Below are 57,671 nucleotides of genomic sequence, written 5' to 3'. Positions count from 1 at the left end.
TTAATTGCTGATTTAAAAGATATTTTAGCGAACGAAGACCGTGTTCATGCGATTATCCGTGAAGAGTTGTTAGAAGTAAAACACAAACATGGAGATGAGCGTCGTACAGAAATCGTCCGTGGATCTGACTTTGATATTGAAGATGAAGATTTAATTCCAGAAGAACAAGTCATCATTACATTAACAAATAATGGTTATATTAAGCGTCAGCCAATCTCAACATATCGTTCACAAAACCGTGGTGGACGTGGTGTGCAAGGAATGGGAACACATGATGATGATTATGTTAAGGAATTATTATCAACATCTACTCATGATCATTTATTATTCTTTACAAGTAAAGGAAAAGTTTATCAGAAGAAAGCTTATACAATTCCTGAGTACGGTCGTACAGCTAAGGGATTACCAATTGTTAATATTATTGAGATTGCCCAAGATGAGTACATTAGTGCAATCATTCCTGTTAAAGAGTTTAATGATGAAGAATTCTTATTCTTCGCGACTCGTTCAGGGGTTGTAAAACGTACCACATTATCAGCATTTGGTCATATTCGTACTAATGGTTTAATTGCTCTTTCTTTACGTGAAGATGATGAGCTAATTGGTGTCAGAAAAACATCTGGTAACGATGATATCATTATTGCATCAAGTGGTGGAAAAGCAGTTTGGTTTGAGGAAACTGAAGTTCGTCCGATGGGACGTACAGCTGCCGGAGTCCGTGGTATCTTCTTAGAAGAGGGAGAAGTAGCAGTAGGAATGGAAATGGTCACAATGGATCAGGAGATTTTAGTTGTTACGGAAAACGGGTTCGGTAAACGTACTTCAATTCAAGAATATCGTAAAACAAAACGCGGTGGAAAAGGTGTTAAAACATTAACGATTACAGAGAAAAACGGGACATTAGTAGCCATGAAGGCTGTAAATGGTGATGAAGATTTATTAATCGTGACAAATAAAGGTGTTATTATCCGTACACCAATTCATCAGATTTCTCAAACGGGGCGTGCAACACAAGGGGTTAAATTAATTCGTTTAACAGATGATCAATTAGTATCAAGTGTAGCAGTTGTTGAACATGAAGAGGCTGAGGAAAGTGTTGAAGCTGACACAGTGGCTAAGGAAACTGAAACAACTTCAACAGAAGAATAGAATGGTTACATACAAATAATTAGGTCTTATGCGCATATAATTAGAAACACGATATATACTAATATTGACAAAAAAAATAGTTAATGCTATATTACAATTAAATAAAAAAGCATTGATTAGGAGTAGTACTTTTTACTTGATAGCATAGAGAGTCAGTGGTTGGTGGAAACTGATGTATGAGTAACTAGAAATCAACCTAGGAGTGGAATGAAGAACACAATGATTAGTATTCATTCACGGTCTAACCGTTATCTTTGTAAGTGGTCTCACTTAAATGTTCCACGTGGAACGCTTAGTGAACAACTAGGGTGGCAACGCGGGTTAAATCTCGTCCCTAAATTAGGGACGGGATTTTTTTGTTTTCTAGAACGACTAATCAAAATCAATTAATAGGAGGAAATACACATGTTAGATTTAAAACGAGTACGTGAAGATTTACAAGGTACAATTAATCGCTTAGAAACACGTGGTGGAGATTTCAGTTATTTAAATAAAATTACTGAGTTAGATGAACAACGTAAGAACATCATTTTAGAAGTAGAGCAATTAAAATCAAATCGTAATGAAGTATCTAAATTAATCGGACAATATAAACGTGAGAAAAAAGATGCTTCTGAATTATTAGCTCAAATGAATGGTGTTGGAGAAAAAGTTAAAGAATTAGATGAACAATTACGCAACATCGATGAAGAAATCAAAAATCTTTTATTAGGTACTCCAAATGTTCCATGTGGAACAATTGCAGTTGGTAAAGATGAAAATGATAATGTTGAAATTCGTAAATTTGGAGAACCAACTAAGTTTGACTTCGAACCAAAAGCACACTGGGATTTAGTAACTGATTTAGATATTATTGATTTTGAACGTGCTGGAAAAATTACAGGAAGCCGTTTTGCTGTATATAAAGGGTTAGGAGCTCGTTTAGAGCGTGCTTTAATTAGCTTTATGTTAGATTTACATACAGGAGATCATGGCTATACTGAGATTTTACCTCCAGTTATCGTTAATCGTGCAAGTATGACAGGGACTGGACAATTACCTAAGTTTGAAGAAGATGCATTTAAATTAGTGGATACTGACTACTTCTTAATTCCAACAGCTGAGGTTCCAGTTACAAACTTACACCGTGATGAGATTTTAAACGCTGAACAATTACCAATTAAATATACAGCATATAGTCCATGTTTCCGTGCAGAAGCTGGTTCAGCTGGTCGTGATACTCGTGGTATTATCCGTCAACATCAATTCAATAAAGTTGAATTAGTTAAGTTCGTTAAACCAGAAGATTCTTATGAAGAATTAGAAACTTTAACAGCAAATGCTGAAAAAGTATTACAATTATTAGGATTACCATACCGTGTCATCGAATTATGTACAGGAGATATCGGATTCTCTGCTGCTAAAACATACGATATCGAAGTGTGGTTACCATCTTATAATGAATATAAAGAGATTTCTTCTTGTTCAAACTTTGAAGATTTCCAAGCACGTCGTGCAAATATTAAATTCCGTCGTGATGCAAAAGCTAAACCTGAATTCGTTCATACATTAAATGGTTCAGGGCTTGCAATTGGACGTACAGTAGCTGCTATTATTGAAAACTACCAACAAGCTGATGGAAGCATTGTTATTCCAGAAGTATTACGTCCATACATGCGTAATTTAGAAGTTATTAAATAAGCATTCCATAAGAAAAAGAGTACCTTAGGTACTCTTTTTCTTATGGAATGCACTAGGATACTCTATCTTTAATTAAAATATTAGGATAATAGATCATCTAAATTGAGTAATCAGGTATATTATCTTCTCGTTTGCTACATTTGCCAGTATTCCTATGTAATGTGGACATAACAGACAAAGAAGTGATATGATTTAACCGTGTGTATGTTTATAATCAAATGATTAGAGTTTTAAGTGATGAGTATCGAATCCCTTAAGTTTTTATTAATCATCATAAGTGGTTATCTTTTATGAGATAGTCTTTCTTTTTTTATCAAATTGATGCTTAATAGGGGTTTGTACTGGATTCATCATGATAAAAATGTTAAAATGAATAATCGAAATAAAAAAGGCTTATTTGGAGTATAAAAAAGTTTTTTGAATAGAAGAACAGGTGATAGAATGAGAATCTGTGTATTGTCGAGTGGAAGTGTCGGAAATGCAACGATTATTGAAACGGAACAGACAGCAATTTTAATTGATAATGGGTTATCGTTAAAAAAATTACAGGAATTGATTAAAAAAAGTGGATTTGATGAAAATAGAATAGAACATATTTTAATTACTCATGAGCATGGTGACCATATTAAGGGTGTAGGGGTTTGTACTCGTAAGTGGAAATTAAATGTTTGTGCAACGGCAAAAACGATTGATGAGATGTATCGTAAAAATATTATCAAACCAGGTTTTGAACAGACGACAGCGGTTGAAAAAAATGTTTGGTTCGATCTAGGGGATTTATCGATTATGCCATTTAGAATTTCTCATGATGCGGTTGATCCGGTAGGTTATATGATTAAGCAAGGTGAAAAGACGCTTGTTTATGTGACAGATACCGGATATATTACGGGTGATATTTTAAAAACATTAGGAAATGCAGATGCCTATATTATGGAGACGAATCATAATGTAGAGATGCTTCAGATGTGTAATAGGCCATGGTCGTTAAAACAACGTATTTTAGATGATTGTGGTCATTTATCAAATGAAGATTCAGCGTATGCGATGAGTCAGTTAATTGGGGAAAAGACGAAACATATTTATTTAGCTCATTTAAGTCAGGATGCTAATTTACCTGATTTAGCAGAAATGACAGTTCGTCATATTTTAAAAGAAGAAAATGTTGATTTAAGTAAGTTAAATTTACATATGACGTATGCGATGCATCCATCGAAAGTGATTACGTTATAGGAGGAATAGGCATGTACAGTTGTTTAGAACATATTGAAGAGTCAATGGATCGTTTTTTAGATGAGTATGGAAAGTTACCAATTTTAGTTGAAGTAGAAATTGAACATAAATGTGAGCACTGCGATCAAGTAGCCGTTTATAAAGTGATTGAAGGTATGATGGTCGAAGATGAGGATGAGCTATAAAATCTAGAAAAGTTAGACTAATCATACTGAATAATAGGTTCTAATCTTCGCAGAGATTCTAGTATAATCTCTGCGAAGATTTTATAATAGATAACAATAAAAAATTCCCTGATTAAATGAGGGAATTTCTTTTCATGTATTGGAGGTTTTTTAATGAATATTACAATTATTTCAGTCGGAAAGATTAAGGAAAAGTATATTAAGCTAGGGATTGAGGAGTTTTCTAAACGTTTATCTCGTTATTGTAAGTTAACAATGGTTGAAGTTCCGGACGAAAAAACGCCTGATAATGCGTCAGAACGTGAAATGGAACTGATTAAAGATAAAGAGGGAAAACAAATTTTAAATAAAATTAAAGATAATATGTATGTGATTGCGATGGATTTACAAGGTGATATGAAGACATCTGAGCAATTTGCTAAACAGTTAAGTCAATTAGCTTTAAGTGGAGATAGTAATGTGGCTTTCATTATCGGTGGTTCACTTGGTTTATCTGACGAAGTGAAAAAACGTGCGAATTATAAATTATGTTTTTCTAAAATGACATTCCCTCATCAATTATTTAAGTTAATTTTATTAGAACAAGTCTATCGTGCCTATCGAATCAATAATAACGAACCGTATCATAAATAGAATAAATTAAAAAATACTTCAATTGATTATGTTAAATTTTAAACGAATTTATTCATCCATTGAAGTATTTTTTTGAATTTTTATAAGAGAATCAAAGAGGATTGAAATAAAGGATAAACTAAAATTTTGTTTTAAAAATGTTGAGTCCTAAGATAAAAACTTTCAATAGGAAGTTTATTATCGTATTCTATTAGAGACGGAACATATTGTGGATTGGGTTTATGAGGTGTGAATCAGTTAATAGAAGATTTAACGTGGAAAGATAACCATAAAAGTTTTAGAGCTGCTCAACTTCTTTCTAATTTAGCTATAAGTGATCATGAGAAAAGAATGTTAGTTGATTTTGCTAAACTATATGACGTGGCTAAAAATCCTAAATTTGTGATGGCAAGACATAGTTTGCAAAGAATTTGGCAAGTTGTATTAGCCGGTGAAGAGCAAAAAGATATGATTATGAATCATTTGATTGAGGGTTTTAAAAGTTGAACAGATGAAAAAAATTATACTTTAATTCGATTTGATATCGTGAATGGCTTCAAAAATCTATCTGTTCATTTGAATGACGAAGAAATAAAACTAAAGGCATTAAAATTAATTAAATTAGAGGAAGAGATTAAGTATAGAAAGAAATATACAAGGATATGAAATGTAAAGAGACGTTAATTTCGATAAAAATGAAGCATAAGAGAGTGTATCTATTCTGATACAGTCTCTTTTTTATTTGAAACTTTGTCAAATAGTGTTGCTGATTAAATGGTGACCTGCTTACAATGAATAATTAAATGGAAATCCTAGTGGCTAATCTGCTAGGATTTTTCTTTTTGGTTTGGTTAAGTTTTGAATCATGAGAATACGGAATTTAAAATGATAGAAACTACGATAGCCAAAGGCAATACGCTTAATCACTTTAATTTTGTTATTGATTCCTTCAATCGGACCATTGGTGTATGGCGTTGTGAGCATATTTTTAATGTAAGATTGATACATTTTAAAGGTTTGAAAAGCGGTTTGAAGTTCAGGAGAGATAAGAGGGTGTTCTATTTCAAGTAAGTGATTGAATCGATCTAAGTTTTTTGTTTGAAGAGCGAAAAGTAAGTCTTGATAAAGATCATAAGTCGATTTTAGCTCAGGAGATAGATCGAGTAGAAAGTTTAAGATATCAATTTCTCGCATCGGTTGTTTGAAACAGTAAACCGATCGATAAGTGGTGGTATTGAGCAAGGTATGAGATTTTAAAAATAATCGCCAATAACGTTTAAATTTGCGACTGTGTTTTTTGAATTGCTTCATGAATCGAACCCTCGTTTTATTCAACGCACGGGAGATATGTTGAACTAAATGAAATTTATCAAGAATAATTTTGGCGTGAGGAAAAAGCTCCTTAATCAAGCTAATATAAGGGGCGTACATATCAATCACAATATGTTTAACACGAGAACGTGTTTCTTCAGTATACCGTTTAAAATAAGCCTGAAGAGAGCTTAAACGACGATCTTCAACAATATCAATGATTTGTTTCGTATCAGCATCACAAAAGATAAAGGACATGTGACCCATTCCCTAGCAGTGGAGGATTTATGCTTCGCATGCCAGGTGACCCTCAGCAGACTTAACCGATTTAAATTCATCAAAACAAAGGTTTTCAGGAAGGTAATTAAAGTTGAGAGATTGAGATTCATAGAAGTTATGAATGATGCGATTAACTGTTGAATGAGACACTTGATGACGACGGGCAATATCGTATTCAGAGATTTTATTTTGAGCCTCTAACGCAATCGCGTGTTTGGTGTTGTAAGAAATATAACAGTTCTTTTCAACGATAGAGGTTTTTAGTGTGAATGTGGAATGACAATGCCCACAAAAGTAACGTTGTTTCCTTAAGTCTAAATAAGTATCGTGTAACGATACTTTGGGGATCACTAAACGAGAAGTTTTGAACCCATGCTTTTTAAACTTTGAATCGAAAAGGGTCCCACAGTGTTCACAATGAGTGGGGTGATAAGATAAAATTCCTTTAAAAATAAAGCTAGTCACACCATTTAATTTCACTTCCTCAAGATAATCTTCCGGGAATGTAATGTTTTTATCTTTAATATTTAAGAGTTTTCTAGTAAAATATGAGTGAGACATCAAATTCAATCCTTTCAATATTGTTTTAGCCGATAACATTGTAACAGGATAGAGACGTGATGTCTCTTTTTTTTATGCCATGAAAAAAGGCGTTGCTTAGTCAGCAACACCAAATATTATAGAACCCCATATTAGCAATAGCATTTGGTGTGGCTCCCATTCCAAACCCACAGGTTGCAGAGGCAAAGACAGCTCCTTCGTAATTTTTTCCCATGGGACGGTAGGTAATAAAGTAGGCAAATAGTCCAACTAATACAACTTGAGCGATAAGCATCACAAGTAGTGGTAAAGCTAAATCGAGTAGTTGCCATAGTTTAAGTCCCATTAATGCCATCGTTAAGAAAAAGGATAGTGAAAGACCACCAATTGTCTCGATTTCTTTTTCATCAATTGATCGTCCTCTGAAATCAAAGAAGTTTCTGATAGTAGCTGCGACTAACATTGCACCAATGTAAGATGGGAAGGTGAATCCTGATTTTTGAATCAGGTCTGAGACAATTGAACCGCTTCCCATTGCGATAAATAAGAAACAAGATGCATTCATTAATTTTTTAAATGATAAAAGATTATGATTCTCTTCATTATAGTCTCCCATTTCTGTTGGAGGTGTTGATGATGATTCATGACGAACTGTTTTTAATTGATGTCTAATAATTAGGTTACGGGCAACTAATCCACCAATAATGCTTCCCATAATTAACCCAAAAGTTGCGGAGGCGACAGCGACCGTTGTTGCTCTAGCAACCCCCATCCCTTCAAGCATCGGTCCAAATGATCCAGCTGTCCCATGTCCACCAATCATAGGAATGGATCCCGTACAAAGACCGAGTAAAGGATTTAAATTGAAGAGTGAAGTTAGTATGACACCGATTGTATTTTGTAAAGTGACTAGTAATGCAGCAAGACCAAGGAAGATTATAACCTGTTTACCTCCTTGTTTTAAAATTTTAAAGCTAGCGGTGAATCCAATACTAGTAAAGAAAGCAGTCATAAATAAATTTTGTAAACTCATATCTAGATTAATCGTTGCTAAATTCGTTTCATGTAGTAATAAAATGAATAAGGCAAAAATAAATCCTCCAACAACTGCAGGTGGAACGCAATATTTTGATAAAATTGAGAATCTATTTCTCGTATATCGACCAAGATAGAAGACGATAGAAACTAATGCCATCGTTTCATAGATGTTTAAATTAAGCTCCATATAGCATAGTATCCTTTCTATTAGATATAAATTTTATCTACTATTAGTATAGTCATCTTTTATTATATCAAATGTTTATCTCAGATAATATGAAGGATGAGCTTATGAATTCTTCAGGGTATTTTTCATTTTTCAAAACTATATTAAAATGATTTTAATCAATCGGATGTATAATCGTAGAATATTTTCTTTAGAACGGATAAAGGTGATGTAATTAGAATTAAAATTACTCAAAAATCAAAACAGTGAATCGATGATACTGTATTGCCAAGTTAAGCTTAAAATTGATAACTTGTACGATGCGTACAGGGTATTTTTTATGTTTACGAAAAATAAGGTGTCTGATAAGCTAGTAAGTATAGATAGGAGTGGAGTTGGATGTTACGTGAAAAAGGATATGATGAGGCGTTATTTAATCATTTAAAGATTGATTGTTCCAAGTGTTTTGGTCTTTGTTGTGTGGCGTTGTTTTTTTCGAAGTGCGATGGGTTTCCAACGGATAAGGGAGCAGGAAAACCCTGTTTAAATTTAAAGGATGATTTTAGTTGTTACATTCATCAAAACCTTCGTAATCAAGGGCTTAAAGGTTGTACCACGTATGACTGTTTTGGAGCAGGTCAGAAGGTGGCGCAATTTAATTATGAAGGTTTGAGTTGGAAGGAAAATTCAAATGTTGCACAACAGATGTATGATGATTTTCTAATAGTTAGACAGCTCCATGAGATGATGTGGTATTTAACAGATGCTTCAACGTTCATTTTACCTAAAGAATTAAAAGAAAAGTTGCATCTGCTGATAAAAGAAACAGAAAAATTAACGGAGGAGCCTACGATCGTAGAGGTGGATGCTTATCGTTTGAAAGTTAATACATGTTTAAAAGAAGTACAAGCGTATGTCAGTCAAAAAGTAGCAGGAAATCAAGTCATTTCAGGATTTGATTTTATCGGAAAAAATTTAACGAGAAAATCTTTGAGAGGGGCTAATCTTGCGGGTTCATTATTAATTGCAGCTAATTTACGACATACGGATTTATCGGGCGCTAATTTAATTGGAGCTGATTTACGTGATGCTGATATTCGTGATGCGAATTTAGCGGACTGTTTATTTTTAACGCAAATTCAGGTGAATTCAGCAAAAGGAAACGCAGCAACAAAATTACCTAGATGGATTGTTCGGCCGAGTTATTGGGAAAAATAGTAACATTTTATTAAATGCTACTATTTTTTTAGGACTATTATTTTATTTAAGTACTTTTTTATTGAAAATGTATAGTGTCACTGGTGAAGCTATTCCAATTGGAGATGGACGAAATCATTTTGATGCCGTATGTGGGTAAATGACTGTTGTTGATGGACACCGTCATGATTTCTTATTCAAAACTGAAATGGATGCCTCTTTAGTTTAATTTTATCAGCCCTTTGTAGGTAGGAAGCATAGTATTTTAATTTTTGAAACTGAAAGCTACGTTGAATGAAAAGAACCTATTATTTTAAAAATAATAGGTTCTTTTTAAGTTATTTTGAAGTAATACCTGTCAAGTAGACAGTTAATAAAAAGAGAATTTATGCGGCATGAAGTCTATATTCAACTGGGCTCATGCCGTATTTATTTTGAATTCGTTTTGTATTATAATAGTTAATGTATTTTGATATGAATTGTTTAACTTCCTCTAAAGTTTGTGGTGAACTAAAGAATGGCATCTCTGCTTTGAGATGACGGAAGAAATTTTCAATACAGGCGTTATCCCAGCAGTTACCTCTGCGGGACATTGACTGTGTGAGTCCTATATCAGCTACTTTTTTTATGTAATTTTTATTGGTAAATTGATAGCCTTGATCCGTATGAAGTAAGGCATTTTGTTCTAAAGGTAATTGTTCCAACTGGTGAAGTACTCGATACACCTGTATCATATTTTGAGATTCACAAACGTCATAAGCGACAATTTCTTGATTATATAAATCTTTTACCGCACATAAATAAGCCCATTTTGGATAGGGGGCTTTAACTTTGATATAGGTAATATCCATACACAATTTTTGAAGGGGTTTTGTCGCATGAAACTCACGATTTAAAACATTAGAGATATTCCCATGAGGCTGCGGACGACGTTTGAATTTTGGTTTAGGTAGAACACAAACTAAGTGGTATTTGTGCATGATGCGGCGAATACATTTATGATTAACCATCCATCCATATTGGTTAAGTAACGCTTGTTTAATTCGTTTAACACCATAGGTTCTATTTGATTCATTAAACACGTCTAAAATCAAGCGGTAAAGCTCTTCATCACGATTAACTTGAGGCGTAGAATGGCTTTTCTTCCACTTATAGTATCCTGCTCGTGAAACAGAAGTTAGTTTAAATAATACTGACAAAGAAAAGTCTTTTGAGTACTCATGAATAAATTCGAATTCGGCTTGCTTTGTTAGTACCCCCTTTTTCTCTCGATGGACTTTTTTAATAATAAATTTTGAGCACGTAAATACTCCACCTCTTCTTCGAGGCTCATAAATTTTGTTTTAGGACGTCCTGTTGCTTGCTTACCTCGTTGATCAATAAAAGCAAGTTCACCTTTGTCTTGATAGGCTTTCGTCCAAACATAAATACGTTTTGGATCTTGAATCTTAAGCTGTTCACAAATAGATGAGCAAGACTGACCGTTTAAATAACGTTTAACTGCTTGAAGTTTCAATTTTGGTGAATAAGTAAAGTTACGATTGATACGTTTTGATTGCATAACAAAAATACCTCCATAGTAGACTCTAAAGTGATTCTATCATAGTTGATAGTGTCGCTTTTATTTTTTTGTCTACCATGAAGGTACTATATCATTTCATCAGTTAATAGTTATTTTTTTTTATGGCTCTGTTTTAAAATAGTGTTGATAATATAAAATAGGGTAATAGTAAAAAGGGATGTCCAAAAGACATCCCTTTAAATCGCAATATATTAAGATTGTTCGTATAATCTAATATCTAAATTTGTAATTTACCTTATCTCAATAAAATTAGAGAGTGCTTTGTATTCTCTTAAATATGCACCTCTCTTCATTTCATTTATATCAGCATAATCTTGATGTTTTGAAAAGATTTCGATAGCTTCTTTTAATGGCAACCATCTTGGTTGAAGCCCTGCTAAAATTTCTCGTTTACTTAATCTTCTTTCCCCTGTTTCCCTTGTCAATTCACATACATAGTAATGATTGATTAAAAACCATTCTTCATAATATTCATTGATGGTTAAATATTGATTTAAAGGTTTCACTAAATAACCTGTCTCTTCTATTAACTCACGAGTACAACATGCATCCAAGCTTTCATTAAACTCTACCATACCACCAGGTATAAACCATTGGTCCGTATTAACTTCATAAGCTAATAATATTTTTTCATCCGAAACCACTATTCCACGACATGCCTCACGTGTTTTAGTATATGTCTCTAACCGATTATCGCCATAAATATTCAATATTTTCATCTAATATTCCCCCTAAATATATTTTAAAATAATACATTTTTATATTACCATATTTTCCTGATTTAAAAGAGAGAACATTTTTTTGCTGAGTAGATGTTATACTACAATTATTTATAGACGTTAATCTAATTTTAAAGGATTGAATCACTTTGTCTTTAGAAAGACTTCATAATGGGTTATTTAATACCTAATAAAAATTTAAACAAAAGCGGCGGTTCTTGTTCTAATGGAAGCAACAGAACAATCTGTATAATTAGCCTGAGATAATACATAAGCTCTTTCTATCTTAATAGATTCTCGTTCAGACTTGAAGATTTCAATGAATTTGAACCAATAAAGGTAATTTTGTAAGTGTTTAGTTGCAACACCTTTAAAATCACTCATAAAATCTTTTAATCTACTATGCAGGGAATTAATGTGTTGGATGTGATAAATATCCTTTTTTCGTTTTCCTGACTCAATTTTAATATGATTAAGGTGTAACTCATCTGATAAGGTAGCATATCCATGAGCACTATCCGTACATAAAGTTGAGTTCACTGAAATATGCCCTTCATAAAATCGTTTAAGAGCAGGATATTGTAATCTTCCTGTACAAATTAGTCCTATTTTAAGATTACCTAAACGGTCCAAGGCTGTTCCAACGGCAACCTGGTCACGAGATAATCCACGTTTCTTTTTCTTAGCTTGTTTATTCGTTCGACCAGTTGAAGTACGAACACCTTTTTTATAGCTTCTAACCTTAGTAAAGTTTCCTTTTCGATTGTATCTAAAGAATGTTTCATCAGCTTCGACAAGCCCTTCTAAATCTCCTATACCTATTGCCGTTGCTAAGGCATCTAAAATCTTATGTCGCCAGAAAAAAGAAGTGGCGATGTTTATTTGGCACTCCTCAGCGCATTTGCGAATCGTATACCCTGATAACATGCATCTAAGATAATGAAGCCAAAGTTTAGGTGATTTTTTAGAATGATAAGAAGGGGTAGCCGTTTGGTCACTAAATGATTTTCGACATTGACGACATAAATAACGTTGAACTCCCTTCTGAGTTCCATTTTTTACAATATGAGTGTCATGGCAAAAAGGACAAGTATATTGCCCTTCAGAATAACGAGTTTCTTTTACTTCTCTTTGAAGATTATCTAAATGAAAATTGATATGACTAAGCTCAACAAATTGGGCTACTTCTTCAAATTCATATTTAGACAGTTTTGGTATTAATGATAAAATAGTCTGTTTTGCCGTTTTCTTTTTTCTTGCCATGACATCACCACCTAAACAAACGTTTGCACATTTATTATACTACACTAAATAGAGTTATTTATACGATTTTATAGTTTTATCAACTATTATTTAAAACAGACCCTTTTTTATTATAGATAATATCTTAGCTCATGAACTAAGTTGTCTTCAATTTTAATTAATTGGTGAACGATTTCTTTTACATCATCTTGTGAATTAGGGTATTGATTTAAATATCTAGAGATAGATTTAATTCCCATATTACAACCTTCTGTTATAATATCAGCTATCTTTTCATCAACATCACCCGTAAGTAGTTTTAGATTTGTACTCATCCAAGACATAGCTTTAGCGATAGTACTTGGTTCCTTATCTTTATCATGAAATTCATTTAGTTTTTGATGTGTTAAATTTCCTAATTTTTTGTGTTCTTCAAGAGAATTTTTTAAAAGTGTTATTAATTTTTCATTTTTAGCTTTATTGATGACTTCATCTAAGCTCTCAACTGCCATTTTGATTCCTGCATTACATTCGTTCAAAAGTTTAATAGTATCTTGTGTTGGCATGATGTCACCTTCCTTTAAATATAAAATTATTGTTTGGAATTTCATTAACTTTTATTCTATAGGTTGGATAAGGGGGATCATAAAAAAGTGGGACAAATAATTTGTCTCACCTTTTTTGGTTCTTCATTTAAATTTTTATTAACATCTATTTAAAACACAGCGTTAAATTAAAAAGATTGGTTAGGAATAAGTACCCTTTTATATCCATTCGAATACTATGTTACTAGAAAGGAGTAGGATAAAGCATGAATTTAGAAGAGAATAGCTATCAGCAAGATTCTAAGCAATGGCAGGATAAGTGCAATCGTTTATTATATTATCATGTTGTCTTAACCTTGAAAGATGGAAATACTGTTGATGGAATTATTGGACGTGTTGACGATGATCAAGTCATTGTGTTAGTAGGTGAAAATGTCATAGAAGATGAGAGCCGCTTTGGGAGACCTCTAGGTGGTGGAGGAGGAAGATTCCGACGCTTTGGACCAAGAGGATTTCCTTTTGCTAGCATAGCAGCCTTATCATTACTAGCTTATCCATTCTTTTTCCCGCCATATCCTTACTATTATCCATACCCTTATACGTATCCATATTATCCTTATTAATAAGTGTAATGAAGTAGATGTCTATTTAGGAGTTAGAGCTAGTATTTTATGACTATAATATTGGCTCTTTTTTAATGTAGTTTATTCTAAATAAGAGAAAGGGTGAAATAAGGTGTGTACAGCCATTACATTAAAAACAAGCGAAAATCATCATCTTGTTGGACGGAATTTTGATATTCACCCAATGAATGATTTATCAGTTGCTTTAGTTCCACGAGAATTTGAATATGTAAATCGTGTGACGAATGAAGAAATGAAAACGAAATACGCAGTTTTAGGAATGGGATTATTTTATGAAAATCATATTCTTTTTTGTGATGGAGTAAATGAAAAAGGATTATCTTGTCTGATGTTACAATTATCTAAGTTTTCTACTTGGAGTCATAAAATCAGGAAGGATAAGGTCAATATAGCCCCATATGATGTAGCTTTTTGGGTTTTATCTAATTTTTCAACGATTTCTGAATTAATGGAAGGTCTTAAACAGTTAAATATTGTGGCTCTTCCTGATGATCAAATGGCATTATCGACAGAAATTCATTGGCTTGTTAGTGATACGAGTGGCCAATCAATCGTCATTGAGCGAACAAGAGATAAGTTAACGGTTTATAATAATAAGGTAGGCGTTTTAGCAAATTCGCCAACCTTTGATTGGCATTTAAATAACTTGGATCGTTATATTAATGTCAAATCAGATCAGCCAGAGGAAATCAAATGGGGACAACAAATGTTATCAACTTATTCTAGTGGCTTTGGTACGATTGGACTTCCTGGCGATTTTTCATCTCCGTCAAGATTTGTAAAAGCTGCTTTTTTACGAAATCATGTGAATGTTGGGGATAGTGAAGAATCAGCAATTAGTGAATGCTTTCATATACTAGATAACGTTGCTATACCACGTGGAGTGGTTGAGAATTCAACAGGAAAAGAGTGTTTTTTGACTCAGTATAGTGCATGTCTTTGTTTAGAGACTCAATTATATTATTATAAGACCAGCAGTAATCAGCAAATTCAAGTCATTGATTTAAACAAAGAAAATTTAGATGCTAAAGGATTAAAACTATTTCCTTATCCAACAAGATTAACAGTCCATGATCAGAATTAGAAAAATCATATCAAAAGATATGATTTTTTTTTGCTATAAATTAAACGTTTATATACCAAAGGGGGAACAGCTATATTGATGAATGATTTTCTGTCTTTTGTAAAAGTGCCATACTGAGTTAAATAAGAAGGAAGATGTTAGAGGGACACTTGTCCATAATTTTTCATGATAAGAGAATAAATAGATAGAATATTGAGGCTTTAAGAATGGGTTATGAGAAGGATTTTATTATGTTAAGTTGTGGAAAAGGGGCAAATTTTAATTTTTATAAAGGTCTTGGAAGGATGAAAATTTTTATTTATACTAGATGATAAAGAAATGATGATGAGTGATTATTATGTTATTGATGAAGTTATCCACAACTTAGATTGTTTCATCGAGTGGTTTGGAAAAGTTTCAACTGAGGATTATTTTGTCTTATATCTAGTTATTTCAGAAAGGATGATTTTAATGAAAATTGGAGTGATTTCAGATACGCATAATGTTTTAAGAGATGATGTGTTAATCTATTTAAAAGAATGTGATTATATTATTCATGCTGGAGATGTTTGTAAAGAAGAGATCATTGAACGATTAAACGAGATCGCAAACACGTTTGTCGTACGTGGAAATAATGATAAATTTGAGGGCTTGCCTGATTATTTAGAGCTTGAGATGAATGAGTTGTTAATTTACGTGGTTCATGATAAAAAAGATATTCCTAAACATGTGGATAACTTTGATTTAGTGATTTATGGGCATTCTCATAAATATGAATATGAAGTGAAGGATGGGGTGGTCTATTTAAATCCAGGTGGTTGTGGACGACGACGCTTTTCCTTGTCATTGACGATGGCTATTGTTACGATAGAAGATAAGGAAATAAAGGTGACACGAATTAATCTTGAAGATTAATAAAAATTTAGATTTATCATACAATCAAAAATTTTATTAATGAATTAAGGATTTAACGATGATTAAGATTCATTAAGGTCGTATATTCTAATAAAGGATTAAGATTTAATGATTCAACTGTAGAGGCAACTTTGAAAAAAGTTGTTTTTTATGATATGATAATGACTTATGAGAGTCGTTAGAATGGAGGAATAAAGATGTCAGCTTTACCAAATTGCCCTAAATGTAATTCAGAATATACATATGAAGATGGAAGCATGTTAGTTTGCCCAATGTGTGCTCATGAATGGAGCCCTGCTGCTGAGGCAGAAGCTGCAGAAGCAAACGTAATCCGTGATGCTAATGGAAACATCTTAGCTGATGGAGATACTGTTACAGTTATCAAAGATTTAAAAGTTAAAGGAAGTTCTTCAGCTATTAAGCAAGGAACTAAAGTTAAAGGAATCCGTTTAGTTCATGATTCAGCAAATGGTCATGATATCGATTGTAAAATTGATGGATTCGGAGCAATGAGCTTAAAATCTGAATTTGTTAAAAAAATCTAGCTAAAAAGACGTTCAAAATGAACGTCTTTTTAATTTGTAAGATAGAACTTATTTAAAGGAGATGCTAACTAGTCATTAAAATCGCTGAAGTAACTAATAATAGAATAGCTTATTTAACGGGATGGGATTGACGGGGAAATCGAAAAAATCTGACTCATATCGACTGAGTGCTATAAATGAATTTGTGGATAACCATTTTTAGAGCAGTTCAGTATTATCCACAAGGTACAAGCGTATCACATAGGAAGAGATTATGATTTTAGTTTTCTTATCCACAGCAGGAGAGCGGTCATAGGGGAGATAACTATCCAGGATAATAATCTGTTTTTATAATGCAGAAAAAAATGCATTAAATCTCGATAAATTTATAAAGAGTAGTTGTTTAAAGACTTCGTCTTTTGTACTATAATCCATAGATAGAGTTAAAGATGAAAGGATGAATCAAAATGTCGTTACCAAAAGACTTTTTAGATAAAATGCAGACGTTACTTAAAGAGGAGTATGAAGCGTTTATTAATAGCTATGAACAAGAGAAGTCTCTTGGGCTACGTGTTAATACATTAAAAACAACATTAGACCAGTTTGAAACATTAAATAAGTTTGATTTAAAATCAATTCCATGGGTCCCTGAAGGTTATTTTTATCAGCAAGCTGACCGTCCAGGTAAACATCCTTATCATGAAGCAGGTGTTTATTATATTCAAGAACCGAGTGCGATGTCAGTTGGGACTTTTGTTGAAGCTGTACCAGGTGAAAAAGTACTAGATTTATGTGCAGCTCCAGGTGGAAAAAGTACACATGTGGCTTCTCAGTTGCAGCAAGAAGGATTGTTAATCACGAATGAAATTTATCCACAGCGTGCTAAAATTCTTTCGCAAAACATTGAGCGCATGGGAATTAAAAATGCAGTTGTGGTTAACGAAAGCCCACAGAAATTAGCAAAGCATTTCCCTTCATATTTCGATCGTATCGTTGTTGACGCGCCATGTTCAGGAGAAGGAATGTTTAGAAAAGATGAAGTGGCACAAGAAGAATGGAGTTTAGAAAACGTTCGAATTTGTGCAGATCGTCAAGCTGATATTTTAGAAGAGGCTGCTACGATGTTAAAACCAGGCGGACGTATTGTTTATTCAACTTGTACGTTTGCACCAGAAGAAAATGAGCAAGCAATTGGCGCGTTTATTGAATCACATCCCGAATTTAAAATTGAATCGATGAAAGCTTATGAGGGCTTTAAACCGGGACGTCGTGAATGGTCAAATAGTGAGGCTGAAGGCATTGAAGAAACTTACCGTTTATGGCCACACTATATCCATGGGGAAGGACACTATGTTGCTGTATTAAGAAAAACAGAAGATGCTGAGTTTAAAGAGCCAAAACGTCAGTATGTGAAGCCATTAAATGATAAGAAGAAGATTCAAGAATTTTTAATGTTCGCGAAAGTTGCATTAGTTGAAGTTCCTAAAGGGGATTACGTGTTATTCGGTGATCAATTATATATTGTTCCAGAGGAGATGCTAACCTTTGATAAATTAAAAGTGGTTCGTGCTGGGTGGCATTTAGGAACAATGAAGAAAAATCGTTTTGAACCTTCACATGCCTTGGCGTTATCATTAAGTCCACAAGACGTGAAGCATTCTATCTCATTTGCAGCAGATAGTGATGAAATTCGTGCTTATTTACGCGGTGAGACAATTCCCTTTGAAGGAGAAAAGGGATGGTATTTAATTTGTGTCGATGGTTACTCACTAGGATGGGCTAAACTTGCAAACAATATGTTAAAGAATCATTATCCAAAAGGATTACGTTGGAATTAATCATATTTAAAAGCCGCCTTAATGATAGAGGTGGCTTTTCATTTTTCTATGAAAATTGAGATAGCTATTTACAAAAAAAATTAATAAATATGGAAATTCATTGTAATTTTAAGAACAACATAATATAATAAAGTGGTAAAAATGAATATAGACTCGTATATACCTGGTAATATGGACTGGGCGTTTCTACCTGCAAACCGTAAAAGTGCGGACTACGAGGCGTTGTTGGATGATTTTTTGATATATAATTTTTTATTATATATCTATTCGCGCAGCACCTCGTTTTAAAATGGGGTGCTGCTTTTTTTATAACTACTTGGCCATAAGTAGGTAAGTCCAGATAAATTTTATCTGGACTATAGTTAGCCTTGAATTAAAAAAGGCCTAGGAACTGAGGATAATTTTTCATAATGTAGACTATTTCTCTGTTTCTATTAGAAAAAGGAGTGTATGATGAAGATGAGTAACAAAGAACAAATTGGGAGTCAAACAAATTTAATTTATGGAGTCGATGATAATCCGACGGTTGGAAAGAAAGTTTTATTTGGGTTGCAACATATTTTTGCAGCTTTTTCAGGAATTGTCGTCGTCCCACTTGTTATTTCAGGAGCATTAGGATTTGATAGTGCTATGACCACGTCACTAATTAGTGCTTCAATTTTAGCAGCCGGTCTAGCAACTATTATTCAAGCTTATGGAGTAGGGCCTGTTGGGGCTCGCGTGGCTTGTATTATGGGAACAGATTTTACGTTTGTGTCTCCTGCAATTTCAGTAGGATCAACGTTAGGAATGGCTGGTATTGTTGGAGCAACGATTTTAGGTTCATTATTTGAAATTATTTTAAGTTTCTTTATTAAACCGTTAATGAAGTTATTCCCACCAATTGTAACAGGAACAGTAGTTTGTTTAATTGGATTAACGTTATTACCCGTGTCTATTGACTGGGCAGCTGGTGGAACGGGTTCAGCTGATTATGGAAGTTTATTAAATGTCTCTATTGCGATGTTAGTTTTAGTTGTTACACTATTATTAAATCGTTATGGTAAAGGAATGATTAGTAGTGCTTCTATCTTAATTGGGATGATTGTTGGTTATGTGGTTTGTATTCCATTTGGGATGGTTGACTTTACAGCAGTAACAGAGGCAAGTTGGTTTGCGATTCCTAACATTTTGGAGTATGGAATCATTTTTGATTGGAAGGCTGTTTTAGCATTTATTCCTGCTTATTTCGTAACGACGATTGAAACAGTCGGATGTTTAAAAGCCATTGGAGAAACATCTAATGTTGAAATGACAGATAAAAAAATTGGGGCTGGAATTTTAGCTGATGGTTTTGGTAGTATTTGTGGTGGATTAGTAGGGTCATTCTCTAATACATCATTTAGCCAAAATGTTGGTTTAATTTCTTTAACGAAAGTTGCAAGTAAGCATGTAGCAGTAATGGCAGGTATTTTACTTGTTTGTTTAGGGCTATTCCCTAAGTTAGCAGGTGTCATTAATGGAATTCCACAACCTGTTTTAGGCGGGGTTGGACTTGTGATGTTTGGTATGGTGGCTGCAGCTGGAATTAAGACATTAAGTCGTGTTGAGTTAACAGACCGTAATCTTTTAATTATTGCAACTTCAATGGCATTAGGTTTAGGTGTAACGTTCCGCCCAGAGTTTATTTCGGGATTACCTGAAGCGTTACAAATGATTTTTTCATCAGGAATTTCAACAGGAACGATTGTTGCATTAGTTTTAAATTTAGTATTAAAAGAGACTCAAGTGAGTGCAGAAAAGTTAAAAAAAGTGGAGGTTGCTTAGGTGGAAGCTTTAAAACAACGAATTTTAAATGATGGAATGGCATTAAATGAGACAGTTCTAAAGGTAGATTCTTTTTTAAATCATGGGGTTGATGCTCATTTAATGTATAACATTGGAACTGAGTTTAAGAAATATTTCGAAAATCATGGAGTGACTAAAATCTTTACGATTGAAAGTTCTGGAATTGCACCGACGGTTATGACAGCAATGCAAATGAACTTACCGATGGTGACATTAAAAAAACAAGCATCTAAAATTTTAAAAGGTGACGTGTATCAAACAACAGTTCATTCTTTTACAAAAGCAACAGATTATGAACTAACATTATCTAAGAAATACATCTCAGAAGATGATCATATTTTAATTATTGATGATTTCTTAGCCAATGGTGAAGCAGCTTTAGGTGCGATTCGCTTAGTTGAAGAAGCGGGAGCAAAGGTAGCGGGAATTGGAATTGTTATTGAAAAATCATTCCAAGCAGGACGTCAATTATTAATCGATAAAGGATATGACGTGTATTCCTTAGCACGTGTAAGTAAATTAGGTGAAGGAATCATTGAATTTATAGAAGAATAAAAGCAAAAGCGAGACTCTTTGAGTTCTCGCTTTTCTTATTTATAAGATTACTTCTCATATAAGTAATCCCGTGTGAGTGGAAGATGATTATTTACTCCTTTAGTAAATACAATTTGGTGAAGATCAATGACACCATTATTAAATGAGGCAGCACAAGAACATAAGTACATTCGCCACATTCGAATAAAGCGTTCATCGAATTTTTTGCTAATTTCATCAATATGGTCTTCGAAGTTTTTGTACCAATGAAGAAGTGTCATGCGATAGTGAGGACGTAAGTTTTCAACATCTATGACATGGAAGTTATAGTCAGCAGACAAAGAGATGATTTCGCGTAAAGATGGAATGGTTCCACCAGGGAAGATATATTTTCGAATCCATGCATCTCCCTCACCTTCTTTAACCCCACTAATGTAGTGAAGAACGAAAATTCCTTCCGGTTTTAAAACAGCATTGACGTTTTTTAAGAATAGGTCGTAATTTGTACGTCCGACATGCTCAAGCATTCCGACACTAACGATTTTATCAAATTGTAAGTTAGAATGCTCAAGATCACGATAATCCATTAATTTGACTGTCAAGTAATCTTCTAGTTGTTCGTTTTTAATACGTTTAGAGAATTCATTGAATTGCTCTTGGCTCAGTGTAATTCCAACACCTTTAACTTTATATTTTTTGGCTGCTGTAATTAAAAGACATCCCCAACCGCAACCGATATCGAGTAGGGATTCACCTTCTTTTAATTGAAGCTTGGCAAGAAGATGATCGATTTTATTAAGTTGTGCTTGATGTAATGACTCATCTTCATGTTTGAAATAAGCACATGAATAACAAAGTGTATCATCGAGCCAAAGTTTATAAAAATCATTTCCAATATCATAGTGAGAGGAAACCTCTTCTTTTTGCTTAGCTTTTGCTGTACTATTATGAAATAATTTAGGAAGGGCCTTAAAATCTGTCGTGAAGTGATCAATATGCTTTAAGATGGCATCTAGCGCTGTATAAAGGTCACCTTCAATCTCAATTTTTTTATCCATATAGGCTTCACCAAGTGCTAAAGAGGTACTTGTTAATAGATCTTTTTGATTAATTGGTTCACGAATAAAAACTTTAAAGACCGGTGCTCCCTCACCAATTGTAAAAATCTCATCATCCCAAAATTGAACAGTGAAGGGAACGCTATTGAAATTTTTAAGTAAATTTTTAAGGATAATTTTATCGAATGCCATTAACTCCATCCTTTCGTTTATTATAAAATATTCAATTATTTTTATTATTTACCATAAACTTGATTTTTATAATAAATATAAACTTGATTTTTATAATAAATATAAACTTGATTTTTATAATAAATATGGAATATTTATAAACAATTAACTTGGGATGTATGATGAAAAGAGTTAATAAAGGAAATAGATGTGAAACTCATGTGACAATAGTTACCTTTGATAAAAATGTAGGAGCTTCTTTATAGTAAGATAAAGGAGTTATTCAATAAGTTAAGACGAATCAAAATATTTATAACTATCCTAAAAATAAATTTGTGGCTAGCTTCATTGGGAGCCCACAAATGAACTTTCTGACTGAGATTGTGACAAAGGATAAACATCGAATGTCTGTTGTTATTGGAAATGAAATCGATATGTATATCAATCTTAATCAGATGCACCTGTTCGATATGGAAACAGAAGAACGTAGTTAATAATAAGATTGGTTAGGGATGACTAAAATTCAATCTTTTTATCTCACCTAATGCATCATATAACCCATCAAAAAGAAGGACTTAATAAAAAGCATCGGTTTCAGTTTTGGGAGAGTTTTTATGAAATTACATGAATTTTTACTTCCCAAATTACAACTAAATTCTCTATAGTTTTTCTAATAAAATATCATTGAGAATTTAATATCAAAATTCAATATTAAAACAACTTAAAAATGCAGGTAGTTAACCTGCATTTTTTTATCTCTTTTTTTAAAGTTCATTGAAGTTTAAAAAAATAATAGATTTAACATTTTGTCTAAATTTTAGTTGTTTAAAACTTTTTACTTACATAATAAACTATTCATAAATGATGCTATCACTTTTTTCTAATCGTAAGAAAATAAAAAATAAACATTGTTTTGCAACTTTTTAGCTTTATGCCTTGTCTAATAGTTGAGAAAACAAAAAAGGAGGGCATTATGGAGGCGCTAATGAATGTATCTTATCAAGCATTATCTGATGAAAACTCCGAAACATTTCTTATTAAAAAAGCTATTAATGGAGATGCAGAGTCTTTTACTGAATTAATGAAAATCTATAAAACCTATCTTTATAAGATTGCGTTTAGTTATGTAAAAGATGAACAAAAAGCATTAGATATTTTACAAGAATGTGTTTATAGAGCTTTATTAAACATTGAAAACTAAAAAAACCAAAATTTTTCAAGACATGGATCACTAAAATTTTAATTAATGTTTCTATAAATTACATTCAAAAAGAAAGTAAAATTGTTTATCTGGAAAACGGAGTTCCTGAGAAGCCTCAACACTCATCTCTACACATTGAGGATAAGTTAGATTTGTATGATGCAATTGATTGTTTAAGAGAGGATTATAAAACGGTTATTGTATTGAAGTACTTTAATGACTTAAGCATAAATGAAATTTCAAGTATTATGGAACTGCCAATCAATACTGTGAAAAGTCATTTAAAACGTGCTAAGGATGAATTGCGTCAAATTTTAAAGGAGGGTGAATTGAATGAGTAATAAAAAATTTAACGATATTCCAATTCCACAGAATATCGACTTTGTAATTGAGGAAGGAGTTCGTAAAGCAATGGTTGAAAAACAAAGAAATCAAACAGTAAGACATTATCCAAAATCAAAAAAGACATTAGGAGTAATAGCTGCAAGTTTAGCGGTAGTTTTAGGAGTTGGCATTTCTAATCCAGCAATGGCATCAAAACTACCTTTAGTCGGTAATGTTTTTAAAGCAATTGAAGAAAATATTTATTCTCCAGGAAACTATTCGCAATATGCAACGTCTATTAATGAAACAGTAACTTCTAATGGTGTAGGAATTACTTTATCGGAAGTTTTATCTGATGGAGAATTTTTATATGTAACTTATACCATTGAAAACGAAAGTCCATTCACTTATACATCTTGGAATAATGATGATTCATTAGATATGAACCAATTATTAATTGAAGATCGTGATTCATCTGTTAGTTTTTCAAAAGATGAATTAGATTCGACTGGTTTTGCTGGGTTAGAGGGGAAATTTATTGATGATCATACCTTTATTGGAGTGCAAAAGTTTGATTTAAGTTCATTCAAAACTGAAATTCCGAATGAATTTACTTTCCAAACCAAAATTAGTTCGATTGAGAATTTTGGTGTTTTGGCTGATGATAAATCAGATGTAATAAAAGGAACATGGGAATTCAAGATTCCTGTGACGGTGAACCAAGAATTAAATAAAACAATTAAATTAGATGAAGTTAAAGAAAACAATATTCAAGTTAATGAAATTTCAATAACACCATTTAATACAATTGTTAATGTGAGTCTTCCAAAAGATAGTGACCGCTATGATGTTTTAATTTTTGATGAAGATGGAAAAGAGCTTAATTTCTTACAGGCAAAAAATAGAGATAACGATCAATTTGATTTTATTTATAACAGCTTAGAGGCAGACAGTAGCAATTTAAGAATTGTTGTTCAAAAACAAATTTGGAATAGTGTTGATGAAAATAGTTATACTCATGAAGAAAATCAAGTATTATTAGATGAAACTATTTCTTTAATTAATAATTAATGATATCAAAAAAAAAGCAGTTATTAACTGCTTTTTTTTGATTTTATAGTAAGCCTTTACTTTCGGTATAATTTGATTATTTACTATACAACTCTTTTATTACAACAAACATTTTACACTTTAAAGATAATATAGTAAAATAAAGTTGTCAAAAATAAATGACAAAAACAAAAGAAAAATTTTGAGTTTTTGTGCATTTTATTGTTCGATAAGAATAATTGATTTACCCAAGAATCTATGTTTTTATTATAAAAAATACAGATACTTTAAAAAAGAGAATTTCAATCATTTTTTCACGTATTTTTGCATATAAAATTGTCATAACTTTTACAAGTATAAAAATAGCGGTCATAAATTTATGACCGCTATTTATTTGTGTGTAAAACCAGGTGTGAAAACACTATTTTTTTTGAAATAAAAAGCTAAAAAATGTTGATATATCAACAAAAAACAGCTATGTAAAAATAGCTGTTTTTCTGAATACAATTTTAATAACAATTTAGTAAAAACTCTCCCTAAACTGAAACCGATGAATAAAAAGTCCTCTTTTTTGATTTTTGACTATTTTTTTGACAAATTTAGATTAATATCTAGAGAATTAGCTACAAAAAACTACTTATCCACAGAACCAAAAAGTTCCATGTGGAACATTTTTAGGAAATGTGGATAAGTGATGCATAATAATTAAGAATTTTGATTATCAGTTGTGACATAAATATGAGGAATAATCCAGGAAATAAGAAGCTAATGGTTACGATGATAAGGTGTTTTTTGTTTATCACTCATCGTGCAATGGATTTCTAAATTATAGCATTAGGTAAGAAATAGTTTCTCATGTTAGACTCAATTTATTGTGCATTTAATCTGACTTGCCAATAAGGGTTGAATTTGTTTACTAATTATCCATTAGTCAAAATAAAGATAAAATGATGATTTAATTTTGACTTACGTTACTAAAATAAACAGGAAATACTTAAAAGTTAAAGAAAATAAAAAGTAACTCAACTAATTTTATTTAATAAGATATTGATACGCTCTAAAGTACGATATCATGGCGAATTTATCGCTAAATCACAGGAGATTAGCGTTTATTTTTCGTTCTTTCTTCATGATGATACCGACATTAATTAATAGGAGCATCACTCGCAGATACACATGGAATCAGAGAGCGAATATCCCCAAGATAGCTAGAATAATAAAGATAAGCATGAGTAAAATGCTGTTGCTAGCAAAGTTGATATACGTGAAACCAACGATTGATAAGAAGTAGTGATTTTATAAACGGTAGAATGATTGAGTGTTTCTATAGTGAGTCTGAGTTACAGATATGTGATTAATCAGTTACTATATATAAGCCCGGATAAGTTCTTCATATCGTAAAAACTTTTAAGACCCTACCAGCGTTAGATACATTTTCTTCAAAATGGTAGGTACGACAAGCCCTAGTAGTTGAGGAAAAGATTTCTTTCGGAAATCACTAGGTAGCCTCGAGACTATAGGATGTCTTCTTAGCAAAGTGTTTTAGAAATTAAGACTGATTCTGAAAATGGAAATACATTTCGCTATACAAATCTCTTCAGAAGAAGTTAATTGAAGTTAAACTGAGTGTAATCATTAGTTTTAATTAATATAGAGTGTTACTAGAATCAGTTGAAAATTTAATAATTAAATTAGTGCTAGTTCGTCATGTTGTAAGCATCGGAAATTAGAAAATAAATTTATAGGTTCGACAGATGTAGAGTTATCTGAAAATGGGTTAAGAGAGACTACAATGGTGACTAAATTTCTACGTGAAAATGGAATTGAGTTTGATGGTGAGCCCTCATATCTTAAATACGTCATTGGAACTCTAGGGATTATTCTTTATGAGATGGTTTTAATATGGATTCCTGTTCGTATGCCATGGAAGGTAAATGAGCGTTCTTATGGTGCGTTACAAGGTTTAAATAAGTAAAAAACAGCTGAGATTTATGTGGAAGAATAAGTTCATAAATGGTGTTATTATGTAGGGGGGCGCCCACGAGGTTTAACAAAAGAGGACCGACGTTATCCAGGATATGAATTTAAAGATTATGATTTAAACCAAGAGGAGTTCCCGTTAACGGATAATGTCTCTAACACTGAAAACATGTTTGAGAAGAATGGATGAATATATTGTGTCAGATTTAGGGAGGTCGAAAGAAAACTCGTGATTATTGTAGCTCATGGGAGTACGTTAAGCGTGTTATAAAGTATGTAGATAATATTTTAAGCGAGGGGATTGCTAAATTAAATACCCCAACACCGTTGGGGTATGAATTAAATAATGAGTTAAAACTAATCTGAAACTATTATTTATCTCTAGATGGAATGATTCCTGAAGGGGGGAATACCTAAGCAGTTAGAATCATCCACAGATTAAGAAAAAGAAGTGATGATTTTTATCCATATGGAAGTCGAGATAGGAGATTTAGGAAAGTGTGGATAAAAAATGAGTCCAATCGGTGCGAAAATTGTTGAAATATGAGTTTTTGTGAAGAAAAAGACGTAAAAAAACACCTCAAATGTTAACTGAGGTGTTTTTTTACTATTCAAATAAGTCATCAAACTCTTCATCTTCAAGATCTTTTAGACGTTTTATTTCATCAGATTTAGCTTTTTGTTGTGCCACTTTTTTTATTACATGATTAGTACCCATACCGATTCCAACAATGGCTCCTGTAATTAAAAGAGCAGTAAGACCACGTTTTTTTATTTTTTTGTTTTGTATCTCCATTTTTAAGCACCCCTATTAATTAAAGTGAAGTAATACTATGCCTACATTATAACCGATTTTGTTGAATTTTGATATTATATAGCACATTTTATTAAATATTTTTACACCTTAATTAAGATGATGCATGATGAAACAATAGGATAAGAAATAGGAGAAATTGTAATCGAATCTTTCAGATTATAATTTCATTTTTAAACTACTCTTTATCCTTCACCACTTAGTTTGTTCGATGTTATAGAAGGAGGAGAAAGGGATCAATTTTTTGACTGATTTTATAAAAATCGTTCTTTTTTATTGTGTCTTGTTTATTCTTATTTTCTATTATCCTCTTTCATCTCCTCTCTTTTTTTGTCCTCTTTTTTTCTCTACTGGGGCTATTTTTTTATCATATTCCCTATTATCCTCTATGATTCTATTAATTCTCCATTTTTAAATACTATTATAAAACTCAAGATTAAGTATTATTAAACTTTTTCAACCCGCTTTTTCCAGTTAATCCACCACATCACCGTAAAGCTATAAAACTGATTAATAGATATATTCTATAAATTAAAATACACATGTACGTAACTTGTATTGTTGGTTTGGGAAATAATTTGGTTGAATTTTTGTAGTTCAAGCATACCTGATTAGGGGTAAAAAAATTGTTAAATTATAAAAGAGAAGTTCGACATCTTTTGATGAGCATTTATCTTACATAAATAGAAGATGATTATTAAATAATAATTATGAATGCATGAATAAGGCGGTGAAGTGATGAACGTATTTAGAAAATTATTGTTCACATTTATTTCAATCTTTCTTTTAACCTATTCTGTAAAGGCAGCTGATGGGCCAAATCTAAAAGAAAGCGACTACTTGAAGAAAATTGATTTAATCTATCTAGAACTAAAAGATAGCCTTGGTTCCACAGAAAAAACAGGCGATTTAAATACTGATTTTTTAAATCAGGTCTTACAATATCAAAGAGCATTAATTGCTTTATCTAAAAATGAACTTCAATATGGTGAACGAAAAGAATTAAAACAGCCGGTCGATCAATTCATTGATGGGTTAAAATTAAATTTAAAGAAAATTAGTAAAGTTCAAAAGAAGGTTAGTGAGAATCCTGTTTATGATGAAACCAAAGAAGCTACCTATTTATCCAGCTATGAAGAGATTTATCAACAAATTTTAACGAATCTTAAAGTTGAAGGTGAGCAACCTACTGTTTTAATTGGGAATAGTATTGATATGGACTTTTTAACACGATTGTCAAAACAATGTGAGGTGTGGACGATCTTTATGAATAGTATTTTGCAACAAACGGAAGATGATGGGGTCAAGGAGTTAGCAAATGATTTAATTCAGAGTTCAGATAGATTAAAAGGTGAGATACAAGCATTAATTAAACAAATTGAACAATAGAAAAGGAGACTAAGTTAATTTAGTCTCCTTTTTGTTTGAAAGAAATAATCGTTTTTAGTTGTTGATGCACACTAATATTTTTTCCATCACTTCGAATGACGATAGGTCCATCACTTGTCATGAGTGTTTGGACATGATGTTTTGCTAATAATTCAAGTACCTCTGTATCCGCATATTCTTCTTCTGAACAAGTAATAATTCCATAGGTTGGTGAAATGGCCGTTAATAATTCATCGATTTTTTCACTATATCTTCCATGATGAGGTAATTTTAATAATGTATAGTGTAGTGGGCTTGTTGCTAAAAATTCGCTAAGGCGGATACTTTCAGCATCTCCTGCAAATAGGAAGCTTTGGTTACCATATGAAACAGAAGTAATGAGTGAATAGTCATTAGATAGTTCATATTCTTCTTGTAATGGAGGAGAAATGATGAATGTTGCATCATTCAGTTTAAAGGTCATATCATTTATTAGATAAATGGGAGTTAGTTCATGGTCGTTTAGTGCTTTTGTATATTGTTTATATTGTTTTGTATCACGGGTGTAGTTGGGCTGAATGACATTTGAAACAGCTACTTCATCTAAAATAGTTTCCGCTCCACCAATATGATCTTTATCTAGGTGAGAAATAATGAGGTAATCAATGACATCAATTTGTTCTTTTTCTAGAAAATCTGCAATTTTTTCACCATTTTGATCAAGACCTGTATCAATCATTACCGTTTTATCCTCAACTTTAATAACGATACAATCTGATTTCCCTGTTTCGAGAATATTGATTTCTAAGGGAGCATCACTTAAATTAACAGAGGTGGTAAGTCGATTTTCTTTACTTAAATCACCTGAGTGACAAGCGGATAAGAGCGTGATATTAATGAGAAGAAGCAATGTAAAATGTAGTTTTGAGGAAAAGGGTTTCGTCATATATAAAAACTCCATTCTATAACATCATTGTGAACCAATATTATTTGAATTTAGCATAGCACAAAATCATAAAAATCTCGGTAGTATTAGTATATAAAAAAAGTAGAAATTCATTGAAAATGATTTATATTTTATTAGTTTATGAATCGTATTTTGGAAACATAGCCTCACAATTTGAAAAAAATAATAGATATTCCGCATATAAAAAGTCGCTAATTCTAGTTTATATATAGTATGTTTGTCGTTTATTAACTTTAAACAGTAGAAAAATGGATTTTATAGTGAAAAAGTGAGAAGTTTAATCATTTTATAAAATGGGCTATTTGATAGGAAAGCAGTAATTTTACTTTTCATTAAATAAATAAAAAGTTCGGCATTCGCCGAACTTTCTATTTTATAAAGGTAACCATTCGATCACTTTTTCAATGTAGGTATCCCAGAATTTCCAGTCATGAATTCCAGGGGATTCAACATATGTAAATTCAATAGCTTCTTGTTTTAGGAAGTCACGATAATCACGATTTTGTTCAATTAAGAAATCTTCTGTTCCACATGCGAGATAAAGTTGTGGAATATCCACAGCTTCATTTTTTAACTTTTGAATTAATGCTTTGTAATCTTTATCACTTCCGATGAGCTCATCTAAGTTTCCAAAGATGCTTTCAAAATAGGAACGACGTTCAAGAATCGATTCAGCATGTGGTGTTGAGTTTAGAGCACGATCCAAGATAAAGGCTGAAGAAAGGCCAGCGATGTGACTAAATGTTTCGTGATATTTTAAGCCATTTCGAACAGCTCCGTATCCCCCCATTGAAAGGCCAGCAATAAAGGTATCTTCACGTTTCGTTGAAAGATGGAACATTTCTCGTGTCTGTTCTACAAGCTCACGACCGATAAATTCACCATATAGATGACCACGTCGTTCATCATCGACATAAAAGCTATTTTCTCCTGCCGGCATAATAACTGCTAGACGAGCTTGCTCGGCAAGTAGAGCAATACGTGAGCCCATCAACCATTGAGTATGATTATCTGTAAATCCATGTAAAAGATAGAGTGTTTTGAAGGGTTGATTTTTGATTGGATGCTCGGTTGGAATAATTGCTTTATAAGTGACCATTCGGTTGAGACATGTTGAATGAAAATTTACTTCTACTATTGCCATAAAAATTCCCCCTAGGATAGAAATGATAATCCTACCATATCATACATCACTTGTTAAATAAAAGCGTTTACTGACGCTAGAAATAAAGATTATGTCGAAAAAATGAGAGTGAAAATAGGGATGATTTGTTTCGATTGAATTGCTGTTGCATAGACTAATACTAGTAAAAGAACTCGTTGTAGGGAGGATGAATCATGAAATTAAAGTGGGGGTTAATAGGGATTTTAATTGGAATTTTATCAGCATGTCAGTCGAGTAATCAACCAATGGATATTACTTATCCACAACCTTCTATAAATATTCCAGCTGAAGGACAAAAGCCGCCTATTGACTCCGAGGTAGAAATTAAAACACCAGTTTTAAAATCAGATCAAATCGAAGAACCTATTAATCAAACAGACGAAAATGAGGAGCGTGTCGATTGTCTTGTGAGTGCGACGGTCAATCAGGCAGTGGAATTACTACAGTTACAGATGAGTGAGAAACAACTCGCTGCTATTATTCATGAACCAACAGAGCAACAATTAGCTATAGTAGACCATTTGGATGTGATTGAATATAATCAAGAACCAAGTGATGAACGACTGTTGGTTATTCCACAACATATTGGCTCAAAGATTACAATTTATCAAGTTAGATATGAAGATGATAAGTTAATTGAAGGTACTCCTTTATTAGAGACACAAATTGTCGAAGATGGTCAAATCTTAGATATAGAATGTTCATTACCGGAAGGCATTCCACATACTAAAATTGTGATTGAGTATAAAGAGAATCGAGTCGATTATTTAATAACTTATGATGGGGTAGGAACACGGCCTCAAGTTGAATTTTTAGAAGATGAAAACTGAAGCATAAAAGATTCGGTCCAGTAGGAAACTGAGGCTGAATCTTTTTTAATTGGGGGATAATGTCAGTGAAAAATACATAATTATTCTACTAAATTATGATATGATTAATTAAAATAATAAAATTCTCGATTTATTTAATGATTTTGCAACAGGATTTAACACGGGAGGGATTAAGATGAAATCGAAGAAAAAAGATGAATTTGATGGAAAAGTCACTTCATGGACACAGAAGCTTGGTGTTTCAATTATCGGGCTTTTAACAGCATTAGGTGCGGGATTAATTGTTTATACAGGTGTTATGGCTGCTACATATGAGCAACCTAAATCTGAAAATGATTATTTAACTTATGATAAAGTTGAAGTGGAAACATCAGATGATTCAATAGATGTAAATCAAGATACATCGGTTGATCAAAAGCAAGAAGAAGTGACACCACCAGCAACAGATTCATCAAATGAGCAGTCGTCAGATCAAACACATGAAACTGGGCAGCAACAATCTGAAAAACCAGTACAACAGGAACAAACTCCAGTTCAAACAAATAATAATGAGGCTTATTGTAATGTTGATGGAGTAAATGTTCGTGCGAAAGCAGCAACAGGAACAGATATCATCGGAAATTTAGATGCAGGAGACAAGGTTAAGGTATTAGATCGTTATTATAGTGATGAATGGATTCAAATTTCTTTTGAAGGAGAAATTGGATACGTTTATGCGGAATATTTAACATTTAAATAATGAAAAGGGGTTATCTCATTTTGAGACAGCCCCTTTAATGTTTTTATTCATAATGATAATAACTAGCATATCTTTTCGTTAAACTAATAGAAATCACGACAGTGATGAACTCAGCAAATGGGATGGTTAACCAAATACCGTTCACTCCGAGGAGGATTGGTAAGAGGATAACACCGATGATGACGAGAATTAAACTTCTTAAAACTGAAATTAGTGCTGATACTTTTCCGTTAGAAAAAGCAGTGAACATAGCGGAAGCAAAAATATTAATTCCAATCGGTAAGAAACTAAAGGAGAACAGATAAAAGCCACTTTTTGTGATATGATAGACCTCAGTTTCACCACCGGTAAATATCTTAATAATGGTTGACGCAAGAATTAAGGCAAGTACAAACGTTACAACTGAGGCAACGCTAATGAAGTGATAGCTATATTTGATTAATTGTTTTAATTGTGGATGATTGTTTTCACCATAACTGAAACTAATTAAAGGGGCTGCTCCTGATGAAAATCCTAAGTACACAGACATTAATAAGAATTGAGCATATAAAACAATGGTAATCGAAGCAACCCCATCTTCACCTAAATACTTAATCATCATTAGATTAAAAAGAAGTGTCGTGACAGCTGTGGATAAGTTTGTGACCATTTCTGATAATCCATTTGACATACTTTGAATGAGAACATCCCATTTTAATTTAGGCTTCGTGAAATGAAGATAATTTTTTTGGTTCATGAAATAGATTGAACCAATCATAGAAGGAATTAAAAGTCCAATCCCTGTTGCTAACGCAGCGCCTGAAATCCCTAAATTAAAAACAACGATAAAGACATAATCAAGAATCATATTCGTAAATCCACCAATTAACGTATTTATGAGTCCTAATTTAGGATTGTTTGCGGTCACCATGAAATAATCAAACAATGATTTTAGGATTGCAATTGGCGTAAATAAAGTGATAATAAATCCATACTCATAACAATAAGAATAAAGATTCTCTGTTGCACCAAGAAGCTTTAGTAGATTTGGAAGAAATGTAAGTTCTATAATCATTAAGAACATCCCAATAATCACACTGCATAAAACAATGAATGAGAAATTTTGTTTCCCTTCCAACGAATTGCCTTCCCCAAATTTTTTTGCTACAATGGCACTACCACCGGTTGCAAACATAAATGCAATCCCATACGTTAAGCTAATCAGTGGAAGCGTGATATTAATGGCTGATAATGCATTTTGTCCAACAAATCGTGAGACAAAAATTCCATCAATGATCGTGTAAAGTGATAAAAAAACAATCATAATCATCGTTGGCGTTGTAAAAGCCATAAATGATTTAAAGGTTAACTGTTTACTATCTGTATTCATTAGGTTAATCCCACCTTTCTTAATTATCATAAAGCATATGGTTACCGTATAGTCAAGAGGAGCATGAGGTATGAATCAGTATTTTACGACTGGAGAATTTGCAAAACTTTGGGGGGTTAAAAAGCAGACCCTTTTTCATTACGATGAGATTGGAATTTTTAAACCAGCGATTAAAAAGCCTAATGGTTATCGTTACTATAGTTATCAACAGTTTGAAGTTTTTGGGGTGATTTCGGTATTAAAGGAAATGGGAATGTCACTGCAAGAAATTAAAACTTATTTAGATAGTCGCAGTCCAGAACAACTGATCCACCTTTTTTCTCAGAAGATAGATCAAATTGATCGAGAAATTGAACATTTAAAGACTTTAAAACAAATCATGCATGAAAAAGTCGAAATGACAAAACGAGCGATCTTGTTAATAGGCGATGAAATTGAGTTAAAGCAGATGGAAGCAGAATATTTTATGATTAGTCCTGAATTAGATCAATTTAATCATCGAGAATTTTTTGATCATTTATCTGAGTTTATGAAGCGGGAAGATTTTAATTCATATACGACTTGGGATTCTGTAGGAGTCATGATTGATCCACAGCGGTTAGCTAAGAAAGAGTATCTAGACTATACTCATTTTTATTCTCGAATCGAAGATGTCACTCAAGCTCAGACGGTTTTTTTGAAACCAAAAGGATTATATTTGATTGCTTATCATCGTGGGTCATACGATACAACGTATCAAACCTATGATCGAATGATTGAATTTGCTAAACAAAATAACCTGGAATTCTCAGGTTATTCCTACGAAGAGTTTATTCTAGATGAAATTTCAGTTATTGGATACGATAATTATTTAACGCAAATTCAAATTCAAGTTCAACTAAAATAAAAGGGACTATCTCAAAATAGATAACCCCTTTTTCTTATCAACTTAATGAATCTGTTAATGTAAACGGATGACGCAATATTTACAATAAAATTAAGGAATATCAAAGTTATCCACAAGTGATGCAACGTTTAAAAAATATGATGTAATGAAAAAGACCTTGCTCCGCAAGGTCTTTAATGTTTAAGTTCTAAAATATTTTCTAAGATTGGGATGCAGCGTCCACAGACTGTCCCTGCTTCTGTAAGCTCTTGGATTTTTTCAACTGTATCTGCACCATTTTGAACAGCAATCGCTACTTCTTCAACTGATACCTTTTTGCAGCTACATGCAAGATATAGAACATCCTCAATTTCTTTCATTTTTTCAGGAGTATCAGCTTGAATGGACGTCATTTTTAAGATGTCATCAATCGTACGAGCTCCTTTAGCTTGAGCATGACGAATTTCAATATATTCTTCTCTTGGTAAAGACATCGGCAATGCTTCCTTTCTGTATAGATTATATTTTTAGAATGAGAGATTACCTCCGTTAATATACCTATTTATAATTCTTTAATAGGACTTTTGACGGTTAATAATTTTTTAGTGCCAATCATTTCTCCTACTATTGCGACAAGTAAAGATGGTAGAAGCCAGTTTAAACCTAAATTTGCTAAAGGTAGTTCATTCATAAATGAAACATTAGCGGCAGATAGAGCACTGATTAGTAATGTTGTGTATCCTGCAAAAACGAAGGATAAATTGTTACTAAAGAATTTTTTTAAGACACTTAAAATAACTAGGATAATGGATACTGGGTAAATAATAGTTAAGATAGGAACTGATAGCGCAATAATTTGATCGACTCCAATTGTTGAGGCAATTGTGCTAAAGGTACAAATACAAATAGCGATGTGTTCATATTTTAGTTTTTTGTTTGTCACGTCTTCGAAATATTTACTTGTAATAGAAGTTAGACCAATTGCTGTTGTTAGGCAAGCTAATGCGACAATAATACCTAAAATAATTGTTCCTGATTGTCCCATTAATTGATGAGTAATTGCAACTAATAAAGCAGTTTGAGAAACAGAGGCATCAAATTGATTAGAAACAGTTGCTCCTAAGTAAGTTAACCCACCATATATTAAGGCTAACCCACAACAAGCAAGTATCGTTGCGTTAATCGTTAACTTAATACGTTCTTCCTGTGAGGTATATCCTTTCCCTATGAAAGAAGCTATCATGAATGCAGTGATTCCTCCAACTCCTAAAGCATCCATTGTTTGATATCCTTGCGTTAATCCAGTAACGAATAATTCATTTGAATTAATCTCATTATTTAATGTTCCAAGTGGAGATATAATTCCTTTTCCAATCAAGAAAGCTAGACAAATTAATAAAACAGGAGTTAGGAACTTCCCGATAATATCCATTACTTTTGTTGGACGAATTGTTAATATAAGGGTTAAGGCAAAGAAGATAATTGAGAAAAAGACTGAGTTTACTCCTGGAATTAATGGCGTAATACTTAACTCAAATGTAGTTGCGGCTGTTCTAGGAATAGCTAAAATTGGCCCTAAACAAAGCATCATAATAATTTCTAGGCTTAGTCCAAAATTTTTACCTGCACGTCCAACAATGGATTGATAATCACCACATTTAGCGATGGCATAAATTGAAAGTAAAATAATTCCGACATCCCCTAAAACAAACCCTAAAAAGCTTGTTAACCATTCACTTCCGGAAGTAACCCCGATAAATGGTGGGAAAATTAAATTACTTGCTCCGAAAAATACTGAAAATAATGCAAATCCTACAATAATGATATCTTTTTTTTGCTTCATCTTTTTTCTCCTCTTTTCTATCGTATGAATAAAAAAACCACATAGTTTCAATAGACTATGTGGTAATTCGATAAGCTTTTAATAAAAGGGCCACATAGTTTTTTATCTATGTGGCATCTATTTTATATAAGAGATAGCCATCATAGAGACAAACGTCTAAAAGTTTGTACCTATGATGGGAATGACTCCAAGCATAAATACAAACTTAACAATAATAGCTATAATCATACAGATTAGTTAATGTTGAATTCATCTGGCGTCATCCTTTCTTAATTATAAAATATGATTGAGCTTATTATACTAAAATTTCCAAATGAAAGCAATTAATAAGGATTAAATAGATTAATAAATCTTTCGACATTTAAAGTGAAATTAATTTAAAAATAGTATTTGTGATTTAAATTTAAGGGGAGTACAATATAATTTTGTAAAGATAACAAACGAGAGTATAGAGGATGAGCAGATGAAAGTATTTTTTAAGCGATTAGGGTATTTCATTTTATTTGGAATTTTAATCATACTTTATTCAACCTTTGTTGAACCAAAGTTGTTACGAGTGATTTCTCATGATGTGCCACTTAGTAAAATTCAAGGCGAAGCGATTAAAGTCGTGCAATTTTCAGATACACATATAGGTGACTTTTTTACGCTTGAAGATTTACAAGAAGTCGTTGATAAAATCAATGAACAAGACGTAGATCTCGTTTTATTTACGGGTGATTTAATGGATAATGCGGCTAATTATGATGGAGCTATCGATGAAATAGCAATCGTTTTATCTAAAATCAAATCTAAATTTGGAAAATACGCTGTTTTTGGGAATCGAGATTATGGTGGGGGAGCTGAACGTTTTTATGAAGATTTAATGGAATCAGCTGGTTTTAACGTGTTACTCAATAATCATGAAACGTTGAATATTAAAGGAACGACGCTTAGTCTCTTTGGAGCTGATGATGCCTTGATTGGATATTATGATTCGGTTCAGACAATGAAAGGCATACAAGAAAATCACCTTAATCTTTTAATGTTACATGAGCCTGATTTAGCTGATGATTTTATCAATTATCCAGTCGATTTAGTGGTAGCGGGGCATAGTCATGGAGGACAGGTATATATCCCATTTGTTGGACCTTTAATGACAACAGCGTTAGCTGAAAAATATGTACGTGGGTTTTATGAGATTAATCGTGATATGAATTTATATGTTAATACGGGAATTGGAAATACAAAGGCACCTTTTCGATTGTTCAATGTGCCACAGATTACCGTTTTTTATTTAAAAACAAAATAAAAAACTCCATCACTGATGGAGTTTTATTTTTTGGCAGCGACAACAGCTTCTAATAAATGAATACAACGTCCACAAGCTGTAGCAGTTCCTGTCATTTCTTTGATTTCTTCAATTGTTTTTCCTTCATTTGCTAAAGTAACTACTTGTTCTAATGAAGTTCCTTTACATCCACAGATACTTGCTAAGATAGCTTTAATGTCGTTTTCGTATTCCACTGTATCAAGATCTGTCATTACTTTAACATCTTCAATCGTACGAGCCCCTGCAATCATTGCATGACGAACTTTTAAGTAATCTGGTTTTTGAATTTTTTCTAATTTCATTATTTTTCCCTCATTTCTCTATTTTGGTTAAGCTCTTCAATTATCCATTATAGAGAATAACTCACGTTAAGTCCAATCATCGACGTGTTGTTTCAAATTATTCATTTCAAACTAAAATCATAAAAAACATTGATATCAAGACGTCCTATAGTCCCATTAAAATTTTTTTACGATATGAAAAAATTAATGGAACTGATATCATTTAATAGTGAATTCTGAGGCAATTCCTTTACATGTATAAATGCGACAGCTACCTTCCTGTTATTTCGGTGTATTGAAGTGTTAAATTTTTGAATCTTTTCTTTTTATTTGTTACAATATATGTATAATATTTTTTAAAGGAGGAATGGAAATCATGACTAGTTTATCTAAAAAATTAGGATTAGTTAGTATTGTTATTGGATGTCTATTAAATATTTTAGTATTTGCTTATTTAACTTCTTCGATGATAGCTATGATTGTATTAGGAATTATCGGGATAGTCTTATCTATATTATCGCTATTTTTGAAATATGAGAAAAAGTGGGTAAGTCTTTTAGGACTAGTATTAAACCTAATTCCTCTATTATATTTTGCATTATTGTTTGTAGCTTTAGGTTAAGTGTCTTAGACATTTATATGTTGAGTCAGTTTAAATACTAAATAGTTTCAGGTTTAGGATTGAACAACTAAATTTACCTCAGTTTTTACAAACAAAAAGCAGTCATTTTTATAATGGCTGCTTTTTTGTTATGATCAATGATTCTGAGACTTTTCTATTAAAAACTTCTTTGTTTTTGTAGTGCTTTTTGCACCACTCATTTTTTCGGTTATAAATTTATGAACAGTATTTAATTTCTTACAAAAGTTATTACAAAAATGACTTTATATTTAACCTTATCCAATCCATTTTTTTATCCCACTTATCAATAACGTTATCTAACATAGCGTTCTTTATTAATTAATTTTTGGATAGCTGACTCTATTCGTTTCATTTTTGTGTCTTCTTTTTTAGCAGAAGTTATCCAAGTCATATACTTTTTTTGATTAGAGTATGAGAGTGTCTCCCAAAAGGCTAATGCTTCAGTTTCCTGATGGAGGATTTCTTTAAATTCCACTGGAAGTTCGATGATTCGTTCTTCTTCGTCTTTTTCAATGGTCACAGACACTGAATCTCCAATTTGTTTATTTAGTTTCTCGCGAATGGCTTTTGGCATGCCAAGAATATGACAATCAGTTCCCATTTTAACAAGTGATCCACGATATTCAATCGTCTCAAATAAGGCTTTTACTTTAACTCTTTTTGCATGGTAGATGTCTTCAACATTAAAGGGAATTTCAACGTAGGCTCCTCCTCTTGGTGCTTCGATAATTTTTGCATTGAATTTTTGCATGACAATCACAACCTTATCAATGATATATATAAGTCCAGATAAGTTTTTAACATCGTAAAAACTAAAGTCTTGCCGGTTGAGGATAAATGCTTCGCATGGCAGGTAACCCATGCCCTACCAGCGGAGGATACATTTCCGTTGGAAACGGCAGGTGGCCCATGCCCTAGTAGTGGGGGATTAGATTTCTTTGAGAAATCGCTAGGTGCCCCAGCCCTACTATAGTTGGCCTTTTTATCAAAAAGACTTGTGTACTAAGCCTGATGGTTAGTATATGAAATACATTTTGCTATGTATATAGATTATTATACTATGCATTTATGGACGTCGATACAATGAGCGCATCCAATCAATGATTTGTTTAAGATGCACCATTTCTTCTTCAATCACTTTTTCTTGGCGAAACTCTTCTTCTTTTAAGATCTCTTTTAGATGCTGGATTTCAACATAAATATCTTCCCAAGAATGCTTACGCTGAAGCGTTTCAATAATATCATAAAGATCGAGCTCACTTAATAATAAATCTCGTCCCCAAGTTAAATGTTCGTCATCTTGATGACAGGACTGATGAATATAGAATTGATATGTTCTTTTATCGAAGTAGAAGGCATAGAGATTCAGGTCAACTCGACAAAGCTGTTCAACGGCAGATTTTAGCTTTTCTTTTTTTAATAGTCGAATCGCCTCACGAAGATGAAGGATATTTTCTTGATGAGCTTCGTGTGGGAAAATATTTGCTCCATACCATGAAAGTCGTACAAAAGATTGCTGAATCATTAAGTAGAGATAGTGAAGCTGTTGATTAATATATTTCGCTTCAGAATCAGTAAAGTGATTACGTTGAGTAAACTCATAAAGATTTTTAGCGCACCATTTCGCATCATGGATGAGGAAATAGAGCTCTTTATAATGATGATAAGATTCAAAGTCGAGACTTTCTTCTAAGGCATGAAACAGTTTCTCAAAATTGAAGGGCTTAATCTTCATTTGATCAAATAAAATGATGATCGTTCCATATAGTTTATGACAATATTCAAAAGCTGATCGACTAAAGTGATTGTGAATTAGGTCATAGTTTGTCTGATAAGTCGTTAAATGGTTCTCGTTAATTGGGCGATAACTAATAATCGTAGGTACCCCACTTTGAGAGTAGGCAAAGTCATCACTTAAGATGGTGGTTGGTGCATCAATGAGACAACCTTGTTTATAAGGACAGCCCGTTACAATTTTTTGAATCGCATTAACCAATTCCTTATATTCATAAGCCGTACGGATATGATGATAATCGTATTCATCATGAGCGACAAAACCTTCTAAATTAATAGCAACGAATGCTTTTTCGGCCCATTCAGGATGATTTTTAGTAATCTGTTGATATCCACCAATGGACCAATTGAAAGAGGAATTTGTTAATCCCCATTCTTTCGCACTATGGGCAATGAAGATAATTGTTTTACTCGGAATATAATGACTATTAATTAAAGCACGGGCTAAGCTTAGTAGTAAACCACACCCACAAGCTCCGCTATGAAAATTGTGAAATAATCCATCATAATGAGACATAACTAAAATAATATCATTCGGATTTCTCCCTGGAATCTCACCAATAATATTATATGAGGTACTATCAGGCGAAACTTTACTATAACAATTCAAGATAACCGAAATCTTAGAAGAAGGTGATTGAATTAATAATGTTTTAAGAATATAAGCATCTTTTAAACTAATCGAAAAGGCTGGAATATCAGCGGGTGCCGTAAAATTTTCATAAGTGAGCGCATCAGCTGGAAGTTTTTGATTTTCATTTATAGGAGCAGCAATGATTCCATAAGCTCCTTTTTGTCTTGCTTGTACGGCGCAAATACCAATTTGGCAACCAATATAAGAGTCTAAATCAATGAGTACTAATTTTCCTTTAACGTCGATGTTCTCGTAATCTTTTTTTGTTCCTTTCCCCACATAAACAAGGTCAAAGGTTTTATTCTCATGGATACAGTTGCTTGCATAGGCGCTTAAAGTGATTTTTTGAGGCGTATTCTTTTGATCTAGATAATAGAGCTCTCCATTCTTAAACTCCCATGAATCAACGATTACTTTTTCTTTTCGAACATTTTTTAAACCAATACTGTTAAATTCTTGATATAAAAAATGACCGGCTGCAAGTTCTGCTTCTGAACCAGCCATTCGAAATCCAAGAGTTTCATTTGATCCAAACTGAGAAAGAGTATTAGCCACATAGGCCGCATAATCAACATTAATAGAATCATAAAAGGCATCTAAATCTTTTTGGTAGTCCATACTGTCCTCCTCCTTATTTCTATCGCTTCTATATCATAGTAGAAAAGTAGTAAATAGGTTCCTGTCTTGATGAGAAATGTATATCTATTATAGAAAATGAATACGATAGAAGTAAAAAGGGGGATAAGAGATGGAGTTTAACGAAAAACTACAATTATTAAGAAGAGCGAAAGGGATTTCCCAGGAAAAACTGGCAGAAGAAATTGGTGTTCCACAACAGTTAGTTGCAAAGTGGGAAGAAGGGGACGAAATACCAGATATGCATAGTTTAATGGCATTATCAGATTGGTTTAATGTAAGTTTAGATGAATTATTAAGAGATCGAATTAACCTCAGAACATTAGAGCGTTTAGGATTTTATGAACAAGAAGTTGAGACGTCTGAAGATGATTTAATAGAGAATAGTATTTTGATCATAGGGATGATTTTAATGATGATGATGGGATTTATTTTTAATCATCTAATGGTAGGGATAACCTGTGGTGGGATTGGAGTTGGATTTTATTACTTAATAAGATTAAAAAAACGCCGATAAATCGGCGTTTTTATTTTAGATAAAAATTACAGAGGTTCCTAGTACGATCAAGAAAGTAACGAAGATTGGAATAACAACGGATGTCACAAAGATATCTTTATAAGCTTGTTTGTGTGTTAGGCCAAAAATCGCTAGTGTTGTAATGACGGCTCCGTTATGAGGAAGTGTATCTAATCCGCCAGATGATAAAGACGCAATACGATGTAGAATTTCTGGTGTAATTCCAAGAGGCTCACTCATTTGTAAAAATGTTGGTGCTAAAGCATTTAAGGTAATTCCAAGACCACCTGAGGCAGAGGCAGTTAGACCACAAATGATATTAACTGAAAGGGCCTCAGCAATAATTGGATTCGGTGAAAGGTTTAAAATCATGGTTTGAATTCCAAGGAAAATAGGAAGTGTTTTGATGATACTTCCATAACCGACAATAGCACTTGAGTTTAAAAGGGGAATAAATGAATTTTTAACTCCGGTATCTAAAATAGATTGGAGGTTTTTAAGTTTTTTGATATTCAATAAAAGGATAAATAAAATCGCAATTGCGATTGAGATAATAACGCTCCATGTTCCAGACATACTATCGAGTGTTGTATTGAACGATTCTAGATAAGTCCCATCTACATTTGGATAGTAGACTTTTGAGAAGAAGAGGTTCAAGGCGAAGATGATTATAATCGGGGAGATAGCTAACCAAATTGATGGTGTTTTAGAAGATGTTTTTGATTTCATTTCTTCATTAAACCCGTAGCCCTCATGATTTTTATGGGCAGATTTTGCTCGAAAGTTTAGGTAGATCATTCCTAAAGTAAATATCAAGATGCTAGCAATGAGGCCAATAATTGGAGCAGCAAAAGTATCTGTTTGGAAGTAAGTCATAGGAATGATGTTTTGAATTTCAGGACTTCCTGGTAAAGCTGTCATCGTAAATGTAAAAGCACCAAGAGCGATTGTTCCAGGAATGAGTCGTTTTGGAATATCGGCTTCTTTAAAGAGTAATGTTGCAATGGGATAAAGAACAAAAGCAACGACAAAAAGAGAAACACCTCCATAAGTTAGGAGTGCACCGGAAAGGACAACGGCTAAAATCGCTCGCTTAGGTTGGATCCATTTGGTTATAAAGTGAGCAATTGCATGCGCATAACCCGTTTCCTCCATCAATTTAGCAAAAATTGCTCCTGTTAAAAATAGTGGAAAATAGTTTTTAACAAATCCCGCAAATCCGTCCATATAGACTAGAGTATAGTTAGCCATCAGATGACTATCTAATCCAAAAGTCAGAAATAAAGTTATGAGTGAAATAATGGGGGCGGTGATAATTGTCGAGTATCCTCGGTAAGCTAAAATCATAATCGCGCTAAGTGAAAGTATTAAAATGATGAGATGACTCAAGAATCATTACCTCCTTTCAAGTTTTGAAATTGAATTTTATTATTTTTTTACAATTTATATGATTGAATGATATTAGTATAGATATAAGTCGGTATTTTGACAAATAATATACAATTTTATGGCTATAATTGTAGAAAAATAATGTATTTTTAATCATATGGAAAAAAAATACAGTGGAAATTGGTCGAATTTTATAGATATAATTAGATATGTTTAACCATATAAACTACCTCACCTAAATTATGGGAAAGGGATTGAAATCAAGGAGGTATTCTATGAGTGAGAAAGTGAAAAAGAAGAAATTAACTCTTCTAGACCGAGTAGAAAAAATCGGTAATGCATTACCACACCCAGCAACAATCTTCTTAATTTTAAGTGCAGTAATTGTTGTTTTATCAGCTATCTTATCAGCTGCAGGTGTATCAGTAACTTATGAGGGGATCAATCGTACGACGAATACGGTTGAAGAAATGACGGTAACAGTTCAAAGCCTTTTATCAAGAGAAGGTGTTCAATATTTATTTAAATCAGCAGTAACAAACTTCACAGGGTTTGCACCACTTGGAACAGTATTAGTTGCTTTACTTGGGGTTGGACTTGCTGAAGGAACAGGTTTAATTGGATCATTATTAAAGAAATTAGTAATGAGTACTCCAAAACGTTTAATTACAGTTGTAGTTGTACTTGCAGGGGTTTTATCAAGTATCGCATCTGATGCAGGATACGTTGTGTTAATCCCATTAGGAGCTATTATCTTCTTAAGTATGGGACGTCACCCAATTGCAGGTCTTGCAGCGGCATTTGCCGGGGTATCTGGTGGATTCAGTGCTAACGTGATGGTTGGTCCTACTGATTCATTATTAGCAGGATTAACAACAGAAGGTGCTAAATTAGCCGATCCAAATTATGTAGTAGAGATGACAGGTAACTGGTGGTTCTTAATCGCTTCAACAGTATTAATTACAGTTATCGGTACAATTGTAACTGAAAAAATCGTTGAACCACGTTTAGGAAAATATACAGGTGATGCGATAGTTGAAGAAAGTGCAATGACAGTTTCTAAAGAAGAACAACGCGGATTACGTTTCGCTGGAATCGCAACATTATTATCAGTTGCAGGTTTAGCAGCATTAGTCGTTCCAGCTAACGGATTCTTACGTGGAACTGATGCAGGGATTCAAGGAATCTTAAAATCACCATTCATGGATTCAATGGTTCTTATCATTGCTTTAGTATTTGCCATCGCAGGGATTGCATATGGAGTTGGATCTAAAGTGGTTAAGAATGATAAAGATGTCATGAACTTAATGGGTAAAAGTATGGCTTCAATGGGATCATACATTGTGTTAGTATTCTTCGCATCTCAATTCGTTGCTTACTTCAATTATTCAAACTTAGGAACAATCATTGCAAACAAAGGTGCAGAGATGTTAAAAGTAATCGGATTACAAGGTATTCCATTAGTCATCTTATTCATCTTAGTTGTAGCGTTCATTAACATCTTCATGGGATCAGCTTCAGCTAAATGGGCAATCTTAGCTCCAGTATTCGTTCCGATGTTAATGGAAGTTGGATTCACACCAGAATTCACACAAATGGCTTACCGTATCGGAGATTCAACAACAAACTTAATCTCTCCATTAATGAGCTACTTCGCATTAATCGTAACATTTGCTGCTCGATACGATAAGAAATCAGGAATCGGAACTTTAATTTCAACAATGGTTCCTTACTCAGTATTCTTATTAATCGGATGGACATTATTATTAATTGTATGGTTCGTATGTAACTTACCATTAGGACCTGGTGCTTCAATCTTCTTACCAGGATTCTAATTTAATCATTAAGACTTAGGCTAAAACCTAAGTCTTTTTTTATATCATAAATAAAAGGTGTGAGGATAAACTTCACACCTTATTTTTTCGCAAGAGAATATAAAGTCCAATGATAATTAAGCAAATAGCAAGTAGTAGTGATGATGAAATGAAAAGTTGGACATAAAAAAGAAGTGAAATGAAGCAAAGAATCGTAATGGGAATTAAGAGTCCTTTGTCTTTATGATCATATAAATAAAGTTGTAGCAATCCAAATGCTACCGCTAATAAGTAAATAGGCCATGTATAATTAGAATAATCCCATCGGGTTAAAATTTCAAAACAAAATAATAATCCAATTACGGTTAAAATTCCTCCTGGAACAAGTTGTCCAGGATTTTTTCTTGTTTGAAAATAGTTCATTTCAAAATAAAGTCCTGGGATTAACACGCATAAAAACCATAGATGATGAATTAGTTCATTATTTAGATGAAAGATGTAAGTGATGAGCGAAAATCCACCTATTAGAATGAGTAATAATCCGACTAAATATCGAATTGTCTTCATAATAAAATTCCCCCTTTTGGTCTTAACATAACATGTTTAATTGAAAGAAAAAAGAGGAAAAGTTTAAAAAGCAAAGGCTAGTGCCTTTGCTTTTTTACATATAAGGATGAGAGGATTTTGGCATATCGATAACAATGAAGTGTGACGTATGAGTTGCTTCAATATGAATATTATCTTCGATAATTTCAATCGCATCTTTTTCTTTTACAGCAATCTCGTTGACCGTTGAGAAGCCTTCGATTTGCATGAGATAAGCTTGACGCCCAAAGGCTACATTAATATCGGCAATATTTCCTTCATCTAATAAAATGGTATAAATATTCACATCTTGATTAATAGTGATAGGAGCATCCTCATGGATGTCAGAAACCATATGAAGCCATTGGTTATGACGTGCTTCCCAGTCAAAGTGATATTCGCCATATGTTGGTTGATGCCCTCTTTTATCCGGCACAATCCAAATTTGAAGTAAGCGTAAAGGAACGTCAGTATTGTTATACTCACTATGAGTAATACCTGTTCCTGCACTCATATATTGCATTTGTCCACGTTTTAAGATACCGACATTCCCCATGCTATCTTTATGAGTTAGTTCTCCCTCAACGACATAAGTGATGATTTCCATGTCTTTATGGGGATGTGTATCAAATCCGGTGTGAGGGGCGATCATATCGTCATTTAGGACACGAAGAACTCCAAAGTTAATATTTGCTTCATTATAATAATCAGCAAATGAAAAATGATAGGTTGTTTCTAACCAATCATAAACAGCGCCACCCATATATCGATGATCGAGTTTTCTAAGCATGTGATTCACTCCATCTCTAAAAAAATTCAGGCGTTCACCTAGTAATAGTATTGTTCAGTCGAAATAAACTATACTACATAATAGTCGTATCTTCGACAGGAAAAATGTCATCAAAAAGGATGTTTAAGGTTTTTCTAAGGTTTGTGTATTACAATCTCCTTAAATCAAAAGGGTTAAAAGAGAAAGGAGAACCGTATGAGAAGAAACCGAAAGAGGCGCTTAATTAAGCGTAATTTAATTTCATTGTTCTTAATCGTAGCAATCATGAGTGGCCTTGCATTATCAATTTATTATTCAAAAACCTCGCAAACTATGATTGCACAATCTTATTATGAAAATGAACGCACTGTTACCACTACTCAGCCATTGATTATTATTGATGCGGGTCATGGTGGTATTGATCCAGGAAGTGATAGTCAAGGTATTTTAGAAAAAGATATTAATTTAGAAATTGCCTTAAAACTTCAAGAAGTCTTAATCGAAAATGGATATGCGGTTTTAATGACTCGTGAAGATGATAGTTCATTAGAATTAAGAGAACGCTCAGATTTCGCTAACGAACAAGAGGCAGACTTATTTATTAGTCTTCACCAAAATTGTTATGCTCAAGATGAGAGTGTTAATGGAATAGAAGTGTATTACAATAGTGATAAAACAACAAATGATCAACAATTAGCGCAAATGATTCAAGAGGCACTAATTAATGAAACAGGTGCAAAAAATCGTGGAATTCGATCAGATAATGGTTTAGTCGTGACACGTGAAACAAAGATGCCTGCTGTGTTAGTCGAGACAGCATTTATTTCTAATGATTATGAACTTGATTTGATTACTTCTGAAGATTATCAAAACAAAGTTGTTGAAGGAATAATAACTGGAATTGAAAATTTCTTGAATGAATCTAATATAAAACCAGAATGATGATATGAACATTCTGGTTTTTCTTTTATCGTATGTTTTGGAGAGAATTAACTATACTACATAATAGCTTTATGTTCGACAAAACTCTCTTAGTTCGTAGATAGCCATCGGACGAAAGGAAGATGAAATTTGATAAATAAATCAAAAAATAAATATTTTGCTCGATTCATCGTAGCTTTTGTAATGATAAGTCTTTTATTTATTCCTCTCACATCAACTTTGGCTGCTTCGATACAAAAAACAAAGTGTTTTGATTACTTCTTTAAGCAAAATCGAAAAATTATTATTATTGATGCCGGACATGGTGGAACGGATCCAGGTAGTGTCAAAAGAGGGATTCAAGAAAAAGATATTAATCTTCAAATCGCACTAAAATTACAAAAAAGATTAGAGAGAAAAGGCTATAAAGTTGTGATGACCCGAACCGATGATACAGCGATTAGTTTAATTAATCGTGCGAAATTAGCCAATAAAGCGAAAGGTGATTTACTTATTAGTATTCATCAAAATAGCTTTAAAGATTCGAGTGTTCATGGGATTGAAGCTTTTTATAACCCTGGGAAAGAAACACTCGATGGTCAATTAGCAAACTGTATTCAAGAAGCGCTGATTAATTATACACAGGCTAAAGATCGTCATGTTAGAGCAGTAACTAATCTAGTGGTTATTCGAGAAGCTAAAATGCCAGCTTGTTTAATTGAAAGTGCCTATATCTCAAATGATACTGAACGTGAGCTTATTCAAACTAAAGACTATCAAGATAAAGTGGTGACTGGTATTATGGAAGGAATTAAAAACTTTTTAAACGAACAAGCAAAAAGCAGCTAATTTGTAGCTGCTTTTGGAATCATGAGTAAATGTTTTATTTTTTGATAACTAAGATAGATGAGATAACCAATTAATGCACCTGAAACATTCCAAATGACATCGTCAATATCAGCAAAACGACCATTATAATATTGAAGTGCCTCAATTGTCACTGAGATAATAAGGGAAGCAATTAAAATGTTTCGTCCCGATTGTTTGATTAAACCAACTAAAAGGCCAAATGGTACAAATAGTAGGATATTTAAGCAAACTTGTTTTAAAACATAAAAACCATAATCCATGACTTCTTTTAATGTATTTATAATAGGAACTATATTTGGAGAAGCGTGAGAGTCAGAAAAATTACTTAAGCAAATGTTAAACATACCTGTTAAGCGTAAAAGATTAACGAAGTAACAACAAAAAATAAATTCGATGAAACAGATGGATAGTTTCCAATCTGTTCTTTTTTTTAACAGTTTTAAAATTAAGGCATAAACCAGATAAATTGGAGTAGCGAAAATTAGCGTGAATAAAGTGAGATTAACCAAGAGTTATTCCTCCTTATTTAATGTAATATATTTATCATTGATTTGAATCATTTTAATTTTTGATAAATCTAATAGACCGGGAAATAGTATTTTTATGACAAATTCTGAGTTATCCACAGTTCCATCTGTCACTTGGATACTTGAGTCGGATTCAAGAATTTCACCATTGTCCAAAAGAATTTTGACTTGTAATGATTCCTCAGTTTCGGTGCCTCTTAGTGTGACACCAAGTGCTGAGATGTTAATTTCATTAATTAATGTTTCATCAAATGTTAAATCAACCGCTTGTTTGATTTCTTCTGTCGTTGAGTCTAACTTGAATTTTACTCTCCAATCTCCTTCGGTATATTGTCCGTTGTACACAAAATCACCTTGAAGTTTAAATTGAGACAACTCATCTGGTGAGATATCAAAGACGTATTCCTCTAGATTTCGTCCATAGACAAGATTGTTTTCTTGATCAACGCCAAATGAAATATTTTTGAAATAGTTATCAACTTTTTCTTCTAGGCTATTAACTAAATAGACGAAGCCATGATCATCGATGTTATCTTCCCGCCATTCGAGTTGAATATGAAGTTTATTATCAATAAATCCAATATTCGAGAGTCGAACAAAGTTTAGCCCTGGGATTTCTAAGTCAAGTTCTCTTGGTTTCAATACTTTTTTAGTTTCTTCAAAATAGTATAGTCCGTCGCCACCAGAACTAACGCCCTCTTTGAATAGGATAGTTTCAGCTTTATGAGTCTCGAGAATAGACCAATCCGTTAGGACATCATGCTCTTCATATTTTTCTTTTTGAGTTAAAAAAGATTGAATGCCAACGATAATCTCTCTTTCATTTAAGTTTTTTCCTCCATTTCCTTGTAGACGAAACGTCGCAGTCTTTGTCGTTTCATCGTAAGCAATTAACGGCATGGTTAAGGCACGGACGCCAGTTGCTGTATAATTATAGATATCTAGTGTTTCATCAAAGATTTCCCCCGTTAAATCTTGTAGTGTCAAATAAGCAACAGCTGTTTCATCGTCATTCATTGCGCCGATGACTTCTAGGCGAATTCCATCATGTTCATCGATAAGTCGAATCGGTTGTAGGGCTGAATAGACTTCATAACCGATTAACTCAATGAATTTTTGAACATAACGGTTATCAAAAGCCATCATAAATAATAAACAGCAACAAAGACTTGGGATAATGACTAATTTAAAAGAACGATTATATTTAAATGATTTAGATTTTGAACGACGTTGATTAACTTGTTCATATAAGTTTTCAATGTTTGGTGTTTCAACTTGTTCTAGCGTTTTCTTAATGAGCTGCTCTTCTTGGCTAAATTTCATGAATGATTAGACTCCCCTCGTTTGAATTTTGAATTTCAATGAGCTGTTTGGCCAATTTTTTACGTGAACGTTCGTATCGTTTACGAAGTGTGGCAGCGGGAAGGTGATAAATTTCTTCTAATTCTTTGTAGTCGCGTTCTTCGATAATTCGGTTGAAGATGAGTGCGCGCTCCATTCCTGAAAGTTTAGAAAGTGCTTCTAATAATTCTTCACTCATCCCTGTGTTTTGAATTTGAGGTGTAATTATAAAAAATCGCAACTTTCTTTTTCGTAATTGATCTATACAGATTGAGTAAGCAATACGATATAACCATGCCGATAGTGACGTCCCATTTTGGAATTGGTGTCGTTTATCAAAGGCTTTTAAAAATGTCATTTGAACGACATCTTCTGCTTCATGGTAATCACATAAAATGTTATGACAATATCTCATTAATGCATGTCCATATAAATCAATGGCTTGTTGTAATTCTAATTCATCCCCTGTCGCAAAGGTTTCATCTAATAACTTTGCCTGCATCATCTCACTCTCCTTTCAAATCCTACCCTTTAAACGGATTAAAGATTTCTTTTGTGACCATTTTACCTAAAATTGTTTAAAAAATAAAATTTTATTCAATAATAAGGCAATTAAGTGGTGAAGGAGGATGCAAGATGAGTAGAATAAAGATTTTAATGATGGTAGTGAGTGGTTTATTCATGATGATTGGAATCATAACGATGATTTCAGCAGGAGCAGAAGCTGCCCCGTTGAATGAGGATAGTGTACCTGTCTTTTATGAGAATATTATACAAGTAGAAAATCCTGATAGTTTAAGTGTTTTAGTGAATAAAAATTATAGTTTACCTGAAGATTATGAACCCGATGATTTGGTCTTTTTAGAAGTGCCTCTCTATAATAATGATAAGAGTAACGAAGCGAATTATTTAAGAAAAGAGGCCGCTGATGCTTTAAAAGAATTATTCACAGCTGCCCAAAAAGAAGGGTATGAATTAATTGCTAGAAGTGGTTATCGCTCTTATGCGACACAAGCTTCTTTATATGGACGATATGTGGAACAAGATGGGGTTGAAGCAGCTGATACATATAGTGCACGACCAGGGCATAGTGAACATCAGACAGGGTTAACTATTGATATTACATCAGATGGTGTTCACGGTGGTTTAACTGAATCATTTGGAGAAACAGAAGAAGGTAAGTGGGTTGCTGAAAATGCGTATCGCTTTGGTTTCATTGTAAGATATCCACAAGATCGAACGGCGGAAACAGGTTATCAATATGAGCCATGGCATCTTCGTTATGTAGGGGTACAAGCTGCTACCGAGATTTATCAGGATCAATTAATTTTAGAAGATTATGTTTTAAGTGTGATGAATCGAACGAGCTTTTTATGGGATTAAATTAAAAGACTGTCAGGATGAATGACAGTCTTTTCTAAATATAGAAGTTTAAAAGAATTTATATAGGATATTAATTTAAAAGGGGAAGATATATTTCTATTTTGATATCGAATGAACTAGATAAGTGGGTGACTAATTGACCTTGCTTAATTTTAACCAGTTTCTAAATCCATAGACTCCATTAATTAGATAAGCTGAGAACATGATAATCATTGTGACGCTACCTTCCGGTGTTCCGAGTAATAGTGACCACATCGTAATGGAGAAGACATTGATAATCATCCACAAAATCCATTGTTCCATAAAACGACCAATCTGAAGTAAGAAAGCAACAATCGAAAGAACGGTTGTAATTGAGTCAATTAATTGAAGATTTCCTCCAAGTGCAACGAGGACACGCCAATAAGCGGTTATGGCAATTAATAATCCAATAATTAATAAGATGATTTGTTTAGGTGTTAAACGACGTACAATAACTGTTCCTGCATCATCTTTTTGTTTACGCCACATATAAAATCCAACGATATTCATCGGTAAATAGTAAAATCCATTTAACATGACTTCACCAAATAGTCGATTTTGATAAGCAATAATCGCATAAAGTCCAACGTTAACACAGGCAAATGCATAGGTTGAAATTTTACCTTTAGCACAAAGAACAACCGAAATAATACCTGTTACCCCACTGATCAGTGCCATCGGTGAATCTCCCCAAATGATACTTAACGTTAACATGGTTAAGGTGGAAATGATTAACCATGAAATTTCGAATAATGTCCAATCGCTAAAATAGTTTTTTGTTTTCATCACTAATGTTGACATAAAAGAAAGTCCCCCTTATTAAAATTTTCTTTTTCTAATTTACTGCTTTTTAAACTCACAACCTTTGCAGCTACTTTATTAGCAACTTCACAACACGTTAAAGTGTCATATCCAAGTGCACGAGTTGCTAAGATTGCTCCTAAATGACTATCCCCTGCTCCGATGGTATTTACAACAGTTGCTGGTACCGATGGAATGAAGTCAGCCATTTCATGATAATGAAGAACGCCCTTTTCCCCTAGTGTAATAAAGACTTCATTTTGTGTTCGTTCAACTAAAGATTGAGCTGCTTCTAATAATTCAGTTGTTTGAGTAAATGATAAAGCTTCTGATTTGTTAAGATGTAAAATAGGTTTTAAATTTAAAAGTTTATTCATCGTTTCTTCTTCAATAAATGTAATGCGTGGACCTGGAGCAAAGTAAATGTTTGGAATGGATTGTTCACTTAACCACTGACTAATGATTTCTCCACTTTTTCCTTCCATTTCATAACCTGATAAATAAACCGCCTCATAATTAGAGGCATCTAATTGGGATAGCCATTCTAATTTATAGTCCTTCTCAATACCTGGAACGGTAATAAAAGTCCGCTCTCCTCCCTCTTCTACTAAACAAAGACAATAACCGTTATCAGCACGGTCATCTTGAATATGAAGCTGATAGCCTTCATGAATAAGTTCTTGTTTAATCATGGTTGCATATGAACCTTCGCCAATCGGAACGACAAGATCATGATTCACATTAAAGTGTTTTAAAATAGTTGCAACATTATATGCACATCCCCCAATATTGACGGCTTGTTTTTGACAGTAAATATCATCTCCTGTTTGAGGTAAATGTTTAATATTGAGTATAACATCAACAATGGCGTTACCCAGAACTAATATTTTCATATCAAAGTCCCCCTTGCCTCGTTTAAGTGGTTCGCATATCTTATAAAATTAACTGAATTCGATTGATTAATTTCTTCAATGAGTTCGGAACGAATGGAAGAATAACCTTCATATGCTCCACGAATGGCACAAGCCATGGCCCCAATTGTATCGGTATCGCCCCCTAAATTAGCACAAAGTAAGCTACAATGTTCGACATCTTTAGCATAATAAGCAATAGACAAGGCGGCAGGAACAGATTCACTCATTAAAACACCACATCCAATGGTTTGATAGATAGACTCTAGAAAGTTTTCATCATCTCCTGCATGTTGTTTAGCTAATTCAATGCCTAAACGGGTACGCGTACTTAATGAAGGGTTAATGGTTTCGAATCCTAATTCTCTTGCAGGGGCCTCTGTTGAATAGACAAATTCTAAAATGTGATCGAAGGTGTCATAAGCCATGGCTCCACTGACAGCAGCGGCAACCATACAAGCGCCAGCAAGGGTCACGTCGCTACTATGAGTGACTTTAGAAATTTGACTAACGAATTTAATTAGTTCCGCTTTTTGTGTAGGGTGAAATAAACACCCAATTGGTGCAATACGCATCGCTGACCCGTTTGTTTGTGCTTGGTTCGTAATTTTTGTGACATCATCGCCTGCTTGAATACCGAGTAAAGCTGCTTTAGAACTTGGACCTAAGATATTTTTTTCAAAAGCTTTTTCCTCTTTAGCCCAATTTAATAACCGTTCAACAAAATCATCAGGCTCGAAGTGGAAGTTTTTTGCGATAAGTGAATCTAGTATGAGAAGAGCTTGGGCTGTATCATCCGTAAACTGCCCTTTTTTATATTGGTAAGCGACCTCGTTTTCACTAGGTCCATCTAGGAAAGTATGGATATTACCAAAAAAAATTTTAACTTTTTGACGACTCCAGAGTTCAGATGGCATTCCCATGGCATCTCCGATTGCCATTCCATACAGTGTCCCAAGAATTTGATTGATCATATGAATCTCCCCTTAAGTTTACAGGTGACAAGACACCTAATAGTTAAGATTTTAGAACAAATGATGGAAATAGTCAATGCAAAGTGTACAATTAAAAAAAACATTTGGTAAAAACATACAAAACTTAAGAGGATATAGTATAATAGCGGTAATACCTTAATTATCTAAGATGTGGGGAAACAAATTGGAATGAGTTATTTTAGATAGTGCAAATTATAAGGTAAATGGAATCTATGTTAGGAGTGAGATAAATGAAATTTTCTGAGTTTAAATACGAACGACCAAACTTTGATCAATATAAAGCGACCATGACGTCATTAATTGATCAATTTAAGGTGGCATCAAGTGCCTCAGAACAACTCAACATCGTGACTGAAATTAATGAGACACGCAATCATATTGAGACGATGGCTACATTAGCATCAATTCGTCACAGCATTGATACACGTGATGAATTTTATGATGCTGAGCAAAATTATTGGGATGAATATGGACCGCTTTATGAAGAAATTAATTCATTATTTTATGACGCCGTCGTTTCATCACCTTATCGAAATGAATTAGAAGAAAAGTTAAGTAAACAATTCTTTACCATTTTAGATTATCGTTTAAAAGCTTTTTCTCCTGAAATTATTGCAGATTTACAAGAGGAAAATAAATTATCGAGCCAATATACGAAATTATTAGCGTCAGCTAAAATTCCATTTGATGGTGAAGAACGTACCCTACCTGGAATGGGGAAATATTTATTAAGTGAAGATCGTACCGTTCGTGAAGCTGCTTCAAAAGCTAAATATGCCTTCTTCGAGGAGCATGAAGCAGAAATTGATGAGATTTATGATCAATTAGTTAAAGTTCGTACACGTATCGCAAAAAAATTAGGATTCAATAATTTCGTTGAACTAGGATATGTTCGTATGACACGTAGTGATTATAATCCTGAAATGGTTGAAAACTTCCGTAAGCAAGTTTTAGATTATATTGTGCCAGTGGCAACCTCATTATATAATCGCCAAGAGGCACGTTTAGGATATGGAACACTCCGTTATTTTGATGAAAAGTTTGAATTTACAACAGGAAATGCCACACCTAAAGGAGAACCAGAATGGATTTTAGAAAATGGTGTGAAAATGTATCATGAATTGTCGCCACAAACAAAAGAATTCTTCGATTTCATGGTCGATAGCGAGTTATTAGATTTAGTGAATAAACCAGGGAAAGCAGGTGGGGGATATTGTACTTATATCCCAGAATATAAAGCGCCATTTATTTTCTCAAATTTTAATGGAACAGCAGGAGATATTGACGTTCTAACGCATGAAGCGGGACATGCTTTCCAAGTTTACTCGTCACGTTGGATTGAGACACCTGAATTAAACTTCCCAACTTATGAAAGCTGTGAAATTCACTCAATGAGTATGGAGTTTTTCACTTGGCCTTGGATGAACTTATTCTTTAAAGAAGATACTGAAAAATATAAATTTACTCATTTAGGATCAGCGATTAAATTTATTCCTTATGGAATTGTTGTCGATGCGTTTCAACATTTTGTTTACTATAATCCAGATGCAACGCCAGCCCAACGTAAATCGGCTTGGCGTGAACTTGAGAAACAATACTTACCGCACAAAAACTATGAAGGATGTGACTTTTTAGAGCGCGGTGGTTGGTGGTTCCAACAATCGCATATTTTTGGTAGTCCATTCTACTACATTGATTACACATTAGCGCAAATTTGTGCGTTACAGTTCTGGAAACGTATGCATGATAACCAAGAAGTTGCATGGAATGATTACGTACGTTTATGTGAAGTTGGAGGAACAAAATCATTCTTAGGATTAGTTGAGTATGCCAATTTAAAATCTCCATTTGAAGATGGATGCGTTAGCTCTATTATCACAGATATTAAAGCGTGGTTAGACGCTGTGGAAGATCAACAATTATAATATTTAAATCGTTTCATCTATTTTGTAGGACATCCATATAGCACATCACTACCTTACCGAGCCAAAAAAGCGGGTGCATTTATGCACCCGTTTTTAATGTGATTTCAATTAAATGTGGACGATTAAAGAGCCGTTGCGGAATAATACTGTTTCCAAGGCCTCGGCTAATAATCATCGTTGTTTGATTTTTTGTATGAGTTCCCTCTGAAAACTCAGGGAAGAGTCCTTGATTTGGGGCAACTAGTCCTCCGATGAAAGGAAGTCTAAATTGTCCACCATGAGCATGTCCAGATAAGACAAGATCCACATTTGATTCAACGTAAGTTTCAAATGCCTCAGGACGATGGGACAATAAAATTTTAAATTTATTTGACTCACTCTCTTGTAATGCAACACGTAAATTGTTATCCACAGATGAAACAAAATCAGGATCATCAATTCCGACTAATTCAATCGACTGTCCATTAATTTCTAATGTTTCTTGTTTATTGTGTAAGACGTGGACCCCTACTTGAGTCAGAAGATTTTCTAATGCTTCAAAATCGTTTTTCCATGCTTCATGATTTCCCGTCACAAAATAAACAGGATAATCACTTAGCTGTTCGATTAAGCTAAAACTTGCTTCATCATCATAAGATGAATCGAAGAGGTCCCCCGTAATAGCGATTAAATCTGGTTTAAAGGTATTAATTTTTTTAAGTAAATCACTCTGATTTTTTCCAAAGTATTGTCCATGTAAATCAGAGAGATGCATGATTTTAAATCCGTCAAAATTGTGTGGAAGTCGTGTCGATTGTACGGTGATTTGCTCTAGACTAATCCATTTGTTTTGTGAATACAAGAAAATTCCCAATATCATGACTCCAATGAGCGTTATAAGAAATATTTTTAATTTTTTCATCCATTATCCCCCTTTTTTAATTATTATAACGGATATTGCGATGTAAGTTTATGCAATTTTAGTATTTTCTTAACAAGTAATCCGTAGTATCATAAAGAGGTTATAGAAATCAATGCTGATTGGGGATTGATTAAAGA

At 33.1% G+C, this 57,671-nt stretch carries 58 protein-coding genes, 1 pseudogene, 1 riboswitch and 1 other annotated feature (1 of these 61 running past the window's edge); of the genes and pseudogenes, 31 read left to right on the top strand and 28 right to left on the bottom strand.

From position 1 onward, the window contains the following. The 6 genes from gyrA to NEH75_RS08550 form a co-directional block, all read left to right on the top strand. A protein-coding gene (gene gyrA, locus NEH75_RS08575) for a DNA gyrase subunit A (protein ID WP_055304568.1) crosses the window boundary here: on the top strand, positions 1–1,149 show its final stretch. The gene continues 1,341 nt to the left of window position 1, outside the view; only the last 1,149 of its 2,490 coding nucleotides appear in the window; the start codon falls outside the window, past its left edge; its stop codon occupies positions 1,147–1,149. Positions 1,150–1,252: 103 nt separating this feature from the next. Next, positions 1,253–1,488: a binding site (T-box leader), on the top strand. Positions 1,489–1,554: 66 nt separating this feature from the next. Continuing rightward, positions 1,555–2,829, top strand: coding sequence for a serine--tRNA ligase (serS, locus tag NEH75_RS08570; RefSeq protein WP_055243388.1), 1,275 nt, complete (start codon positions 1,555–1,557; stop codon positions 2,827–2,829). Between the two features lie 441 nt (positions 2,830–3,270). Continuing rightward, positions 3,271–4,059: an MBL fold metallo-hydrolase gene (locus NEH75_RS08565; RefSeq protein ID WP_055243387.1), complete on the top strand. Its 789-nt coding sequence runs from the start codon at positions 3,271–3,273 to the stop codon at positions 4,057–4,059. An 11-nt stretch (positions 4,060–4,070) separates the two neighbouring features. Next, positions 4,071–4,244 carry a CxxH/CxxC protein gene (locus NEH75_RS08560; RefSeq protein WP_070099762.1) on the top strand — a complete coding sequence of 58 codons (174 nt, stop codon included), beginning with the start codon at positions 4,071–4,073 and terminating at the stop codon, positions 4,242–4,244. A 153-nt stretch (positions 4,245–4,397) separates the two neighbouring features. Beyond that, positions 4,398–4,877 carry a 23S rRNA (pseudouridine(1915)-N(3))-methyltransferase RlmH gene (gene rlmH, locus NEH75_RS08555; protein ID WP_055243386.1) on the top strand — a complete coding sequence of 160 codons (480 nt, stop codon included), beginning with the start codon at positions 4,398–4,400 and terminating at the stop codon, positions 4,875–4,877. A 228-nt stretch (positions 4,878–5,105) separates the two neighbouring features. Further along, positions 5,106–5,363, top strand: a complete 258-nt coding sequence (locus NEH75_RS08550) for a hypothetical protein (RefSeq protein WP_202966252.1) — start codon at positions 5,106–5,108, stop codon at positions 5,361–5,363. 312 nt (positions 5,364–5,675) lie between these two features. On the opposite strand, the gene NEH75_RS08545 is transcribed toward NEH75_RS08550, so the two are convergent. From NEH75_RS08545 to NEH75_RS08535, 3 genes are all read right to left on the bottom strand, one after another. Continuing rightward, positions 5,676–6,425 (bottom strand): ISL3 family transposase, encoded by a 750-nt coding sequence (locus tag NEH75_RS08545; protein ID WP_202966271.1) that lies wholly within the window; start codon positions 6,423–6,425, stop codon positions 5,676–5,678. Between the two features lie 27 nt (positions 6,426–6,452). Next, positions 6,453–7,007 carry a transposase family protein gene (locus NEH75_RS08540; protein ID WP_202966270.1) on the bottom strand — a complete coding sequence of 185 codons (555 nt, stop codon included), beginning with the start codon at positions 7,005–7,007 and terminating at the stop codon, positions 6,453–6,455. A 100-nt stretch (positions 7,008–7,107) separates the two neighbouring features. Then, positions 7,108–8,211, bottom strand: a complete 1,104-nt coding sequence (locus tag NEH75_RS08535; protein ID WP_262948785.1) for a sodium/glutamate symporter — start codon at positions 8,209–8,211, stop codon at positions 7,108–7,110. 378 nt (positions 8,212–8,589) lie between these two features. Here NEH75_RS08535 and NEH75_RS08530 point away from each other — a divergent pair, with 378 nt between their 5' ends. Beyond that, positions 8,590–9,408, top strand: coding sequence for a pentapeptide repeat-containing protein (locus NEH75_RS08530; protein WP_055245138.1), 819 nt, complete (start codon positions 8,590–8,592; stop codon positions 9,406–9,408). A 365-nt stretch (positions 9,409–9,773) separates the two neighbouring features. Here NEH75_RS08530 and NEH75_RS08525 read toward each other — a convergent pair whose 3' ends face one another. From NEH75_RS08525 to NEH75_RS08505, 5 genes are all read right to left on the bottom strand, one after another. Then, positions 9,774–10,673 (bottom strand): IS3 family transposase, encoded by a 900-nt coding sequence (locus NEH75_RS08525; protein WP_070099761.1) that lies wholly within the window; start codon positions 10,671–10,673, stop codon positions 9,774–9,776. Continuing rightward, the gene (locus NEH75_RS08520; RefSeq protein WP_055245135.1) at positions 10,637–10,948 is read right to left on the bottom strand and encodes a helix-turn-helix domain-containing protein; all 312 of its coding nucleotides are present in this window, start codon (positions 10,946–10,948) and stop codon (positions 10,637–10,639) included. The genes NEH75_RS08525 and NEH75_RS08520 overlap by 37 nt, the downstream gene beginning before the upstream one ends. Before the next feature lie 251 nt (positions 10,949–11,199). Next, a complete protein-coding gene (locus tag NEH75_RS08515; RefSeq protein WP_055304564.1) occupies positions 11,200–11,688 on the bottom strand; it encodes an NUDIX hydrolase in 489 nt (162 codons plus the stop codon). A 198-nt stretch (positions 11,689–11,886) separates the two neighbouring features. Next, positions 11,887–12,951: an IS1595 family transposase gene (locus tag NEH75_RS08510; protein WP_055304561.1), complete on the bottom strand. Its 1,065-nt coding sequence runs from the start codon at positions 12,949–12,951 to the stop codon at positions 11,887–11,889. Positions 12,952–13,061: 110 nt separating this feature from the next. Next, entirely contained in the window at positions 13,062–13,496 is a 435-nt protein-coding gene (locus NEH75_RS08505; RefSeq protein ID WP_055245133.1) for a hypothetical protein, read from the bottom strand. 245 nt (positions 13,497–13,741) lie between these two features. On the opposite strand from NEH75_RS08505, the gene NEH75_RS08500 reads away from it, so the two are divergent. The 7 genes from NEH75_RS08500 (at position 13,742) to NEH75_RS08470 (ending at position 20,841) form a co-directional block, all read left to right on the top strand. Next, the gene (locus tag NEH75_RS08500) at positions 13,742–14,098 is read left to right on the top strand and encodes a hypothetical protein (protein ID WP_262948781.1); all 357 of its coding nucleotides are present in this window, start codon (positions 13,742–13,744) and stop codon (positions 14,096–14,098) included. 112 nt (positions 14,099–14,210) lie between these two features. Next, entirely contained in the window at positions 14,211–15,203 is a 993-nt protein-coding gene (bsh, locus tag NEH75_RS08495; protein ID WP_055304559.1) for a choloylglycine hydrolase, read from the top strand. A 324-nt stretch (positions 15,204–15,527) separates the two neighbouring features. Next, positions 15,528–16,097, top strand: a complete 570-nt coding sequence (locus tag NEH75_RS08490) for a metallophosphoesterase family protein (protein WP_237297224.1) — start codon at positions 15,528–15,530, stop codon at positions 16,095–16,097. Between the two features lie 197 nt (positions 16,098–16,294). Then, positions 16,295–16,642, top strand: a complete 348-nt coding sequence (locus tag NEH75_RS08485; protein WP_055245279.1) for a zinc ribbon domain-containing protein YjdM — start codon at positions 16,295–16,297, stop codon at positions 16,640–16,642. Between the two features lie 446 nt (positions 16,643–17,088). Then, complete coding sequence (locus NEH75_RS08480) at positions 17,089–18,459, top strand: RsmF rRNA methyltransferase first C-terminal domain-containing protein (protein ID WP_055304557.1); 1,371 nt, start codon at positions 17,089–17,091, stop codon at positions 18,457–18,459. A gap of 133 nt (positions 18,460–18,592) precedes the next feature. Further along, positions 18,593–18,694, top strand: a riboswitch (purine riboswitch). A 218-nt stretch (positions 18,695–18,912) separates the two neighbouring features. After that, positions 18,913–20,265, top strand: a complete 1,353-nt coding sequence (locus NEH75_RS08475; RefSeq protein ID WP_237257891.1) for a uracil-xanthine permease family protein — start codon at positions 18,913–18,915, stop codon at positions 20,263–20,265. Beyond that, positions 20,266–20,841 (top strand): xanthine phosphoribosyltransferase, encoded by a 576-nt coding sequence (locus NEH75_RS08470; RefSeq protein WP_055276604.1) that lies wholly within the window; start codon positions 20,266–20,268, stop codon positions 20,839–20,841. A 47-nt stretch (positions 20,842–20,888) separates the two neighbouring features. On the opposite strand, the gene NEH75_RS08465 is transcribed toward NEH75_RS08470, so the two are convergent. Then, on the bottom strand, positions 20,889–22,070 hold the full coding sequence (locus NEH75_RS08465; RefSeq protein WP_055276602.1) for an SAM-dependent methyltransferase: 1,182 nt from the start codon (positions 22,068–22,070) through the stop codon (positions 20,889–20,891). A 341-nt stretch (positions 22,071–22,411) separates the two neighbouring features. Here NEH75_RS08465 and NEH75_RS08460 point away from each other — a divergent pair, with 341 nt between their 5' ends. From NEH75_RS08460 to NEH75_RS13625, 5 genes and pseudogenes are all read left to right on the top strand, one after another. Next, on the top strand, positions 22,412–22,543 hold the full coding sequence (locus NEH75_RS08460) for a hypothetical protein (protein WP_262941454.1): 132 nt from the start codon (positions 22,412–22,414) through the stop codon (positions 22,541–22,543). 479 nt (positions 22,544–23,022) lie between these two features. Beyond that, positions 23,023–23,250 (top strand): RNA polymerase sigma factor, encoded by a 228-nt coding sequence (locus NEH75_RS08455; RefSeq protein WP_262948780.1) that lies wholly within the window; start codon positions 23,023–23,025, stop codon positions 23,248–23,250. Between the two features lie 20 nt (positions 23,251–23,270). Next, positions 23,271–23,591: pseudogene (locus NEH75_RS08450) on the top strand (sigma-70 family RNA polymerase sigma factor); the annotation flags it as partial. Further along, positions 23,584–24,645, top strand: coding sequence for a DUF4179 domain-containing protein (locus NEH75_RS08445; protein ID WP_055304553.1), 1,062 nt, complete (start codon positions 23,584–23,586; stop codon positions 24,643–24,645). The pseudogene NEH75_RS08450 and the gene NEH75_RS08445, both read left to right, overlap by 8 nt. Before the next feature lie 1,771 nt (positions 24,646–26,416). Then, on the top strand, positions 26,417–26,599 hold the full coding sequence (locus NEH75_RS13625; RefSeq protein WP_335338323.1) for a hypothetical protein: 183 nt from the start codon (positions 26,417–26,419) through the stop codon (positions 26,597–26,599). A gap of 612 nt (positions 26,600–27,211) precedes the next feature. Here the strand turns inward: NEH75_RS13625 and NEH75_RS08435 are convergent. Beyond that, complete coding sequence (locus tag NEH75_RS08435; protein WP_055244884.1) at positions 27,212–27,400, bottom strand: hypothetical protein; 189 nt, start codon at positions 27,398–27,400, stop codon at positions 27,212–27,214. A 756-nt stretch (positions 27,401–28,156) separates the two neighbouring features. Between NEH75_RS08435 and NEH75_RS08430 the strand changes: the two genes are divergently transcribed. After that, a complete protein-coding gene (locus NEH75_RS08430) occupies positions 28,157–28,807 on the top strand; it encodes a hypothetical protein (protein WP_055304551.1) in 651 nt (216 codons plus the stop codon). Positions 28,808–28,826: 19 nt separating this feature from the next. Here the strand turns inward: NEH75_RS08430 and NEH75_RS08425 are convergent, their stop codons facing one another. Beyond that, positions 28,827–29,732, bottom strand: coding sequence for a ComEC/Rec2 family competence protein (locus NEH75_RS08425; RefSeq protein ID WP_238580581.1), 906 nt, complete (start codon positions 29,730–29,732; stop codon positions 28,827–28,829). A 394-nt stretch (positions 29,733–30,126) separates the two neighbouring features. Then, on the bottom strand, positions 30,127–30,897 hold the full coding sequence (locus NEH75_RS08420) for an alpha/beta hydrolase (RefSeq protein ID WP_055304549.1): 771 nt from the start codon (positions 30,895–30,897) through the stop codon (positions 30,127–30,129). A gap of 194 nt (positions 30,898–31,091) precedes the next feature. On the opposite strand from NEH75_RS08420, the gene NEH75_RS08415 reads away from it, so the two are divergent. Then, a complete protein-coding gene (locus NEH75_RS08415; RefSeq protein ID WP_055244891.1) occupies positions 31,092–31,748 on the top strand; it encodes a hypothetical protein in 657 nt (218 codons plus the stop codon). 175 nt (positions 31,749–31,923) lie between these two features. Next, on the top strand, positions 31,924–32,487 hold the full coding sequence (locus NEH75_RS08410; protein ID WP_055244893.1) for an SH3 domain-containing protein: 564 nt from the start codon (positions 31,924–31,926) through the stop codon (positions 32,485–32,487). 43 nt (positions 32,488–32,530) lie between these two features. Here NEH75_RS08410 and NEH75_RS08405 read toward each other — a convergent pair whose 3' ends face one another. Beyond that, on the bottom strand, positions 32,531–33,856 hold the full coding sequence (locus NEH75_RS08405; RefSeq protein WP_237257897.1) for an MATE family efflux transporter: 1,326 nt from the start codon (positions 33,854–33,856) through the stop codon (positions 32,531–32,533). A gap of 70 nt (positions 33,857–33,926) precedes the next feature. Here NEH75_RS08405 and NEH75_RS08400 point away from each other — a divergent pair, with 70 nt between their 5' ends. Then, the gene (locus tag NEH75_RS08400) at positions 33,927–34,742 is read left to right on the top strand and encodes a MerR family transcriptional regulator (RefSeq protein WP_055244895.1); all 816 of its coding nucleotides are present in this window, start codon (positions 33,927–33,929) and stop codon (positions 34,740–34,742) included. Positions 34,743–34,915: 173 nt separating this feature from the next. Here the strand turns inward: NEH75_RS08400 and NEH75_RS08395 are convergent, their stop codons facing one another. Both NEH75_RS08395 and brnQ read right to left on the bottom strand, forming a co-directional pair. After that, entirely contained in the window at positions 34,916–35,215 is a 300-nt protein-coding gene (locus tag NEH75_RS08395) for a (2Fe-2S)-binding protein (RefSeq protein ID WP_055244897.1), read from the bottom strand. Positions 35,216–35,283: 68 nt separating this feature from the next. Continuing rightward, positions 35,284–36,564 (bottom strand): branched-chain amino acid transport system II carrier protein, encoded by a 1,281-nt coding sequence (brnQ, locus tag NEH75_RS08390; protein WP_212724755.1) that lies wholly within the window; start codon positions 36,562–36,564, stop codon positions 35,284–35,286. A 463-nt stretch (positions 36,565–37,027) separates the two neighbouring features. On the opposite strand from brnQ, the gene NEH75_RS08385 reads away from it, so the two are divergent. After that, positions 37,028–37,855, top strand: a complete 828-nt coding sequence (locus NEH75_RS08385) for a metallophosphoesterase (protein ID WP_055304545.1) — start codon at positions 37,028–37,030, stop codon at positions 37,853–37,855. 23 nt (positions 37,856–37,878) lie between these two features. On the opposite strand, the gene NEH75_RS08380 is transcribed toward NEH75_RS08385, so the two are convergent. Continuing rightward, complete coding sequence (locus NEH75_RS08380; RefSeq protein WP_055244902.1) at positions 37,879–38,178, bottom strand: (2Fe-2S)-binding protein; 300 nt, start codon at positions 38,176–38,178, stop codon at positions 37,879–37,881. A 355-nt stretch (positions 38,179–38,533) separates the two neighbouring features. Between NEH75_RS08380 and NEH75_RS08375 the strand changes: the two genes are divergently transcribed. Further along, positions 38,534–38,779 (top strand): hypothetical protein, encoded by a 246-nt coding sequence (locus tag NEH75_RS08375; RefSeq protein ID WP_055304544.1) that lies wholly within the window; start codon positions 38,534–38,536, stop codon positions 38,777–38,779. 313 nt (positions 38,780–39,092) lie between these two features. Here NEH75_RS08375 and NEH75_RS08370 read toward each other — a convergent pair whose 3' ends face one another. Both NEH75_RS08370 and NEH75_RS08365 read right to left on the bottom strand, forming a co-directional pair. Then, positions 39,093–39,551 (bottom strand): YdeI/OmpD-associated family protein, encoded by a 459-nt coding sequence (locus NEH75_RS08370; RefSeq protein WP_055304542.1) that lies wholly within the window; start codon positions 39,549–39,551, stop codon positions 39,093–39,095. Between the two features lie 315 nt (positions 39,552–39,866). Then, the gene (locus NEH75_RS08365; RefSeq protein ID WP_262948777.1) at positions 39,867–41,846 is read right to left on the bottom strand and encodes a M28 family peptidase; all 1,980 of its coding nucleotides are present in this window, start codon (positions 41,844–41,846) and stop codon (positions 39,867–39,869) included. 130 nt (positions 41,847–41,976) lie between these two features. Between NEH75_RS08365 and NEH75_RS08360 the strand changes: the two genes are divergently transcribed. Then, positions 41,977–42,381 carry a helix-turn-helix domain-containing protein gene (locus NEH75_RS08360; protein ID WP_055243548.1) on the top strand — a complete coding sequence of 135 codons (405 nt, stop codon included), beginning with the start codon at positions 41,977–41,979 and terminating at the stop codon, positions 42,379–42,381. 15 nt (positions 42,382–42,396) lie between these two features. Here NEH75_RS08360 and NEH75_RS08355 read toward each other — a convergent pair whose 3' ends face one another. Continuing rightward, positions 42,397–43,770, bottom strand: a complete 1,374-nt coding sequence (locus NEH75_RS08355; protein ID WP_055304538.1) for a GntP family permease — start codon at positions 43,768–43,770, stop codon at positions 42,397–42,399. Between the two features lie 275 nt (positions 43,771–44,045). Between NEH75_RS08355 and NEH75_RS08350 the strand changes: the two genes are divergently transcribed. After that, positions 44,046–45,605, top strand: a complete 1,560-nt coding sequence (locus tag NEH75_RS08350) for an AbgT family transporter (RefSeq protein WP_055304535.1) — start codon at positions 44,046–44,048, stop codon at positions 45,603–45,605. 72 nt (positions 45,606–45,677) lie between these two features. On the opposite strand, the gene NEH75_RS08345 is transcribed toward NEH75_RS08350, so the two are convergent. Beyond that, positions 45,678–46,151 (bottom strand): hypothetical protein, encoded by a 474-nt coding sequence (locus NEH75_RS08345; protein WP_055304533.1) that lies wholly within the window; start codon positions 46,149–46,151, stop codon positions 45,678–45,680. 94 nt (positions 46,152–46,245) lie between these two features. Continuing rightward, positions 46,246–46,959, bottom strand: a complete 714-nt coding sequence (locus NEH75_RS08340; RefSeq protein WP_055304531.1) for a pirin family protein — start codon at positions 46,957–46,959, stop codon at positions 46,246–46,248. 195 nt (positions 46,960–47,154) lie between these two features. Between NEH75_RS08340 and NEH75_RS08335 the strand changes: the two genes are divergently transcribed. After that, complete coding sequence (locus tag NEH75_RS08335) at positions 47,155–47,880, top strand: N-acetylmuramoyl-L-alanine amidase (protein WP_055304529.1); 726 nt, start codon at positions 47,155–47,157, stop codon at positions 47,878–47,880. Between the two features lie 129 nt (positions 47,881–48,009). Next, complete coding sequence (locus NEH75_RS08330; RefSeq protein WP_055304526.1) at positions 48,010–48,708, top strand: N-acetylmuramoyl-L-alanine amidase; 699 nt, start codon at positions 48,010–48,012, stop codon at positions 48,706–48,708. Here the strand turns inward: NEH75_RS08330 and NEH75_RS08325 are convergent. The 3 genes from NEH75_RS08325 to NEH75_RS08315 are packed head-to-tail and all read right to left on the bottom strand — an operon-like array spanning position 48,705 to position 51,099. Then, on the bottom strand, positions 48,705–49,238 hold the full coding sequence (locus NEH75_RS08325) for a VanZ family protein (protein ID WP_055304524.1): 534 nt from the start codon (positions 49,236–49,238) through the stop codon (positions 48,705–48,707). The two genes, NEH75_RS08330 and NEH75_RS08325, sit on opposite strands and share 4 nt — an antisense overlap. A gap of 3 nt (positions 49,239–49,241) precedes the next feature. Further along, positions 49,242–50,579, bottom strand: coding sequence for a DUF4179 domain-containing protein (locus NEH75_RS08320; protein ID WP_262941205.1), 1,338 nt, complete (start codon positions 50,577–50,579; stop codon positions 49,242–49,244). After that, positions 50,569–51,099, bottom strand: coding sequence for an RNA polymerase sigma factor (locus tag NEH75_RS08315; protein WP_238581257.1), 531 nt, complete (start codon positions 51,097–51,099; stop codon positions 50,569–50,571). The genes NEH75_RS08320 and NEH75_RS08315 overlap by 11 nt, the downstream gene beginning before the upstream one ends. A 134-nt stretch (positions 51,100–51,233) precedes the next feature. On the opposite strand from NEH75_RS08315, the gene NEH75_RS08310 reads away from it, so the two are divergent. Continuing rightward, on the top strand, positions 51,234–51,980 hold the full coding sequence (locus tag NEH75_RS08310; RefSeq protein WP_055304518.1) for a M15 family metallopeptidase: 747 nt from the start codon (positions 51,234–51,236) through the stop codon (positions 51,978–51,980). A 132-nt stretch (positions 51,981–52,112) separates the two neighbouring features. Here NEH75_RS08310 and pnuC read toward each other — a convergent pair whose 3' ends face one another. From pnuC to NEH75_RS08295, 3 genes are read right to left on the bottom strand one after another with little or no spacing between them, the layout of a single operon-like run. Next, complete coding sequence (gene pnuC / locus NEH75_RS08305; RefSeq protein WP_055304516.1) at positions 52,113–52,802, bottom strand: nicotinamide riboside transporter PnuC; 690 nt, start codon at positions 52,800–52,802, stop codon at positions 52,113–52,115. Further along, complete coding sequence (locus tag NEH75_RS08300; RefSeq protein WP_055304514.1) at positions 52,790–53,695, bottom strand: PfkB family carbohydrate kinase; 906 nt, start codon at positions 53,693–53,695, stop codon at positions 52,790–52,792. Before NEH75_RS08300 ends, pnuC begins: the two co-directional genes overlap by 13 nt. Continuing rightward, positions 53,692–54,687 (bottom strand): ADP-ribosylglycohydrolase family protein, encoded by a 996-nt coding sequence (locus NEH75_RS08295; RefSeq protein WP_055243538.1) that lies wholly within the window; start codon positions 54,685–54,687, stop codon positions 53,692–53,694. The genes NEH75_RS08300 and NEH75_RS08295 overlap by 4 nt, the downstream gene beginning before the upstream one ends. 251 nt (positions 54,688–54,938) lie before the next feature. On the opposite strand from NEH75_RS08295, the gene NEH75_RS08290 reads away from it, so the two are divergent. Further along, entirely contained in the window at positions 54,939–56,633 is a 1,695-nt protein-coding gene (locus NEH75_RS08290; protein WP_055304512.1) for a M3 family oligoendopeptidase, read from the top strand. A 79-nt stretch (positions 56,634–56,712) separates the two neighbouring features. Here NEH75_RS08290 and NEH75_RS08285 read toward each other — a convergent pair whose 3' ends face one another. After that, positions 56,713–57,534: a metallophosphoesterase gene (locus tag NEH75_RS08285; protein ID WP_055304510.1), complete on the bottom strand. Its 822-nt coding sequence runs from the start codon at positions 57,532–57,534 to the stop codon at positions 56,713–56,715. Between the last annotated feature and the right edge of the window lie 137 nt (positions 57,535–57,671).

This window comes from Turicibacter sp. T129, assembly GCF_025594975.1.
GTDB lineage: Bacteria > Bacillota_I > Bacilli_A > MOL361 > Turicibacteraceae > Turicibacter > Turicibacter bilis.
Note: the sequence above shows the minus strand (reverse complement) of the source record. Positions and strands in the feature narration are given on the sequence as shown.

Excerpts from the sequence above, each read along its gene's own strand:
- NEH75_RS08320 (WP_262941205.1), bottom strand. The coding sequence starts at position 50,579 with ATGAAATTTAGCCAAGAAGAGCAGCTCATTAAGAAAACGCTAGAACAA.
- NEH75_RS08340 (WP_055304531.1), bottom strand. The coding sequence starts at position 46,959 with ATGCTTAGAAAACTCGATCATCGATATATGGGTGGCGCTGTTTATGAT.
- NEH75_RS08395 (WP_055244897.1), bottom strand. The coding sequence starts at position 35,215 with ATGTCTTTACCAAGAGAAGAATATATTGAAATTCGTCATGCTCAAGCT.
- NEH75_RS08360 (WP_055243548.1), top strand. The coding sequence starts at position 41,977 with ATGGAGTTTAACGAAAAACTACAATTATTAAGAAGAGCGAAAGGGATT.
- NEH75_RS08385 (WP_055304545.1), top strand. The coding sequence starts at position 37,028 with ATGAAAGTATTTTTTAAGCGATTAGGGTATTTCATTTTATTTGGAATT.
- NEH75_RS08435 (WP_055244884.1), bottom strand. The coding sequence starts at position 27,400 with ATGGAGATACAAAACAAAAAAATAAAAAAACGTGGTCTTACTGCTCTT.
- NEH75_RS08500 (WP_262948781.1), top strand. The coding sequence starts at position 13,742 with ATGAATTTAGAAGAGAATAGCTATCAGCAAGATTCTAAGCAATGGCAG.
- NEH75_RS08400 (WP_055244895.1), top strand. The coding sequence starts at position 33,927 with ATGAATCAGTATTTTACGACTGGAGAATTTGCAAAACTTTGGGGGGTT.
- NEH75_RS08300 (WP_055304514.1), bottom strand. The coding sequence starts at position 53,695 with ATGAAAATATTAGTTCTGGGTAACGCCATTGTTGATGTTATACTCAAT.
- NEH75_RS08460 (WP_262941454.1), top strand. The coding sequence starts at position 22,412 with ATGAACTTTCTGACTGAGATTGTGACAAAGGATAAACATCGAATGTCT.
- NEH75_RS08490 (WP_237297224.1), top strand. The coding sequence starts at position 15,528 with ATGAGTGATTATTATGTTATTGATGAAGTTATCCACAACTTAGATTGT.
- NEH75_RS08420 (WP_055304549.1), bottom strand. The coding sequence starts at position 30,897 with ATGGCAATAGTAGAAGTAAATTTTCATTCAACATGTCTCAACCGAATG.
- NEH75_RS08405 (WP_237257897.1), bottom strand. The coding sequence starts at position 33,856 with ATGAATACAGATAGTAAACAGTTAACCTTTAAATCATTTATGGCTTTT.
- NEH75_RS08505 (WP_055245133.1), bottom strand. The coding sequence starts at position 13,496 with ATGCCAACACAAGATACTATTAAACTTTTGAACGAATGTAATGCAGGA.
- brnQ (WP_212724755.1), bottom strand. The coding sequence starts at position 36,564 with ATGAAGCAAAAAAAAGATATCATTATTGTAGGATTTGCATTATTTTCA.
- NEH75_RS08480 (WP_055304557.1), top strand. The coding sequence starts at position 17,089 with ATGTCGTTACCAAAAGACTTTTTAGATAAAATGCAGACGTTACTTAAA.
- NEH75_RS08415 (WP_055244891.1), top strand. The coding sequence starts at position 31,092 with ATGAAATTAAAGTGGGGGTTAATAGGGATTTTAATTGGAATTTTATCA.
- NEH75_RS08510 (WP_055304561.1), bottom strand. The coding sequence starts at position 12,951 with ATGGCAAGAAAAAAGAAAACGGCAAAACAGACTATTTTATCATTAATA.
- NEH75_RS08295 (WP_055243538.1), bottom strand. The coding sequence starts at position 54,687 with ATGATCAATCAAATTCTTGGGACACTGTATGGAATGGCAATCGGAGAT.
- rlmH (WP_055243386.1), top strand. The coding sequence starts at position 4,398 with ATGAATATTACAATTATTTCAGTCGGAAAGATTAAGGAAAAGTATATT.
- NEH75_RS08425 (WP_238580581.1), bottom strand. The coding sequence starts at position 29,732 with ATGACGAAACCCTTTTCCTCAAAACTACATTTTACATTGCTTCTTCTC.
- NEH75_RS08475 (WP_237257891.1), top strand. The coding sequence starts at position 18,913 with ATGAAGATGAGTAACAAAGAACAAATTGGGAGTCAAACAAATTTAATT.
- NEH75_RS08545 (WP_202966271.1), bottom strand. The coding sequence starts at position 6,425 with ATGTCCTTTATCTTTTGTGATGCTGATACGAAACAAATCATTGATATT.
- NEH75_RS08485 (WP_055245279.1), top strand. The coding sequence starts at position 16,295 with ATGTCAGCTTTACCAAATTGCCCTAAATGTAATTCAGAATATACATAT.
- NEH75_RS08315 (WP_238581257.1), bottom strand. The coding sequence starts at position 51,099 with ATGCAGGCAAAGTTATTAGATGAAACCTTTGCGACAGGGGATGAATTA.
- NEH75_RS08560 (WP_070099762.1), top strand. The coding sequence starts at position 4,071 with ATGTACAGTTGTTTAGAACATATTGAAGAGTCAATGGATCGTTTTTTA.
- NEH75_RS08540 (WP_202966270.1), bottom strand. The coding sequence starts at position 7,007 with ATGTCTCACTCATATTTTACTAGAAAACTCTTAAATATTAAAGATAAA.
- pnuC (WP_055304516.1), bottom strand. The coding sequence starts at position 52,802 with ATGTCAACATTAGTGATGAAAACAAAAAACTATTTTAGCGATTGGACA.
- NEH75_RS08445 (WP_055304553.1), top strand. The coding sequence starts at position 23,584 with ATGAGTAATAAAAAATTTAACGATATTCCAATTCCACAGAATATCGAC.
- NEH75_RS08465 (WP_055276602.1), bottom strand. The coding sequence starts at position 22,070 with ATGGCATTCGATAAAATTATCCTTAAAAATTTACTTAAAAATTTCAAT.
- NEH75_RS08535 (WP_262948785.1), bottom strand. The coding sequence starts at position 8,211 with ATGGAGCTTAATTTAAACATCTATGAAACGATGGCATTAGTTTCTATC.
- NEH75_RS08285 (WP_055304510.1), bottom strand. The coding sequence starts at position 57,534 with ATGAAAAAATTAAAAATATTTCTTATAACGCTCATTGGAGTCATGATA.
- NEH75_RS08515 (WP_055304564.1), bottom strand. The coding sequence starts at position 11,688 with ATGAAAATATTGAATATTTATGGCGATAATCGGTTAGAGACATATACT.
- NEH75_RS08290 (WP_055304512.1), top strand. The coding sequence starts at position 54,939 with ATGAAATTTTCTGAGTTTAAATACGAACGACCAAACTTTGATCAATAT.
- NEH75_RS08365 (WP_262948777.1), bottom strand. The coding sequence starts at position 41,846 with ATGGACTACCAAAAAGATTTAGATGCCTTTTATGATTCTATTAATGTT.
- NEH75_RS08410 (WP_055244893.1), top strand. The coding sequence starts at position 31,924 with ATGAAATCGAAGAAAAAAGATGAATTTGATGGAAAAGTCACTTCATGG.
- NEH75_RS08565 (WP_055243387.1), top strand. The coding sequence starts at position 3,271 with ATGAGAATCTGTGTATTGTCGAGTGGAAGTGTCGGAAATGCAACGATT.
- NEH75_RS08520 (WP_055245135.1), bottom strand. The coding sequence starts at position 10,948 with ATGCAATCAAAACGTATCAATCGTAACTTTACTTATTCACCAAAATTG.
- NEH75_RS08370 (WP_055304542.1), bottom strand. The coding sequence starts at position 39,551 with ATGCAAAAATTCAATGCAAAAATTATCGAAGCACCAAGAGGAGGAGCC.
- NEH75_RS08430 (WP_055304551.1), top strand. The coding sequence starts at position 28,157 with ATGAACGTATTTAGAAAATTATTGTTCACATTTATTTCAATCTTTCTT.
- NEH75_RS08335 (WP_055304529.1), top strand. The coding sequence starts at position 47,155 with ATGAGAAGAAACCGAAAGAGGCGCTTAATTAAGCGTAATTTAATTTCA.
- serS (WP_055243388.1), top strand. The coding sequence starts at position 1,555 with ATGTTAGATTTAAAACGAGTACGTGAAGATTTACAAGGTACAATTAAT.
- NEH75_RS08380 (WP_055244902.1), bottom strand. The coding sequence starts at position 38,178 with ATGAAATTAGAAAAAATTCAAAAACCAGATTACTTAAAAGTTCGTCAT.
- NEH75_RS08345 (WP_055304533.1), bottom strand. The coding sequence starts at position 46,151 with ATGAAGACAATTCGATATTTAGTCGGATTATTACTCATTCTAATAGGT.
- NEH75_RS08350 (WP_055304535.1), top strand. The coding sequence starts at position 44,046 with ATGAGTGAGAAAGTGAAAAAGAAGAAATTAACTCTTCTAGACCGAGTA.
- NEH75_RS08310 (WP_055304518.1), top strand. The coding sequence starts at position 51,234 with ATGAGTAGAATAAAGATTTTAATGATGGTAGTGAGTGGTTTATTCATG.
- NEH75_RS08455 (WP_262948780.1), top strand. The coding sequence starts at position 23,023 with ATGGAGGCGCTAATGAATGTATCTTATCAAGCATTATCTGATGAAAAC.
- NEH75_RS13625 (WP_335338323.1), top strand. The coding sequence starts at position 26,417 with ATGGTGACTAAATTTCTACGTGAAAATGGAATTGAGTTTGATGGTGAG.
- NEH75_RS08375 (WP_055304544.1), top strand. The coding sequence starts at position 38,534 with ATGACTAGTTTATCTAAAAAATTAGGATTAGTTAGTATTGTTATTGGA.
- NEH75_RS08530 (WP_055245138.1), top strand. The coding sequence starts at position 8,590 with ATGTTACGTGAAAAAGGATATGATGAGGCGTTATTTAATCATTTAAAG.